Genomic DNA, 56,741 nt, shown 5'->3' with positions numbered 1-56,741 from the left:
CCCAGCCGGGACCGTGCGCGCCGTTGGCGTAGAAGCGGATGAAATCCTGGACGAAAAGCGAGTGCGTCCAGCCGCTGGTGTCAAAGCGCTTGAGCAGCGGGGAACGCTTGTCGGCCAGGTACTCGCGAAACTGCGCCACCCAGCGCTCGCGCTCGGCTTGAGGCAGCGCAAGGATCTCGTGGCGCAGCGCCTCGCGCGCACGGCGCAGCCACTCGTCCAGCCAGCGCGCCTGGCGCCTGGGTGCGTCCACAACCGCTGCCGCGCGTGCGCGCGGCGGTGCGGCTGCAGGCGCGGCCTGGTCGGCCTCGGCCGGCTTCTTGAGCACACCCGGCAGCACGGCGCGCAGGTAACGGGCGGGGCTTTGCACCGGCTCGGCCACGCCGGGCGGCAGTGCGGTACGCCGCTGCAGGCTGTCCAGCCCGGCGGACAGCGCCGTTGGGCCGAACTCCTGCAGCAGCTGCTCGGCGTCCTCCTGCTTGAGGCCGCTGTCCATGGCCCGGCCTATGAGCGGCAGGTCCACCGGCTCCAGATCGCGGGCGCCGGCAGCCTTGCCGCTGGGCACGCGGGCACTGGCCTTGCGCAGCACCGAGAACTGGATCTGCTCGATCGTCTTGTTGTCCGCGCCCTTGTGCTCCACGGGGCCGCGCACCTCGATGTCGGACAGGGCGTTGATTTCCGCTATCGCCGGCGTCAGCACGTCGCGCTTGAAGTACCGGTACTCGGGCGGCTTGCGCGTCGGGTCGTCCTGTTGCCCGGTGAGTACCGGGCGCCACCAGCGCCAGTGCTGGCGCGCGGTGAGGTGGCTGGGGTTGTCGATGTAGCGCACGCAGATCTCGTACAGCGCCATGGCGGCGTGGCTGCGAAGCTGCGTCACCACGTCCAGCGCGATGCGCGCGTAGCGGTCGGGCCCCATGAGCTGCTCGCGGATCTGGGGCGAGTAGGACCACTCGATGGTGATGGCGCCGCTCTTGCGGTTCTTGATGAGCTTGCAGCCGGCCAGCAGCGTGGAGGCCTCCCACACGTCGAACTCGCCGGCCGTTGGGCTTTGCCACTCCACCACCGTGCCCATGAGCTGCTTGAGCGTCTTCTTCAGCAGCTCATAGTTGTTGGAGTCAAAGCGCGAGAGATTGATGATCTCGCTCAGCGGCGCGCTGTAGATGTCCTTGCCGCTCTGGCGCTGCGCCACGTGCAGCAGCACGTTGAAGGAGCGGCGCGCCAGCAGCGTGATCTTGCGGTCGCGCGGCATGAACGCCACGGCGTTGACGTGCTTGCGCACCACGTCGGCCGAGGCCGGCGCGTCTTCGTCATCGTCGTCAAAAAGGACGGGTTGCTGAGCCATGCCGACATGGTAGGCGATCACGTGAGTGAGCCGACCCAGGCGGCTCACATGTGCTGTTCTGCTCCGCCCTGCCGGGCGCTACCAAATTTCCTCACCTGTCCGACCCGCGGTGCGTGGCGCCGACAGGTGCGGCCCGGCGTCCTGGCTCACGCAGCGCTACCAAATTTGCTCACCTGTACCGAGATTCCCGCAGCCAGCACGGGTCGTATGCCTCACGCCAGCACTCCCAAATCTCCTCACATGGCGTTCACTCGCCGGGCAGGTTCCGGGCAACTTGGCGTGGTGGCCACGGGCCTGATCACTACCAAATCTCCTCACACAAGCGACGGGGGAACTGCCTGGCGACACGGCACGGCACTGGCTTGCCGCCGGATGCCATGTTTGGCGGCTTGTTCACGTCTGCCGCACGCGTATGGCCGGGCGACTTGGCCTGCTCACACGGCCAGGCGCACGTTCTTCGCCCGCCACGTGAGTGGATTTGGTAGCGGCAGTGGCGCCAAGGCCTAGCACAGACCATTCACTTATCCGCTCACGTTCGCTACCAAGCACGCTCACCTTTATTACCAAGAGGGCTCACCTTCGCTCCCAAAACAGCTCACCTTCATTCCCAAGAAGACTCACCCATTTGCAGATAAGTCATTGATGCGTAAAGGAAATTCCGTCCATAAAGGTATTAAAGGCTTTGAAGGAATTTGAACCTCTTAAATCCCGAACGGGGTGTTTGATAAGAAAACTCAGGGCTGACGGCCTGCTTGATTCCTGATCCGTCTCGTGAACCGAAGCTACCCAAACGTTTCAGCAAACATGCGCTGACGCAGCCTTCAAACGCTGATTCGCCGTTATGATCCGTGCTCACGAAGGAGGACAGGAATGAACACGAATACGGCGACGCTGGCTCCCCAGACGCTGTCCGATGTGATGGACCAGGCTGACCGCTCCGGCCTGCTCATGAGCCGGGTGCGCAGCGCGATGCTCTCGCCCACCTCGCGCAAGCGCTCGCCCGTCTACAGCAGCGGACAGTTGGGCGCCATTTGCGGGCTGGACCGCAACCAGGTGGCCTACCGGCTGCAAAAGAGCGACTTGCCCGCAGGCCGCATGCTGGGCAACGGGCGGCGCGAATTCTCGCTGTCCGATGTGCAGACCTGGGCCCGCGCCTACCGCGGCGCGGCCATGCGGCCCGCGGGCGCCGAGGCCGTGACCATGGTGCTGGCCAATTTCAAGGGCGGCGTGGGCAAGACGACCACTGCCATGTCCGTGGCCCAAGGCTTGAGCCTGCGTGGGCACCGCGTGCTGGCGGTCGACTGCGACCCCCAGGGCTCGCTCACCACGCTGTTCGGCATCCTGCCGGACACCGAGGTGGAGGACGAACAGACCATCCTGCCCTTGTGCGTGGGTGCGGAGAGCTCGCTGCGCAGCGCCATCCGGCCCAGCTACTGGAGCGGCGTGGACTTGGTGGCGGCCGCGCCGCTGCTGTTCGGTGCCGAGTTCTCGCTGCCTTCGCGCCAGCAGACCGAGGACGATTTCGAGTTCTGGAACGTGCTCAACGTCGGCCTGGACGAGGTGCGCGACGAGTACGACGTCATCGTCATCGACACGCCCCCTTCGCTGTCCTACGTCACCATCAACGCGCTGATGGCGGCCAATGGGCTGCTCATGCCGCTGCCGCCCAACGCGCTGGACTTCGCTTCGGCCTCCCAGTTCTGGCGGCTGTTTTCCGACCTGGCCGGCCAGCTCGTCGAGCAGCGCGGCGTGGGCAAGGAGTTCGACTTCATACGCGTGTTGCTCACGCGCGTGGACAGCAGCGACTCCACCGCCACCGTGGTCCGCGACTGGATTGGTCAGACCTACGAAGGCAAGGTCATGCCGGTGGAAATTCCCAAGACGGCGGCCGCCGCCTCCGCAGCCGCCGAGTTCGGCACCATCTATGACGTGGGCAAATACGATGGCAACGCCCGCACCTACAAGCGCGCCGCCGAGGCCTATGAGAAGGTCACGGAGCTGGTCGAGCAGCTCATACAAGCCACCTGGCGCCGCAAGGCTGCCGCGGCCTGAAGCGCGTTCCGGAGACGACCATGACCAAGAAGATCGCCGAGAAGTCCAAGCTGGTGAACCTGCTGCCGGACCCCGAGCCGCCCGCCGCCCCTGCCGCCCAGCCCCTGGTGGCCGAGGACGCTGCCACGCAGCGCAAGGCCTACACCGGCGTGGGCCAGATGATGGGCGTGCTGGGCCGCTCCAGCCCGCTGGGCAAGGAGCTGGCCGAGGTCAAGGCCCGGCTGCGCGAGTACGAAGGCAGCGTGCCACTGAAGCTGCTGGATGCGCGCACCATCGCGCGCAGCCGCCTGGCCAACCGGCACGAGTCCGAGTTCGAATCCGCCGACTTCGCCAAGCTCAAGGGCGAGATCGAGCACGCCGGCGTCAACGTGCAGCCCGTGAAAGTGCGGCCCATCGAGGATGCGGACACGCGGCGCGACGGCGTGCAGTACGAGCTGGTCTTCGGCCACCGCCGCCATCGCGCCTGCCTGGAGCTGGGTGTGCCGGTGCTGGCCATGATCGAGAGCGTCAGCGACAAGCAGATGTGGCTGACCATGGACCGCGAAAACCGCGAGCGCCGCAACCTTTCTCCATGGGAGCAGGGCCAAAGCATCCAGCGCGCGCTGCAAGCCAACCTCTTCAGCTCCATTCGCCGCCTCGCCGAAGAGTCGGGCATGGACCACAGCAACGCCGCCAAGGCGCTGCGCTTGGCCGAACTGCCTGCGGCCGTGGTGGCGGCGTTCAGCTCGCCGGCCGACATCCAGCTTCATTGGGCGCGTCCCTTGTCCGAGGCGCTTCAAAAGGACCCGGACGGCGTGCTGTCCCGCGCCAAGGCCATCGCGGGGCGGGGTACCGTACCACGGGCGCCCAAGGCGGTTCTCGATGAGCTGCTGGGCATGGCGCAGGTGCGCGGCTTGGCGGACAAGCGCCACTTGAAAAAGGACGGCAAGACCGTCGCCGTGCTCACGCAAAAAGCCGGTGGCGCCTTGGCGGTGGAAATCCGTCAGCCGGTGGACATGGCTGACGTGGAGGCTTTGTTGAAGAAGCTGCTCAAGCTCTGAGCCGGCTGCAGCGGGTCCGGGACGCCCACGGCGCCCGGTGCGTGGGGTACCGTACCACGCACCGGGCGCTTTGCTTTTGGGGGGCACAGGCCGCGCGGTAGGGGGCGTCGGCGGGGTGTGGTCCCGTACCACGGCGGCAAAGGAGCAGCATGCGTATGCCGGTCGGTCTTCCACGCAGGCGGCCGCTGGGAGGGGTGTGGTCTCGTACCACACCCAGTGTCGAACGAGGCCCTGGCTCATTGCATCGCCGAGCCGCCGTTTCGACGGAAGCATTGGCGTACCCCCAACCACTTCCTACCCACCTTCTTCAGAACCCTGGATAACGAGTCCGCCGCGCCCGGACGCTCATGGCACGCGGCTGCAAGCACAGTGCAGACGTCTTGCCGATCCAGCGTTTGGGACGAAGCCGGCACTGGCTATGGCGGCGAACGTATCTCATGCAGGGGTGTGCTTCGGGTTGGGCTCCCGCGCGTTGCCAGTGCCGGCACGAGCGCTGGCCAGTGCACGCCTTTGTTCGGGATGTTCTTGCGCCGGCCGTGTACCGGGGATCGGAGTGCCTGGTTCAGCAGTCGTTTGGATGCGCGTCTTTCCGGAGATAGGCTGCGCGCGCCCTGGGGCGCAGAGGCCTCACCAGTGCGTTATGGCTGTCATGAGGATCTGCCAGCTCCTGTACCGGCCGTGAGCCGCAGGCCGCTGCGCGCTGGATGCAATTTCGCCGGCTGCTCCTGTAGCGGCATGTCGCGGGCCGTGGGCAGTGGGGTGTGGTCTCGTACCACACTGCCGGGGCACCACGGGGCGTGGTCTGGTACCACACTCGGGCGGCGCCCTGCAGGTGCATGAACGGCGGACGACAACCTCCGGGGCTGCCTTTGCGGCGTCAACATATTGACGACTTCCCACATGAGCATCCAGGGCGTTGGAGGCATTGGGGCAAGCGCTCCGTCCACGCAAAAGGGTCGCGCACGCCAGGCCTGGGCTTACCGTCCTGGTCCGGCGTTCTCCGGCCCAAGCTGTCTTCCGCTGCTCCGCTCAGTCAGGCAGGGGCGGGCGCCGGCCGCTTGTCCGTCCCGTCCAGGCCAGGACTGAACGCATTGCCCCGCGGGCAATCCGTAGGGACGGCCGTGCAAACGCCGAAATAATGTCGCCCGCGTGCGGGTGCGTTGCCGCGCCCGTCCCCCTTGACCCAAGAAATAAGGAGCTCCTTTGGCAACCCCTCTGCGCATCATTTCCTCCATGGCCACCAAGCAGCTGCTGGCCGACCTCGTGGCCCAGTACAGCCGCCTCAGCGGCCAAGCCGTGGACATCGAATCCGTCGGCGGCGTGGACGCCGCCAAGCGCGTGCAGGCCGGTGAGGCCTTCGACGTGGTCATCCTTGCGTCCAACGCCATCGACCAGCTCACCCAGGCCGGCAAAGTCGTGGCCGGCAGCCGTACCGATCTCGTGAAATCCGGCGTGGCCGTGGCCGTGCAGGCCGGCGCGCCGCACCCGGACATCAGCTCGGAGGAGGGCGTGCGCCAAGCCGTGCTCTCGGCAGGCAGCCTCAGCTACTCGACCGGCCCAAGCGGCGTGGCGCTCGTCAAGCAGTTCGAGCGCTGGGGCATCGCCGATCAGATCAAGGACCGCATCGTCCAGGCGCCGCCCGGTGTGCCTGTGGGCTCGCTGGTGGCCAAGGGAGAGGTGGAGCTGGGCTTCCAGCAACTCAGCGAGCTCATCCATCTGCAAGGCATAGACGTGGTGGGCCCGCTGCCGCCGGCCGTGCAGGTCACCACCATCTTCTCCGCGGGACTGGCCACGGCTTCGCAGCAGCCTCAGGCCGTACGCGCCTTCCTTGAGTTCCTGGTTTCCGACCAAACGGAAAACGCCAAGCGCGCCAACGGCATGGAACCCGCCTGAGTCCGACGGCCGTGCAAGTCGGCCTGCGGCCGGACAGGGCAGGGCGCAGGCCGTATGGGGCTTGCGCCCGCTTCACAAGCGATGGAGCTGCGCGGAAATACCCCGGGCTCAAGAACGGGCTGCCGCTCAAGCGCCCAAGTTAAACCAGCCCCTTCCACGCGGGCTCTTTCGGTCAGGGCTGCGGTATGCAGCAGGGCGCCATGCGAGAGCTGCTGGAGGCACCCGCCCCGACAAGCTCTGGGCTGCCGGACCTCCGACGACAGGGGCTCACACACAGGAACCAGGCACGCCGCTGCCGTCGTGGCGTGACGAGCTCACAAGGCCCCCGGCAAACCATGACCCGCACTCCCACCAGCGCACGATTAACGTCCCTCACATCCAGCCCGGCCGCTTCATTTAAGCCCTTGTCAGGCTGGCATCTTCTTTCCGGTCATTCGAGCAGCGGCTGATTTGTCGCTGTTTTTTGAAGGTATTGATAATTACAGTTATCAACATCACGAGTTGACAATCAATGCAGCGAAATAGCGATGACATGGCGGCGGGCTGATCAGGGAAAACAGGGAGCGCAACGTCATCCCGCACGGCGGGCCACCACGGCAACGAGGCTGGCTCGGGGCACCGGCAACCTTAGGGCAGCTGCACTGCGGCTTGAAGGAGAAATCGTCTTGGCGGGTATCAACACCCGGCACCGATGCGGCAGCCGAGTACGAAATCCAACTTCTGGGCACAGTGCCGGCTGATGCCGTCGGCAACGGGCTTCGTGCTTCAGCCAGGAGGCGCCGGGCTGCCCGGCGTGTACTTGTCGGCCTGCCGGCTACCCCTGCAGCGCTTCCCGCAGCCCGCTGGCCCGCTTCGTCTTCCTCTCTATGGCCGCTGCCAGCACGCCCGGCTGCGGTGACACCAGGGTGAAGGCCGCGCGCGCGCGCGTGATGCCCGTGTAGGCCAGCTCGCGCGTCAGCACCTGCGCGGACGCCTGGTCCGGCAGCGCCAGCAGGGTGTGCTCGAACTCCGAGCCCTGCGACTTGTGCACCGTCAGCGCGAAAGCGGTCTCCACGTCGGCCAGGCGGCTGGCCAGCACCGAGCGCAACTGCGGCCCCTCCAGGAAGTACAGCCGCAGCGAACCGCCGCCGGCCGGGCGCAGTGCGATGCCGATGTCGCCGTTGAAAACGCCCAGCGCCGCCTGGTTGCGCGTGACCATCACCGGCCGGCCCTCGTACCACTCGCCGGTCTTCTTCAGCAGCCCGGCGCGCACCAGGCCGGCTTCTATCGCCTCGTTGAAGCCCTGCACGCCCCAGTCGCCCTCGCGCACGGCGCACAGCACACGAAAGCGCTCGAATGCCGTCAGCACTTCCACGGCCCAAGCGGCGTGCGCGGCTTCGTCCCCGCCTTCGGGGCGGCGGTGCAGCGCGTGCAGGTAGTGCGCGCTGCAGCCCGGGGCCCCGGGGCGGCCTTCCAGCGCGATGCGCACCACGGCGGCGGGCGAGGCCGCTTCCAGCCACGCCGCCTCGGGGCTGCGCTCGTCGCGCAGCACGCGCTGCGCGCCCGCCACGTTGCCCTCGTTCACGGCCTGGGCCAGCTTGCCTATGGGCCCGCCGAAGCGCCGGCTCTCGCGCAGCATCACCGTCTGCTGCGCCAGCGCAGGGCCGTTCACGTGGCGGAAGGCGCCCGGAATCTCCTCGCCGCAGGTGTCGGCAACGTAGGCGCAGGCGTCTTCGCCGTATTGGCCTTTTTGTGCCTCGCCGCACAGGTCGCCGAGCACCGCGCCGGCCTCCACGGACGCCAACTGGTCCTTGTCCCCCAACAGCACCACGCGGGCGGACTGTGGCAGCGCGTCCAGCAGCGAGGCCATCATCTCCAGGTGGACCATGGAGGCCTCGTCCACGATGAGCACGTCCACGTCCAGCGGGTGCGCGGCGTCGTGCTGGAAGCGGCGCGTGTCGTGCCGCCCGCCCAGGAGGCCGTGCAGCGTGCGCGCCGCGCCCATGCGGGCGGTCAGCGCGGCCAGGTCCAGCCCGTCGCCCAGGCGCTCGGCCAGTGCCTGCAGCGAGCTTTCGATCGACTGTTTCAGCCTCGCCGCTGCCTTGCCGGTGGGCGCGGCCAGCGCGATGCGCAGCCGCTCCGGCGCGGGCGAGGTGGCCAGCAGCAGCGCCAGCAAGCGCGCCACGGTGTAGGTCTTGCCCGTACCCGGACCGCCGGTGATCACCGACAGGCGCCCGCGCAGCGCCACCGCGCAGGCCACCTTCTGCCAGTCCGGTCCCTTGGCCGGCTTCTGGCCTTCAGCCGGGGCAAAGAGCTTCTCCAACCAGGCCTTCACCGCGGCGGTGTCCACTGCTTCGCGCAGCGCGCCGCGCTCGCGCACCTGCGTGGCCACGCGTTGCTCGTAGGCCCAGTAGCGGCGCAGGTACAGCCGCGTGCCGCACAGCACCAGCGGGGCCGTTGAACCCTCGGCGCTGGGCAGGTGGGCGCCGGGCCCGGCCAGGCCGCAGGGAGCAAGCTGCACCAGGGCGCAGCCGCGCAGCGCCGCGAGCCAGTCGTCCAGCGCGGCGGGCAGCCGGGGTTTCAACGCGTCCCAGGCCTGGCGCGGCTCGGCCGTCCAGCCCAGCAGCTCGTGCGGGCGGGCGTGCAGCTCATCGACCAGCAGGCAACTGTGGCCGCGGCTTTCCATGTGGGCCACCAGCGCCGAGCACAGCAGCGCGATGGGCGGGGCGTCCGGCACCAGCGTGGCGGCAAAGCGCGCCATGGCGGCGTCCAGGTGGCGCAGCCAGCCGGACTGCGTCCAGCCCTGCAGCGCCTCCAGCAGCTCGGCCGAGGTGAGGCGGTCCATGGCTTCTATCCAGTCCAGCGTGTCCAGGTCCTTGCGCGCTTTCATGCCCGCGACTCCTCTTCGGCCATCGCCAGCGCCGCATCCAGCCCGTCCAGCAGCGCCAGGTCGGGCTCCACCAGCAGGCAGCCGCGCTGCGGGTGCCCAATGCCGCGCAGGAAGAAGTACACCGCCCCGCCCAAGTGCTCGGCCGGGTCGTAGGCCTCACCCAGCCGCGCGCGCAACTGGCGGTGCAGCGCCAGCAGGTACAGGGCGGCCTGCACGTCGTAGCGGTGCGCGGCCATCGCGCCTTCCATGGCGGCCTGCGTGTAGGCCGCGTCCGTTGGGCCCAGGGCGTTGGACTTGTAGTCCAGCACCCAGTAGCGGCCCTCATGCTCGAACACCAGGTCGGCAAAGCCCATGAGCATGCCGCGCAGGCGGCGCTGCGGCAGGGCAGGGCGCTCGCGCCCCGGCATCAGGTGCCTTGCACACAGGGCATCCACGTCCGCCGCCGACAAGCCTTCGCTGGGCAGCCAGAACTCCATCTCCGGCAGCGTGCCGCGCAGCCCCGACAAGGAAACGCCCAGGCCGGGCAGCTCCACGTCCACGGCCTGCGACAGCCACTGCAGCACCTCGTCGGCGCGGTTGCTCCAGCCCTGGCGTTCGCAGCGGCGGCGCAATTGCGACTGCAGCGCCTCGTTGTCGCGCAGCGCGAAATCCTCGCCGGCCAGCCACTCCAGCTGGTCGTGCAGGAAATTGCCGGCGAAGGAGCCCCGCGGGAAGCGGTGCCAGGCCTGGCCGGCCGCGGGGGGCAGCACCAGCGCAGCGGGCTCGAACTCGTCGCTCTCGCGCGCCGGCGCCTCCTCCAGCCGCTCCAGCGGCGGCGCCGCCAGATGCTTCACGAGTTTGCTGAAGCTTCCAATCGTCCAGTCGCGCTCGAAGCGGGCGGCGTAGTCGGCGCCGGGCTGCAGGGCAGGGGCGTCGTCGCGGGGCAGCAGCAGGGTCACGCCGCAGCTCGGCGGGGCTTCCAGCAATTCAAAGCCACCGCCGTCGCCGCAGGCGGCTCTCAGCTTTTCCAGCAGCGCGCTTTCGCTGATGGCCTCGCCCCCGCTTATGAGCTGCCCAAGCGCGCTCTTGTGCATCACGCAGCTTTTCACCTGCCCCTTCTTGAGGGCCGCCACGCCCACCCACAGCGCGTGGCGGGCGCGGGTGAGCGCGACGTAGAGCAGCCGCAAATCCTCGCGCAGCCGGTCGCGGTCGGCCTGCTCCAGCAGTTCCGTATCCAGGTTGAAGGAGAGCTGCCGCGTGCCGTCCTCGGCTGCCACCTCGATGAAGCTGCGGCCCTTCTTCTCCACGGCGCGGAAGTCGCAGGGGAAGGGCAGGAACACCAGCGGGTACTCCAGGCCCTTGGACTTGTGGATGGTGACGACCTTGACCAGGTCGGCGTCGCTCTCCAGCCGGACGATGCGCTCGTCGCCCTCGGCCGTGTCCTCGTTGTCGATCTGCTCGGTGAACCAGCGCACCAGGGCCTGTTCACCGTCGAGCTGGGCGCTGGCGGCCTGCAGCAGCTCGGCGATGTGCAGCACGTTGGTCAGCCGCCGCTCGCCCTCGGCCTCCGAAAGCCAGCGCGCGGGCAGCGCCAGGCGGTGCAGGGTCTGGCGCAGCATGGTCAGCACGCCCTGGCGCTCCCACACGGCGCGCAGCTCGCGCAGCAGCTCCAGGCGCAGCTCCCAGGCCTCGTCGTCGGCGGCAAGCCGGGCCAGCTCGGCCAGCGGCAGGCCGATGAGCGCGGTGGCCCAGGCCGCGCGCGCCAGCCGCATGTCCAGCGGCGTGGCCACGGCGCGCAGCCAGCGCAGCAGGTCGCGCGCCTCGGCGCCGGCAAACACGGAGTCCTTGTCCGAGAGGTAGACCGAGGCGATGTCGCGCCGGCGCAGCTCGCGCCGCACGCCTTCGGCCTCCAGCCCCGTGCGCACCAGCACGGCGATGTCGGCCGGGCTCAGCCGCGTGAAACCGTCCTGGGGATGCCGGAAACCGGCCTGCGCGTCGTTGAGCAGCGTGGCGATGCGCTCGGCGCAGCGCTCGGCCGCGCGGCGGCGGTGGCTGTCGGCGTTGTCCAGCACCGCGTCCACGCACAGCGACAGCGCCGGCACCTCGCCCGCCGCGCACACGAAACGCTCGGGGCGTCCCTGGGCGTCCACGGCCTGGAAGGGCAGCGGGTCGTCCTGCGCGCTGCGAAAGAGGAAGGCGCCCGCACCCCCGGCCCGCGCCTCGGCCTGTTGGAAGAGCTGATTGACCGCCCGCACCAGCGTCTGCGTGGAGCGGTGGTTGGTGCCCAGCACGTAGTGCCGCCCCGCGGTGGCGCGCCGCGCACCCAGGTAGCTGTGGATGTCGGCGCCGCGGAAGGCATAGATGGACTGCTTGGGGTCGCCGATGAGCAGCAGCGCGCTGTCGCGGCCGCAGTCGGCCGTGCGGTAGAGGCGCTCGAAGATGCGGTATTGCAGCGGCGAGGTGTCCTGGAACTCGTCCACCAGCGCCACCGGGTACTGCTGCAGGATGCGCTGGCGCAGCCGCTCGCCCGCGGCCTCGTCGTGCAGCGCCTTGTCCAGCCGCGTGAGCATGTCGGCAAAGCCGTAGGTGCCGGCCAGCGTCTTGAGCTCGGCCAGGCGCCGCGCGATGCAGCGCGCGGCGTGCTGGCGCAGTTGCGCCTTCACGTCCGGCAGCGCGGCCAGCGCCTCGAAGAGCCGGTCGAGGGCTTCGAAGTGGTCCGGCAGTTCCAGGCCCGGCTTGGAAGCGTCCTCCATGCCGGCGCGCGTGAGGCGGCGCTGCCCGGCCTCGGTCAGGCCGATGTCCACCTTCAGGGGCTCCTGAGCCCAGGCCTCCAACTGGCTGAGCCAGCTCTCTATCGACGCCGGCTTGATCTTGACGCGGTTGAGCATGCAGGCCTTGCGCGCCATTTCGACGGCAAACCATTCGCGCAGCTCACGGATGCGCTCAGGCCAGCCTTGCTTGAGCCGCTGGAGCTGGCGGGCCTGCTCGCCCAACACGCGGGCACAAAGCTCGGCAAGGGTGGGCAGGGTGGTTTCGCCCGCATCCAGGCGCGGGATCAGCGCCGCCACGTCGGACTGCAGCGCCGCCACGTCCGGCCACAGCGCCAGCACGGCGTCCAGCGCGGCGTGGTCCAGGGCGTAGACGTGCTGGCGCCAGTAGTCGCGCACGGCCTCGTCCTGCAGCTTGCGCTCGTCGGCCAGCAGCTCCTCGTCGAAGAGGTTGCGGCTGTCGAAGGCGTGCTCGCGCAGCATGCGCTGGCACCAGGCGTCTATGGTGTGGACGGCCGCGTCGTCCATGGCCTCGGCGGCGCAGGCCAGGCGCCAGGCGGCGCGGGTGCGCTCGGGGCCTTCGGGGTAGGCCCCGAGCAGCTCGTTGAGCAGCGCGTCGCCGTCCTTGGGCTGCAGCTCGCCGCGAAAGCAGCGCGCGGCCTCCAGCAGCCGCGCGCGTATGCGGTCCGACAGCTCGCGCGTGGCCGCGCGCGTGAAGGTCATGACCAGGATTTCCGAGGGCAGCAGCGCCCGGCCGAAAGCGCCGTCCCCGGAGCCGTGGCCCAGCACCAGGCGCAGGTAGAGCGCGGCGATGGTGTAGGTCTTGCCCGTGCCGGCGCTGGCTTCTATGAGGCGGCTGCCCCACAGGGGCAGCCGCAGGGCGTCCAGCAGCTCACTCATCGCCATCTTCCCCGGCGGCGCCGTCGTCATTGCGCAGCACGCTCACGCCGGTGCGGGCCCAGGCGGCCAGCGGGCCGTAGAGCTGCGGGGCAAGGTCGGCGAAGCGGCCGTCCTGCGCCAGCGTTTCGAAGTCGGGGTACAGGCGCGCCAGGCAGGGCTCGTGGCCTTCAGGCGCCACGGGGCTGAAGCCGCCGCCCTCGTACACCTCGGCCGCCTTGTCCGGCTTGTTCTCGGCCACGAAGGCCAGCGCCGTGCGGCAGGCCAGGGGCAGCGGCGCCTGCATGCCCAGCCGCCACAGCGACAGCAGCACGCGCAGGGTCTCGGCGGCCTCGGCCTGCGGCAGCGGCTGCAGCGCCAGCACGGCGTCGCGCGAGACGATGCGCCCAAGCAGCGGCACGCCGCAGGCGCTGGCCACGAGCTGGCGCACCCAGTCGTCCACGAGCTTGTCGGCCCGCGCCGCGCCTTTTTTTTGCAGCACGCTGGGCGACAAGCGCAACTGCAGCGGGCCGCCGCTGCCCGCGCGCAGCTCGGTCAGCCAGTCCTCCAGGCGCACGCCGTCGTGCTCGAAGCTCAGCGCCTCCTTGGGCGCGGCCTGCGCGTGTTCGCGCTGCAGGTGCAGCCACTGCCGGTGCATCCACTGCGCGGGGCGCAGCAGCTCGTCGCGCTGGCGCTCGCCCAGGGCGTTCATGGGCAGGCGGCCGCTGCGCTGGATGCGCTGGGCGCGGCGGGCGATGTCCGCGGCCGTGCAGTGGTGGGCGTCGGCCAGCAGCTCGCTGATGAGCGTCCAGGCCTCCAGGCCGTTGACGCCGAAGGGCTCGTCGTCCTCGCTGGCGGACTCGGCCTCCTTGAAATTCACGTTCAGGCGGCGCAGGAAGTACTCCGACACCGGGTTCTTCACGAAGGCGGCCAGGCGCGAGACGGTGAGCACTGGAGACTCGGCCTCCAGACCCGGCGCCGCGGTCCCCGCTGCCGCCCCTTCCGCCGTCCCTTGTGCCGTTCCCATGGCCGCCCCCGCTGCCGCCTCGCCGGCATGGTGCGCGGCGCGCCACTCGCGCGCCCACGTGCGCAGGCCGTGCGGGCTGGCCTCGAAGTAGCGGCGGCTGAAGGGCTGCAGCGGGTGCTCCACGGTGAGCTGGCGCGCCGTGTGTTCGCCCCAGCCGGCATCCAGGTAGTCGCGCAACTGGGCAATGAGCACCGAGGGCGGCTGCTCGCTGTTGTCGCGCACGCTGCGCCCGCTCCAGCTCACGTAGAGCTTGCGGCGCGCGGACAGCAGCGCCTCCAGCATGAGGTAGCGGTCGTCGTCGCGGCGCGAGCGGTCGCCGGGGCGGCGCTGGCCGGGCAGGGCCATGAGGTCGAAGTCGGCGCGGTGGGTGCGGCGCGGGTAGTCGCCGTCGTTCATGCCCAGCAGGCACACCACCTCGAACGGGATGGCGCGCATGGGCATGAGGGTGCAGAAGGTGACGCCGCCGTCCAGGAAGCGGCGGCGCAGCGTGGGCTCGTCCAGGCCGGTGAGCCAGCCCTCGCGCAGCACTTCCAGCGGCACGGCCTCCTCGAAGCTCGCGGCCTGGCAGGCTTCCAGCCAGCCCTGCAGCGCTTCCTGCGCCAGGCCGAGCTGCCGGCGCTCGGCCTCGTCCGACGGGTCGAAGAACGTGTCGAGCAGCTTCCTCGCGTGCTCGGCCCATTGCAGCGGCGTGGCGTCGGCCGCGGCCAGCTCGTGCCAGCGGTGCAGCTCATCGACCAGCACGGCCAGCGAGCCCGCCACGGCCGCCTCCAGGCCGCCGACCTCGCCGTAGGCCTCGATCTCGTCCCAGGCCGCGCCCTCGCCCGCGGCGTAGCCCAGCAGCATGCGGCGCAGGCCGAACACCCAGGTGTTCTGGCTGCCGCAGGCCTCAAGGCCCAGCGCGGCGCGGTGCCCGGCGTCCAGGCCCCAGCGCACGCCGGCGCCTGTCAACCATTGGCCGATGCGGGGCAGCTCGTCCTCGGTGACGTCGAAGCGGCGGGCCAGGGCGGGCACGTCCAGCAGGTCGCGCACCTCGGTGAGCCGGCAGCGCTGGCGCGGCAGCCTCAGCAGCCACTCCAGGGCCACGAACAGCGGGACGTGGCCGCGCTGCTGCAGGTCGGCGATGCCGTAGGGGATGTGGCGCGCGTCGCCCGCGCCGTACTGGCCGAAGACGGCGCGGATGTTGGGCGCGAAGCGGTCGATGTCCGGGACCATGACCAGGATGTCGCGCGGGCGCAGCGGCCCGCCGCCCGGCGGCTCGGCCAGCAGTTGCAGCAGCGCGTCGTGCAGCACCTCCACCTCGCGCTGCGCGCTGTGGGCGACGTGAAAGACGATGGAGCGGTCACCCTCGGCCACGCCGCGGCGCGGGTGCTCGGCGGTGGGCAGCAAGTCGCGTATGGCGGCCTGCACCTGGGTGAGCAGGGAGCCGGGGGCGCCGTCGCCGGCGTCGAACAGGTCGATGCGCGGCAGGGTGGTTTCGCGGCCCAGCGCGTGGTCGTCGAAGGCGTCGAGCTGGCGGACGAAGTCGCGGCCCTGGCGGCCCCAGGCGGCCAGCAACTGGTGGGAGTGCGCGTGCATCTCCTCCAGCGACACGGCGGCCAGCTCGCGCTCGCCGCGGCATTGGAAGCGCCGGCGCTGCAGCTGCAGCAGCTCGCGCCCGTCGATGATGTCGGCCCAGTGGTACTGGCAGGGGTTCACGACCGCCAGCAGCACCTGCGTGTGGCGCGAGAGCGCGGAGAGGGCTTCGAGCATCTGCATGGGCAGCTGCGACAGGCCGAACACCACCACGCGGCGCGCCACGGGGCTGCGCGGCGCCTGGCCGCTTTGCAGCGCGGCCAGGAAGCGGCGGTGGATGTGCGGGCGCACGGCCAGGCGCTCCTCGTCCGTCAGCTCCTGCAGCAGCTCGCGCCAGAGGGCGCTTTGCCAGCGCTGCTCGTCCGGCACGGCGACGAGCTCGCCGTCGGCGCGCTGGAGCTGGTCGCGCCCGGCGCCCCAGATTTCCAGCCAGTCGGCGCGGTGCACCTGGTACTGGTCGTACAGGTCGGCCAGGCGGCGCGCGAGCTGCAGGCGCCGGCCCACGTCGCCGCCGTCCAGAAAGCGCGCCAGCGGGGCGAACTCGGGGCGTTCGAGCTGGCGCGGCAGCAGCCGCATGAGGCGCCAGGTGAGGGGAATCTCGTCCAGCGGCGACTGCGCCGGCACGCTTTGGCGGCCCAGCACCTGGCGGTAGCTGCGCCAGAGAAAGCGCGCGGGCAGCTCCACCCGCGCCGCGGCGCACACGCCTTGTGCTTGGGCCAGGGCCATCTTCAGCCACTCGGCCACGCCGTTGCTCTGGACGAGAAAGACCTCTGCCTCCAGCGGCGCCAGCGGCTGGCTCTGCAGCCAACTGACCACCGTCTCCTTGAGCATTTCAAGCCGGTTGCCATGGAGCACCATCAAACCCGTGCCGATTTCGGCGCTCATGTGGCCGACCTCCGTAACCCGTTCTTCCACGCGCCGCCGGCCCACTGCCGACGACTGGATATTTTCGCAGGGGGCAACACCGCCGGCCGTGCCCGATGTCTCGTTTTCGCCTCAAGGCCCGCCTGCGCGGCAGGCCCTTGAGGCCCAGGCGCACGAAAGCGCTTGAAAGCGTTCAGCAACGCCCACGGCGGCACGGCCCCCGCGCATTTTCCGGCTGCCGGGATTAGGCAACCTGAAAAATGCCTGAGCTACCGGGTTGGCCGTTTCAAAGGCCCGGCGGCGGCCATTTACGGTTGTGCTGCTTGAATCGAAAGCCGCCAAGACCGATTTGCTGCGGCCTGCCATATTCCGCAAATCCCCAGAATTCGCAGGCCATGGCGGCGCAAGCGTTTGAGCTATCAAAGCAAAAAGCCCCGCACGAGGCGGGGCTGATAACGCGGCCGGTGTGGGACCGCGGGTGATTCAGGATTGAAACCTGGATCAGGCCTTGATGGCCAGATCGTCCAGCGACTTGCCGCTTTCCAGGGCTTCGGTAACCCACTTCGGCTTCAGGCCGCGACCAGTCCAGGTCTTGCCGGAGGCCGGATCCTGATACTTGGGGGCGACGGTGCCGGTTTTGCCACCGGTTTCGCCCTTTTTGCTGCCGCGAGCATTGCTGGTCAGGTCTTCGACGCTCAGGTTGTTCTGAGCCATCAATTCCTTGATGGTGTTGATCGCTTCAGAGCGCGAATTCTCTTGCAGTTGCTTGATCTGACGCTCGAGGTCTTCGCGCTGCTTCAGAAGGTCTTGGATGTTTGCCATACGCTTTGCACCTTAGGTGAATGTCTTGGACATTTCTGATCTGTAGCGACTTGCCTTCACCGTAACTCGACGTACCGAGTACTTACCATGTTGCCGGCGGGTTGCGAAACCTGCCGGGGACTTTGGAGAACTCCTGGAGGCCGGTATGTTCGGTTCGGCATTGCGCGGAACGAATAATGCCACAACTGCGCTAACTACGAAGCCGCTGCATCAAAAAATTTTCAGCGCATCTGCATTGATTGCATTGGTGAGAACCTGCCTTCACTTACAACGATGGGCACATACCCGATTCCTGGACGGTGCCGATCTCCGCAGGACCTGAGTATGAATCCGGGTTCCCGAGTCGGCCTGGGGCGGGTTGGGTGGGTTGCCGCCATGTTTGGAAGGCGAGAAGCCGGCACGCAGTTGCTGCAAGCCGTGCCGGGAAAGCGGGGATTTCCAACTGAATTTCAAGCGTGAGCGCAGGGCATGGCAGCGGTGCCTGATTTCAGTTCCCGGCCCTCTTTGAGGTCCACCGTGAATACGGCCTTGGCTGACCCTGGCGCATTCAGCAAGTACAGGGTTTGCCGCTGTGTGTCACAGGCCCATGAAAAGAATCATGCCGTGACAAAGACACGCTGCGGTCGTATTGCCTGCCCGTCGCCCATGCCGGTCCCATTTCGGAATGCGCCGATTCCACAAGCTGCGTGAGGAAACTTGTCCGGCATCAGCCGTGCTTCCCGCGCATTACCAAGACCGGCCGCATGCCGAGACGCGGGGCGCGCGTGATTTGCCCTGCGCCTTCGCAGTGGATGAATTCGTCGCACAGGCGGCTTAAAGGTCGGACACCATTGAGCCATCATTCTTGATTCAAATACCGCAGCACTTTCTGCCGATTCCGTGCCGGCCTGTTCGACCGTCATCGGCAACAAACTGGCTCCCCGACCCTCCCCTGTTTCTGGAGAGGCACACAGCAGCCTCAGAGGGGACCTGTCCACCGCAAGTCCGGATATTGGAAACAATTTGTAAGCAAAACGATGTTTTTCCGGATTTAAACGCCCGGGAAGAAAACTTTCGCCGAGCCGGTGAGGGTTGCGCCTTTTGTGAAGTTCTTCACGCCAACCTTAAAGCCGGGAGCACTGTGGCGAAATGTTCGTGCCGGAGTTTTGAGCATTCAGCTTGATCCGATCCGTGGCGGCTGCTAGGCGCGGACCCATAAGCGTTTGCAACGCGGGCAGCACAGAACGTCACACATTAACAACGGCTTCAGCTCAGAACGATCGGCTACCTCCCGATACTTGTTGGCAACGCGTGCGGCAAGGGATGCACGGGGGAGGCGAAGCGTCGCGCATCCCAATTCCGGGCAGCTTGCACGCCAGCAGCAAGGACGCGGAGGAAACCCATGCGCCGCATGGATACAAGGGCCTGGACGGCCGGCTTCATGGCCGGCGAAGTTTTCGCCGGCAACTGCCCATACACGCATGGTTCGTTCGAGGCGCTGGATTGGTTCGGCGGCTGGATTGAAGGTGCAACAAATGCACTGGGCCGCGACGAATCTTCGGATGTCCCATCTTCCCTGGGCTCCACGACGGAACGGCAATCCACGGCCTGGCAACTTTTGCGCCATTGAAGCGGGCTCATCAGAGCGACCGGCGATTTTCCTGCAGTCCTGCGCCATATTGCGGTGCAGCATTTTTCCGCGGCTGGCGGCCCGGCCTTCTCCAGGCAAGCACCTCTGCAAGACTTATACAAGCCTTAAATCCGTCCTCCGCGCTTCGAAAAGTTCTGGGTTTTCCCCGGGTGGTCTTCCGGTGCTGACTGTGCGCCGCCAAAGAGCCGGCAAAAAATCCTGAAGCCGGTCCGGCATTCGGGCGCCAACAGGCCTTGACGGTGGGGCAGGCACAATTTCGCAATTCCATATGGGTCGGCTTGTAGCCGCGGTGCGGCACGGTGGTCCGGATCGGTCTTTCAACGTGTCAACCGCGGGATGCCGGCCAGATGCAAGCATTTGCAGCCCAACCTGCCCATATCAGAGGGGAAGGCTTTTTCCGTGGCCTGCGCATCAGCGAATCGTTACGGAAATCACGGCTGCAACCGGTTCGGCAAGCCGGCTACAGGCGGTTCATCGTGTGACTGGCTTCATCACTGTGTAACGGCATACCGGAACTCTTCGGCATAAGCCGGATTTGCGGCCAGGAACTGCGAATGCCGCAGCCTTGAATCACCCCGTTGTCCTGCCACGGGCCGGCTGTTGCCGGCGGCAACAAAATCGCATTTGGTATCAAGGCCCCCGGGGGATGAGTCCCACCCGGGTTTGAGCCTGTCACCTGCATGGCGGGTAATTCTCCGCCTGATGCCTTGCGAGGCTGCCGCACGGGGTCGGTCCACGGTCTCGTCATCTCCAGCTGCAAATAGATGGTGACGAAAGTCCGGCCTCACTCAAATACCCGGCCGTGCGGCCTTCGCCATACCGACAAGGCCACTGCCGCCGATTCGCCGCGCGCCGAGCGGCAAAAAGGGTGTGTCGGGCACGCCGGTGTGCAGGGCTTGATTCCGTCGTCGTGCCTGCTATGCTGTATGTATATACAGTATTCCAGCCGTGCCACTGGTGCGGCCCGCGGTTGGGCGCTTGGTTTTCAAGGCCCGCCGAAAGGATGCAAGCCATGGCTGACCCGGTGCGAAAGATTCCCGAGGGCTACCTGTCCGTGACGCCTTATCTGACGGTCAAGGGCGCGGCGCAGGCCATCGAGTTCTACAAAAAGGCTTTTGGCGCTCAGGAAGTGATGCGGCTGCAGGCGCCTGACGGCTCGGTGATGCATGCGGAGATCCGCGTGGGGCAGGGCGTGCTCATGCTGCATGACGAGGCGCCGCAGTGGCAGGCCTACAGCCCGTCCACGTTGGGCCGCTCGCCTTGCAGCCTGATGTTCTACGTGGAGGACGTGGACGGCGTCGTCCAGCGCGCCGTGGCCGCCGGCGCCACGCTCACCATGGCGGTGGCCGACCAGTTCTACGGCGACCGCTGCGGCGCGCTGAAAGACCCATTCGGCCACAAGTGGCACATCGCCACCCATGTCGAGGACGTGCCGGAAGACGAGATCCGCCGCCGTGCCGCCCGCATGTTCGAAAGCGCCGAGCGGTCCTGATCGGCCGCGCCTGACCTCACCGCTGGATACACATGGGGTGCCGCCTTGGACCATGCGGCGTGCCTCGCCGGTACAAGGTGGCGGCTTTGGGCGGCGCGCCGCCGTTTCACCCCGGGAGCGGTTTGACATGCATCTCCAAGGTTCCTGCCATTGCGGCGCCGTGCGTTTCTCGGTCGAGTCGCACGAGCCCGTACCGTTCATGCGCTGCTATTGCTCCATCTGCCGCAAGACGGCGGGCACGGGCGGCTTTGCCGTCAACCTGGGCGCGGACAAGGCCACGCTGCAGGTGCAGGGGCGCGAGCACCTGAGCGTCTACCGCGCCCGCATGGAGGACGGCAGCCGCAGCAGCGGCGAGCGCCACTTCTGCAAGCACTGCGGCACGGCGCTGTGGCTGTGGGACCCGACCTGGCCGGACTTGGTGCACCCGCACGCCGGGGCCGTGGACACGCCGCTGCCCGTGCCGCCGTCGTCCACGCACATGATGCTGGGCTCCAAGCCGGCCTGGGTGGAGGCCAGCGTGCAGCCGCAGGACGCGCGCTTCGACGAGTACCCCGACGAGTCGCTGGCCGAGTGGCACCAGCGCCACGGGCTGCGGCGCTGAGGCGGGCGCGGCGCCGACAATCGGCGTGCGCCGGCGGCACATCCCGTGCCGCCGGCGCATTCATCCGGGTGCCGCCGCAAGGCATTCCCGCAAGAGGTCATTGATGCAACAACTCAGCCCCGAAGGCCGCCAGGCCCTAGACGACATCGCCCGCCGCCACGGCTTCAGCAGCGAGGCCGTGACGTCCATGCTGTGGTCCGTGGTGCAGGGCAACGGCTCCATGGCGCAGTTCGGCCACCCGGAGTTCGGCGGCGCCGGGCAGTGGATGCGCGGCGGCATGACCATGGTCTCCGACATGTTCAACAACGCGCTCAAGGCGCGGGTGGACGGCCTGTGCAACGAGCTCTCGGCGCTGGTGGCCAATCAACCCGGGCTGGTGCAAAGCGGCAGTTTTCAGACGCAAAGCCAGGGGTCCGGCTACGGCGGGCAGGGCGGGCAGCAGCAGTCGTCGTGGAGCGGCGGGGCGCAGCCGTCGCCCGGCGGCTTTTCCGCGTCCGGCGGCGCCAGCCTGTTCGTCCCGGCGCCGGGCGGCGGCGACTGGTGGGGGCCCAGCCTGCGCTGGCCCGACGCCACGGGCGCCCAAAACGGCGTGCGCTACGCCTACTTTTCGCAGGCGCGGCGGCTGGCCATCGAGGTCAATGGCCGCGTGACCATTTACGACACGCTGGACCACCACATCGGCGGCTTTTCTCAGCAGCAGTCCGGCAGCGGCTCGCTGAGCTTCAACAGCCAGTACGGCCTGGTGGACGTGGTCAGCCTGCCCGTGGTGTCGGTGGACGGGCAGGCGCCGGCCGCACCGGCGCCGGTTCAGGCCGCGCCCGCGGCCTGGGGGGCGCAACCGCCTTCGCCGGCGCCGGTGCAGTCACCGCTACCGTCCAACAGTGCCGCGGGCGGGCTGCCGCAGGGGCTGGACGTGTTCGCCGCCATAGACAAGCTGGCCGAGCTGCACGCCCGCGGCGTGCTCACCGTCGAGGAGTTCTCGGCCAAGAAGGCAGAGCTGCTGAGCCGGCTGTAAGCGGCTGCCCCTGCGGTGGGCCGGGTAGACCGGGTGGGCGCGGCGCAGGGCGCCCTGTGCCTTCCCGGGTGCGGAACGCCTTTTGCCCCGGGTGGTCGGTGCATTACCCGGACATCGAATCCCACGGCGTCATCGGCAACCTGCGCACCACGGCGCTGGTGTGCAGCGATGGCAGCATCGACTTCTTCTGCTTCCCGCGCTTCGACTCGGAAAGCGTCTTCCTCTCGCTGCTGGACCCGCAGCGCGGCGGGCATTTCAGCGTGCGCCCGGCGCACCAGGACATGCGCACGCGGCAGATGTATTTGCCCGATACCAATGTGCTGGTGACGAGATTCATGTCGCCGGCGGGGATGGCGGAGGTGACGGACTACATGCCCGTGTCCGAAACCGGCGCGCCGCGCAGCGCGCTGGTGCGGCGCATCCAGGGCGTGCGCGGGCGGCTGGCGCTGCGGGTGCTGTGCGCGCCCCGCTTCGACTATGCGCGCGCCCTGCTGCCGGCCCGGCTGTCGCAGGACGGTCGCTGCGCCGTCTTCGGCGACCCGGCCGCGCCCGGCCCCTTGCGGCTGCGCGCCACGGTGGAGATGGCCGTGCGCGACGGCGACGTCGATCTGCAGGTGGAGCTGGGCGCGGGCGAGGAGGTCGCCTTCGTCCTGGAGTGCGTGCAGGAGCGGCCCAGCGAAGGCCCGCTCGATGACTTCGTGCAGCGCTCCTTCCAGGACACCATCCGCTTCTGGCGCGGCTGGAGCGAGCGCTCCAGCTACCGCGGGCGCTGGCGCGAGATCGTCCAGCGCTCGGCCCTGGTGCTCAAGCTGCTGTCCTCGGCCGACCACGGCGCCATCATCGGCGCGGCCACGTTCGGTCTGCCCGAGCACGTGGGCGGCGAGCGCAACTGGGACTACCGATACTGCTGGATACGGGATGCCGCCTTCACCGTCTACGCCCTCATGCGGCTGGGCTACACGGGCGAGGCCGAGGCCTTCATCGGCTGGGCCCACGAACGCACCCTGGACCACCATGCCGGCGAGCCGCCGCAAATCCTCTACGCCGTGGACGGGCGCCACGTCGGCCAGGAGGTGGAGCTGTCGCACCTGGCCGGCTACCGCGGCTCGCGTCCGGTGCGCGTGGGCAACGCGGCGGCGGGGCAGCTTCAGCTCGACGTGTTGGGCGAGCTGGTCGATGCGCTGTACATGGCCGACCACCACGGCGTGTCCGCCTCCATCGACGTGTGGCAGGGGCTGTCGCAGCGCATCGACTGGTGGTGCGAGCACTGGGACCAGCCGGAGGAGGGCATCTGGGAAATGCGCGGGCCGCGGCGCGATTTCCTCTCCGGGCGGCTGCTGAGCTGGGTGGCGCTGGACCGCGCGCTGCGCATGGCGCGGCGCTTTGCCCGGCCCACGCCCTGGGCGCGCTGGTACCAGGCGCGCGACGCCATCGCGCTGCAAATCCTCACCGAGTTCTGGAACCCGGAGAAACAGGCCTTCGTCCAGACGCGCGGCGGCGACACGCTGGACGCAGTGGCGCTGCTCATGCCCATGGTCAAGTTCGTCAGCCCAACGGACCCGCGCTGGCTCTCCACGCTGGAGGCCATCAGGCGCGAGCTGAGCATCGACGGGCTGGTGGCGCGCTACTCCACCACCAGCGCCAGCGGCGTGGTCAACATCGACGGGCTGCAGGGCCAGGAGGGCGCCTTCACGCCTTGCTCGTTCTGGCTGGTGGAATGCCTGGCGCGCTGCGGGCGCGTGGACGAGGCGCGGCTGACCTTCGAAAAGATGCTGACCTACGCCAACCACCTGGGCCTGTACGCCGAGGAGCTGGGCCCAAGCGGCGCGCAGCTGGGCAATTTCCCGCAGGCGCTCACGCACCTGGCGCTCATCAGCGCCGCGCACGCGCTCAACCGCGCCCTGGAGGAAGGTCCCTCGACTTGGGCGCGCGAGCAGGGATGACACGCCCGGCGGCGCCGCGCCGTCCGCTTCAGGACTCGGCTGTCTGGCCCTGCGGCTGCACGGCCACGCCCAAGCCGTAGAGCGCCAGCAGGCCGATGACGTGGCCGACGGCCACGCCCGGCTCGCCGGCTTCGATGCGGCCGATGGTCTGCACGTGCACACCCAGCCGCGCCGCGGCGGCGGACTGGCCTTCGCCCGCGGCGGTGCGCGCCGTGCGGGCGGCGGCGCCCAACTCGCGTATGGCCTGCAGGGCCTGCGGGGAGATGTCGGTGGAGGTTCGCTTGCCTTGTGCCATGGGCGGGATTGTCGCCGTGCCGTGGGAGGGCTCCACGCCGGGCGGCCGCAGGGGGACGGGGCTGCGGCTTCAGCGGACGACCGCCAGCTCCATGCGCTCGCTGCCGTTGCGGTAGGTGTAGAGCGTGAGCGCACCGTTCTTGATGTCGCCCCTGGCATCGAAGGCCACCGTGCCCGTGACGCCCTTGTAGGCATTGCCGGCCAGCACGGGCAGGTATTTCGCCGGTTCGGCCGAGCCGGCCTTGGCCATGGCGTCCGCCATGGCGAGGGTGGCGTCGTAGGTGTAGGGCGAATAGATCTGCACCTCGGTGCCGAAGCGCTTCTTGTAGTCGGCCTTGAACTTGTCCAGCGCGGCGCGCTGCGAGGCGTCCACGCCGCCGGCGATGGCGCACACCACCGCGTCGTCGGCCAGCGATCCGGCGGCCAGCTTGGGCAGCTCGGCGGTGCACACGCCGTCGCCGCCCATGAGCTTGGCCTTCACGCCGAGCTGCTTCATCTGGCGCAGCATGGGGCCGGCCACGGCGTCCATGCCGCCGAAGAACACCACGTCCGGCTTGGCCGCCTTCACCGAGGTCAGGATGGCGGTGAAGTCCGTGGCCTTGTCGCTGGTGAACTCGTGCTTGGCGATGTTGGCGCCCGCGGCCTTGGCGGCCTTCTCGAATTCGGCGGCCACGCCCTGGCCGTAGGCCGTGCGGTCGTCGATCACCACCACCTTCTTGGCCTTGAGCTGCTGCACCGCGTAGCGGCCCAGCGTGCCGCCGAGCTGCGCGTCGTTGGCCACCATGCGGAAGGTGGTCTTGAAACCCTGGGCGGTGTACTTGGGGTTGGTCACCGAGGGCGCGATCTGCGGGATGCCGGCGTCGGCGTAGATGCGCGAGGCGGGAATGGCGGTGCCGGAGTTCAGGTGGCCCACCACGCCGTTGACCTTGGCGTCCACGAGCTTTTGGGCGGCGGCGGTGCCTTGCTTGGGATCGGCGGCGTCGTCCTCGGCCAGCAGCTCGAATTTCGCCTTGCGCCCGCCAATGCTCACGCCCTTGGCGTTGAGCTCGTCCAGCGCCATGCGCACGCCGTTCTCGTTGTCCTTGCCCAGGTGGGCGATGGCGCCACTGGTGGCGGCGACGTGGCCGATGCGAACGACCAGGGGCTCCTGGGCATGAGCGCTCGCGTGGGCAAGGGTTAGAGAAGCGGCAAGGGCGGTGGCGGGGATGACGGGGTTCATGCGGGCGGGCGGTGAATCGGTACAGGGTGCGGAAGCCGCAAATGCTGTCATGTATTCAGCACACTGTCGAATGCCGATAAAGTGGGCCGTCATGCCTGGAAGGTATGAAGCTACGGCGTGATGGGACGAAAAAGCGTCGCGACCGTGGCTGCTCACGCCCACAGGGCTTCAAAGCACTGCAATCACTCTTATGTCAATTTTGGTGCGTGCTCAATCGGGCGTTGGCCGCTTGCCGACGGGCCCTGCGTGGCCCGCCGGTCCGCCAAACGCCTTCAGCGCGTGGCGACGTTGAGCAGTTCGACTTCGAAGGTCAGCGTGCTGTTGCCGGGAATGACGCCGGGGATGCCTTGGGCGCCGTAGGCCGTGTTGGCCGGGCACGTGAGCTTGGCCTTGCCGCCCACCTTCATTTGCTGAAGGCCTTCGGTCCAGCACGGGATGACGCGGTTGAGCGGGAACGTGGTGGGCTGGCCGCGCTTGAAGGAGCTATCGAACTCCTTGCCGTCGGCCAGCGTGCCGCGGTAGTGCACCTGCACCACGCTGGAGGCGGTGGGCTGCGCGCCCTGGCCCTGGACGGTGTGCTCCACGATCACGCCGGAAGGCAGCTTCTGCGTTTCAACCGGGGCCTGGGCCTGGGCTTGGGCGCCGGCCAGCGAGAACAGGACGGCAGCGAGGGAAACAATCGACTTCATGTCTGTGGAGCACGGAGAGTTGCGCAAGGCGCGCAGTGTCGCCGCTTTTGGGCCCGTGCCGCCGCGCCCCGCGAGGCCTCCTCAGGCGTGGCCCGGCGCGTAGCTGAAGCCGCCGCCGCGTTCCTGCTCCAGGCGGGTTTCCTCCATGAGGTCTTCCTGCACCGGGTCGGGGGCGCCGCCGCGGCGCAGATGTTCCTCGTACCAGGCCGTGATGAGCGCGCACACGATGGGCTCGGGGCCCTGGACCATCTCCTCGATGTCAAAGCCGCTGGCCTGGCAGATCGCTTCAATGGGATGCGGATCGAAGATCACCGCGCCGTCACGGATGTCCCGCGACAGGCGCAAGTCCTCGAAGTTGATGCCGTCCGGAATGGTTGCCTGTAGTTGAATCAAGCTGCCTCCTCTGGATCCCGTCAAGGGCTGAACCATTGTGACCGACTCCACCGCGGGCTGGGCGGGCTGTACCGGGATGAGACAGTCTGGCCACACTGGCAGGCGGTGTGCCCGCGCCGTCAGCGATCCTTGGTCACGGGCGGGTCACTGGCCGCCCTGGCGCGGGGCCGGGTCGCGGATTTCGCGCACCTCGGCCTCTATCACCTCGCCACCGTGGGGCTCTCCGCGGCCACGCCAAGCCGCCGTGCCGGTGCTGCCGGCAAAACCGGAGCCGCCGCCGGGCATGCGCTCCGGCCAGTTGAAGCGCACACCGGCCTGGCGCAGGCGGCGCCTGGCCACCAGCGCCAGCACCACCACCATGGCAGCGCCCACCAGGGCTGCCACGAGCGTGAAGGCCATCATGAACAGGCCCGCCACGCCCAGGGCCAGGGTGCGCAGCATCGCCGCCGGGGCGGCCAGGGCGCGCGCCCACCAGGGAGCGCGCGTGGAGTAAGGCAGTTGCATCAGGAGATTTCCGTCGTGTGGCTCAAAGGCCCGCCGCCCTCAATCGTCGCTGCCGCTGGTGATGCCCAGCAGGGCCAGCAAGGACTGGAAGACGTTGAACAGGCTCAGGTACACACCCAAGGTGGCGGTGATGTAGTTGGTTTCCAGGCCGTCCCGCACGCGCTTGAGGTCATGCAGGATGAAGGCCGAGAAGATACCAATGGCCATCACGGACAGCGTGATCATCAGCGCGCTGGACTGGATGAAGATGTTGGCGATGCCCGCCACCATCAGCATCACGGCGCCGATGAACAGCCACTTGCCCATGGACGTGAGGTCGCGCTTGATTACCGTGGACAGCGTGGCCATGCCCAGGAAGATCGCGCCCGTGCCGGCAAAGGCCGTCATCACCAGGCCTGCGCCGTTGGCCAGGCCCAGCACCGTGCCCACCAGGCGCGACAGCATCAGGCCCATGAAGAAGGTGAAGGCCAGCAGCACCGGCACGCCGGCGGCCGAGTCCTTGGTCTTCTCGATGGCGAACATGAAGCCGAAGGCGCCCGCCAGGAACACCACCAGCCCCACCATGGGCGACATCGCGCTGGACAAGCCCGTGGCGATGCCCAGCCACGCGCCGGCCACCGTCGGCACCATGGACAGCGCGAGCAACCAGTACGTGTTGCGCAGCACGCGCTGCTGCTGCGCAGCCACGGCCGACGACGAGGCGGCGCGGGCGTTGATGTCGATGTGCTGAAGGTTCATAGAAGCTCCCAAGACTCGCTGGCCGCCCCGCAGCGAGGGCTGCGGACCGTGGCGGCCATACGTAATCTAAGGACGCTCATCCATCGAAACAATCAGAAGGTTGCGATGGATTTGATCGAAAAAACCTGTGTATCACCAAACTGCCTGCCCTGGGTGCACCGGTGGTCCTCCAAACTGCGCACAAAACGGGGCAGCTGACCCGATTGATCAGGTTTTTTCGAGTTTTCGGTATAAAACATTCGAATTTACCTGAAGGCAGCGGCTGCCTACATTGCTTGGGCCGCGGCAACCGTGCCGCGGTCCAAGCGCCTCAAGCGCCTCAAGCAACCATGAAAGGGACAGCACCATGCCGCACGACGACATCAACGCGACCCGCGCTCCCGCGTCCAACAGCCCGCAGGCTGCCGCCCGCCTGGTGGCGCTGGCGCTGATCGCCAACGGCGAGATCAAGCCGCAGGAGTGGAGCGCGCTGCACGAGCTGCACGCCCGCGAGGAGCTGGGCCTGGCCGAACAGGACTGGCACGGGGTGCTGCGCGAGCTCTGCCAGGAGCTGCTGGCCTGCACCAACGAGGCCGGCAACTGCCTGGTGGACGCCCACACGTTGCGGCGCTGGCTCTGCGACATCGACGACCCGGCGTTGCAGCAGCGGGTCATGCGCCTGGCCGCCGCCGTGATTGACGCCGACGGCCACGTCGATGCCGGCGAGTCCTTCGTCCTGCGCGGCATGCTGGCGCAGTGGGAGCTGCCCCAGCAGGCGCAGTCCGACGTGGAGCCCCTGCTCTACGGCCTGGACTTCCAGGTGCTGCCGCGCCGCGCGGCCGCTGCGCCGGCCTGACGGCGCCGGCCTTCCCGCTGCGCTTGCGCCCGCGGCTTGCGGGCGCAAGCGCACTCACCCGCCGGACTTTTTCGCGCCCAACGGCGCCCGGCAGACGAAACTGGCCCGCGGCATGCGGGCCGTCCGGCCTACGCAGCCGTCCATAACCACAAAAACCAGCCATGCATGCCCTGCCCCTGGCCATTGTCCTGCCCCTGCTGCTGGGGCCCTTGTGTGCTTGGGCCGGCCCCACTTCCGCCGCGGGCAAGGGGCGCGCGGCTTGGCTGGCGGCGACGCTCACCGCCGCCGCGCTGGCGCTGCTGCTGTCCCAGGCCGGCGCCGTGTTCGGCGGCGCTGCGCCACGCTGGCAATGGCCCTGGGTGCCGGCGCTGGGCCTGAACCTCAGCCTGCGCCTGGATGGTCTTGCGCTGATGTTCGGCGCGCTCATCACGGGCATGGGGCTGCTGGTCATCCTCTACGCGGCCTACTACCTCTCGGCGCAGGACCCGCCGGGCAAGCTCTACGCGCTGCTCATGCTCTTCATGGCCGCTATGTTGGGTGTGGTGCTGGCGGACAACCTGCTGCTGCTGGTAGTGTTCTGGGAGCTGACCAGCCTGTCGTCCTTCCTGCTGGTGGGCTACTGGCGGCAGCGCGCCGAGGCTCGTGCCGGGGCGCGCATGGCGCTCACCGTCACCGGCGCGGGCGGGCTGGCGCTGCTGGCCGGCGTCGTCCTGCTGGGCCAGATGGCGGGCACGTATGAAATTTCGGAGCTGGCGGCGCGGCGCGACGTGATCGTGGGCGACGCGCGCTACCCGCTGGCGCTGGCGCTCATCCTGCTGGGCTGCTTCACCAAGAGCGCGCAGTGGCCGTTTCACTTCTGGCTCCCCGAGGCCATGGCGGCGCCCACGCCCGTGTCGGCCTATCTGCACTCGGCCACCATGGTCAAGGCCGGCATCTTCCTGCTCATGCGGTTGTACCCGGCGTTGGGCGGCACGCTGCTGTTCGAGGCCACCGTGGCGGCCATTGGGCTGCTGACCATGGTGTTTGCCGCCTACGTCGCCGTGTTCCGGCACGACCTCAAGGGGCTGCTGGCCTACTCCACCATCAGCCACCTGGGGCTGATCACCTTTCTCATCGGCCTGAGCAGCCCGCTCTCCGCCGTGGCGGCCGTGTTCCACGTGCTCAACCACGCCACGTTCAAGGCATCGCTCTTCATGACCGCCGGGATCATCGACCACGAGACCGGCACCCGCGACATGCGCCGCTTGGGCGGCCTGCTGCCGCTGCTGCCCTGGACCGCCACGCTGGCCATGGTCGCTGCCGCCGCCATGGCCGGCGTGCCGCTGGCCAACGGCTTCATTTCCAAGGAGATGTTCTTTGCCGAGGCCGCCGACCTGGCCGCCCTGCCCGGCTGGGGGCTGCTGGTGCCGCTGGCGGCCACTCTGGGCGGTGTCTGCTCGGTGGCCTATTCGCTGCGCTTCGTCCACGACGTGTTCTTCAACGGCCCGCCCAAGGAGCTACCGAATCCGCACCCGCACGAGCCGCCGCTGTTCATGAAGCTGCCCGTGGCGCTGCTGGTGGCGGTGTGCGTGCTGGTGGGCGTGTGGCCGGGACTGCTGGCACCGCTGGTGCAGGTCGCGGCCGCCGCGGTGCTGGGCGCGCCGCCCCCCGAATTCCACCTGGCCCTCTGGCACGGCTTCAATCTGCCGCTGCTCATGAGCGGCATCGCGCTGGCCGGCGGCGTGCTCCTGTATTTCCTGCTGCTGCGCCGGTTCGACCTGCACCTGAACCACCCGCGCGGCTGGACCGGGCGGCTGGTGTTCACGCGCGTGGTGGAGCGGCTTTTCGCCGCCTGCGCCTGGCTGATCGCCCGGCTCGAAAACGGCTCGCTGCAGCGCTACGTGGCCTGGCTGATGGGCTCGGCCATCGTCCTGGCGGCGTTGCCTTTCCTGGCGACTGAAGGCGTCTCAGCCGGCTCGCGCCCTCGCCTGGACGCGCCGCTGCCGGCCCTCGTGGCGTGGCTGCTGCTCATCGCCGCGGGCGCCGCCCTGCTGCGTGGCCACCGCGACCGGCTGCTGGCCGTGGTGCTGGTAGGCGTGATCGGCCTGGTGACGGCGCTGGCCTTTCTCGCCCTGTCGGCGCCGGACCTCGCGCTGACGCAACTCGCCGTGGAGCTCGTTTCCACCGTGCTGCTGCTCATGGGGCTGGCGCTGCTGCCGCGCTGGTCGCCGCGCGAGTCCGGCCGGGCGCGGCAGCTGCGCGATGCCGTGCTGGCCGGCACCGGGGGTTTGGGCGTGGGCTTGCTGGCCTGGCTGATGCTCACGCGCGACCACGCCTCCATCGCCTGGTATTTCCTGGCCCAGGCCGTGCCTGGCGGCGGCGGCACCAATGCGGTGAACGTCATCCTGGTGGACTTCCGCGGCTACGACACCTGGGGTGAGATCACCGTGCTGGCCGTGGCCGCCGTGGGCGTGCTGGCGCTGCTCCAGGGTTTCCATGTTCAACGCCCGCCCAAGGACGCCGCAGGCCGCGCCTGGAGTTTCAGTCACCCCCCGCTGCTGCTGCGCAGCGCCGCGCGGCTGGTGCTGCCGCTGGCCTTGGTGGTGAGCGTGTATCTCTTCTGGCGTGGCCACAACCTGCCCGGCGGCGGCTTTGTTGCGGGACTGGTGACGGCGGTGGCGCTGGTGCTGCAGTACATGGCGCGGGGCCAGACGCGTGCCGAAGCGCTGCTGGACGCCGCGGGCGGTGCGCGCTACGTGCGATGGATCGCCCTGGGCCTGGCCATCGCCGGGCTCACGGGCGCGGGCGCCTTGGTTTTGGGAGCGCCCTTCCTCACCAGCGCCCACGGCCATCCGCACGTGCCGCTGCTGGGCGAGCTGCCCCTGGCCACTGCTTCGCTCTTCGACCTGGGCGTCTACGTCACCGTGGTCGGCGCGACGCTGCTGACCCTGTCCGTGCTGGGTGCGGCCAGCCGGGAGCGCACGCCATGAACGTCTCCATGGAATTCCTGCTGGCCAGCGGCATAGGCTGGATCACCTGCTGCGGCCTGTGGCTGCTGCTGCGCGGGCGCAGTTTCACGGTGGTGCTGGGCCTGACGCTGCTGGGTTACGCGGTGAACCTTTTCATCTTTGCGAGCGGGCGGCTGTGGCGCGACGCGGCGCCCATCCTGCAAGGCGCCGGCTCCGTTGCCGACCCGCTGCCGCAGGCGCTGGTGCTCACGGCCATCGTCATCGGCTTTGCCACCACGGGGTTAGTGATCGAGCTGGCGCTGCGCAGCCGCCACGACAACGGCAGCGACCATGTGGACGGGCGGGAGCCCGGCGTCGGCGCCGAGCGCAAGGAGCGGCCATGAGCTGGACGGCCCACCTGCCCATCCTGCCCGTGCTGCTGCCCGCGGCCACCGCCGTCGCGCTGCTGGCGCTGGGCGATGCGCGACGGCGTGCCTCGCGCTCACTCTCGCTGTCGTCCACCGCGCTTGGGCTGCTGCTGGCACTGGCGCTGCTGCGGCAGGCCGACGGCGGCGCGCTGCTGGTGTACCGCTTGGGCGACTGGCCCGCGCCCTTCGGCATCGCGCTGGTGGCGGACCGGCTCTCGGCGCTGATGGTGCTGCTCACCTCCGCCGTGGCGCTGCCCGTTGTGCTTTACGCCGCCACGGCGGGTGCGCCGGCCTGGGACGCGCGCGGGCGCCACTTCCACGCCCTGTTCCAGTTCCAGCTCATGGGGCTCAACGGCGCCTTCGTCACGGGCGACCTGTTCAACCTCTTCGTGTTCTTCGAGGTGCTGCTCATCGCCAGCTACGTGCTCATGCTGCACGGCCTTGGGCGCGAGCGGCTGCGCGCCGGGCTGCACTACGTGGTGCTCAACCTGGCGGCTTCGGCCTTGTTCCTGCTGGGCTTGGCGCTGGTCTATGCCGCCGCGGGCACGCTCAACCTGGCCGACCTGGCGCTGCGCGCGCCGCAGGTGGCGGGCACCGACGCGCGGCTGCTGCAGGCGGGCGCGCTGCTGCTGCTGGTGGTGTTCGCGTTCAAGGCGGCGCTGGTGCCACTGTCGCTGTGGCTGCCGGCCACCTACTCGGCCGCCGGCGCGCCGGTGGCGGCGCTGTTCGCGCTCATGACCAAGGTGGGCGTGTACGCGATCTGGCGTGTGCACGGCGTGGTCTTCGGCGCCGGTGCGGACGGCGCAAGCGGCGCGAGTGGTGCCCATGCCCTGGCACAGCCGCTGCTGCTGCCCCTGGCGCTGCTGAGCTGCCTGCTGGGCGTGGCGGGCGCGATGGCGGCGCGCACGCTGGCGCGGCTGGTGGCGTGGCTCAACGTGGCGTCGGTGGGGACCGTCCTGGCCGGGCTGGGCCTCTACGGTGCCGCGGCCTGGGGCGCGGCGCTGTTCTACCTGCCGGGCAGCACGCTGGTGGTGGCGCTGCTGTTCCTGCTGGCCGACGTGGTGGGACAGCGCCGCGGCGAGGCGGGCGACGCGCTGGAGCCTGTGCCCGCCGTGCGGCAGCCGGCCTGGCTCGGCGGGCTGTTCCTGTTGGGTGCGGTGTCCATTGCCGGCTTGCCGCCGCTGCCGGGCTTCCTGGGCAAGGTGCTCCTGCTGCAGGCCGCTGCCGGCCACCCGGCCGCCGCGGCGGTGTGGGCCGTGCTGCTGCTCATGGGCTCAGGGGCGCTGATCGCGCTGGCCCGCGCCGGCAGCGTGCTGTTCTGGCAGGCGCAGGAGCCGCCCGCGCCTGCCCGGCCGTCACCGCCGTTCCCGTTGCCGGGCGCGGCGCTGGCGGCCGTGCTGCTGCTGGCCGCGGCGGGCGTGGCCTTGAGCGTGGCGGCGGCACCGGTGCAGCGCTACGCGCGCGCGGCGGCCGAGCAACTGGTGGACGTGGGCGGCTACGCACAGGCCGTGCTGCCGCAAGCCGGCGGCGCGCAGCCGCACAGCACGCGGCCCTACACCGGGCGGGTGGAAGGAGCCCAACCATGAAGCGCTGGCTGCCGCACCCCGTGCTCTCCGCGCTGCTGGCGGCCGTGTGGCTGCTGTTGCAGCAAAGCCTGGCGTTGCCGCAACTGCTCACGGCCGCGGCGCTGGCGCTGCTCGTCCCGCGGCTGCTGCACGGCTTTTTGGGCGAGCCGCTGCGCCTGCGGCGCTGGACCGTGGCGCTGCGCCTGGCCGCAGTGCTGCTGTGGGACATCGTGGTGGCCAACGTGACGGTGGCGCGGCTGGCGCTGTCGCCTCGCGCGCGGCCCAAGCCGGCCTGGGTGCGCGTGCCGCTGCGGCTGCGCCATCCGGGCGGGCTGTCGCTGCTGGCCGGCATGGTGACCATGACGCCGGGCACGGTGTCCTGCGTGGTGGACGAGGCGCGGGGCGAATTGCTGGTGCACGCGCTGGACTGCTTGGATGCGCCGGCGTTGGCTGCCGACATCCAGGCGCGCTACGAGGCGCCGCTGCGGGAGATCTTCGAATGAGTCTGAACGTGCTGGACTGGGCGCTGAACATCGCCCTCGCCGCCGTGGCGCTGGCCATGCTGGCCTGCGGCTGGCGCCTGTTGCGCGGGCCGACGCTGCCGGACCGCATCCTGGCGCTGGACACGCTCACCATCAACGCGGTGGCGCTGGCCGTGCTCTACGGCCTCCAGGCGGGCTCGGCGCTGGCCTTCGAGGCCGCGCTCATCGTGGCGCTGCTGGGCTTCGTTTCGACGGTGGCGCTGGCGCGCTTCGTCACCCGCGGCGACGTGATGGAGTGATGGCGATGGCGACGCTGGATCTGCCCTTGTGGGCTCAATGGCTGGCTGCCGCGCTGCTGGTGCTGGGCGGCGGCTTTACCTTGGTGGGCGCGCTGGGCCTGCTGCGCTTTGGCGACTTCTTCATGCGGCTGCACGCGCCTACCAAGGCCACGACCTTGGGCGTGGGCGGCGTGTTGCTGGCCAGCATGGTGCTCGGTTGGGCGCGGGGGCAGCCGGCGCTGCACGAGCTGCTCATTGCCCTGTTCCTTTTCATCACCGCGCCGGTGTCGGCCCAGCTCATGGCGCTGGCGGCGCTGCACCTGCAAGTGGCGTCAAAGGCCGTTCTGCCGCAGCCGCTGGACAGGGACTGAACGCGCAGCCCCAGAGCGGGCCGGCCGCCTGCCGTTCAAGCCGCCTGGCGCCGGCGCGCCGGCGCCATGGCATCGGCCTGGTCGGCAGCCTGGAAAAACTCGTTGCGCGCGGTCTGGGTGATGGCCACCACGCAGGGATGGGTGATGCGGCGCTCGACGGAGATGGCAAAGAAATCCTCTTCCACGCCTTCGGCCACCCCCACGCGCTGCACGCCGAACTGGGCTTCCACCTCGTCGGCGATCACGCCCGGTGCGGCAAAAAAACCAATGCTGCGGCGGCCGAACTCCTGGATGAGCGCGCTGTCATCGAACTCGCCCACCACGCGCGGGCGCACACCCTGGCTCTGGAACCACGCCCGCAGCCGCTGGCCCACGGCCGAGTCTTCGCCCGGCATGAGCACCGGGGCGCCGTCCAGGCAGCCCGGAAAGTCGCCCGCGTGTTTCAAGCGCAGCGCCGCCGAGGCGAAGAACTGCAGGCCTGAGCTGCCCAAGCGGTGGCTGAAGGCGCGCACGCTCACCGACGAAGGAATGGGGGCGTCGGCGATGACGAGGTCCAGCTTGTGCAGCGCGAGCTCCGCCAGCAACTGCTCCAGCTTCCACTCCCGGCAGACGATGCGCACATCCTCCACCGCGAAGGCCGGCTCCACCAGGTGGTAGGCGATGGCCTTGGGCACGGCGTCGGCCACGCCCACGCGGAATTCCAGCGCCCGCCCGCGCGTGGTGCGCTCGCGCACCGCGGCTTCCAGCTCCGCGCCCATGGCGAAGATGTCCTTGGCGTAGTCCAGCACCATGCGCCCGGTGTCGGTGAGCACGAGCCGGCGCCCGCTGCGCGCGAACAGCGGACTGCCCAAGCGGTCTTCCAGAAGCTGGATCTGGCCGCTGACCGTCTGCGGCGTCAGGTGCAGCAGCTCGCTGGCGCGGGCCACGCTGCCCGCCTCGGCCACCTGCAGGAAGTAGTGGAGGTGCTTGTAGTTCATGAATCCATCATCAGACTTTTCCTACATGCAAGCCCGGTTTAATCGGATTTACGTGAACTTTTCCGCTCTGTAGAGTCTCTCCATCACCATTGACTTCCCTGTTGAGCCTGCTGAATGGAAATCCGAGTGCATGCCGCCTGTGCCCGCGCCGCCGCGCTGGCGGACCACGCCCGCCGTCGCATCCAGTACGTGCTGCGCGCGCGCGAGCACCAAGTGGAGAGCATCGACGTGCGCGTGGGCGACACGCGCAGCCGCCGCGGCCAGCAAGACGGCTACTGCAAGATCCAGCTGAAACTGGCGCATGCCGGCGTCACCACCGTGGTGGACATCGGCAAAGACCTGTACGAAGCCATTGACCGCGCCGTGGACCGAGCTGCCCGCATGGCGATGGAGCGCTTGGCTGGTGCTCGGCCGGCGGCGCTGGCGGCTTGAGCGCTTTGAATTGGACATCAAGTTGGGCGCGCAAGACGCTTGGCCGCTCATCTTGATTTGACGGCGCGGCGCTTGCCAAGCGGCGCCACCGCGGCAGTGACTGTCCAGGCTCAACCGCCGGACTTCTTTCCCCGCTTTTCCTGTGCCAGCCGCTCGCGCAGGCTTTGGGCCGCCGGACGCATGGGCGTGCGGTGCGCCGTCCAGCCGCCTTGCCAACCCGGCACCAGGGCACGCAGCCTCCCACCGGCGCGCACTGCGCTGCCGTAGACGAGCGGGTGCTCGTTGAGCCAGGCCCAGGTTTGCCAGGCGAGCGCTTCCTTCCAGTCCTTGGCGCTGGCCTGGCCGGCCAGCGGCGCGTGGCCGGCGTGCGGCTCGTGCTTGGCGGCGTGGCGCAGTTGCATGAGCAACTCCGGAATCGGGATGCCCACCGGGCACACCTCAGCGCAGGCACCGCACAGGCTGCTGGCGGTGGGCAGGTCCTGCGTCGGCTCCAGGCCCAGCAGATGCGGCGAGATGATGGAGCCGATGGGGCCCGGATAGGTGGTGCCGTAGGCCAGGCCGCCGATGCGCGCATAGACCGGGCAGTGGTTCATGCAGGCGCCGCAGCGGATGCATTGCAGCGTCGGGCGGAAGTCGGCATCGCGGTAGGCCTGGCTGCGGCCGTTGTCCAGCAGGATCAGGTGCTGCTCGCGCGGGCCGTCCAGCTCTCCCTCGCGGCGCGGGCCGCTGATGGCATTGAAGTAGGTCGTCACCGCCTGCCCCGTGGCCGAGCGCGTGAGCAGGCTGAAGAGGGGCAGCACGTGCTCCCAGCGCTCCACCACCTTCTCTATGCCGGTGATGGCGATGTGCACGTCCGGCACCGTGGTGCACATGCGGCCGTTGCCCTCGTTTTCCACCAGCACCAGCGTGCCGGTGTCGGCTACCATGAAGTTCACGCCGGAAACACCGATCTTCGCGTCGCGAAATTCGTTGCGCAGCACACAGCGGCCAATGGCGATGAGCTCGTCCACGTCCTCGGTGTAAGGCGTCTCGGGGATGCGCTCGTTGAACAGCGCGGCGATCTGCTCCTTGGTCTTGTGAATGGCTGGCATGATGATGTGGCTGGGCCGCTCGCCGGCGAGCTGGACGATGTACTCGCCCATGTCCGACTCCAGGCAGCTCACGCCCTGCTCGGCCATGCGGTGGTTCAGCTCGATCTCCTCGCTGACCATGGACTTGCCCTTGATCATCCGGTCCGCGCCATGTGCGCGCGCCAGCGCCAGGAAGATGGCGTTGGCCTCGTCCGGCGTGGACGCCCAATGCACCTTCACGCCGCGCTCGGTCAGGCGCTGCTCCAGCCGCTCCAGCAGGTCCGGCAACTTCGACAGGCTGTAGCGGCGAATGGCTTCGCCGACGTGGCGCAGCGCGTCGAAGCTTGCGTGGTCACCGAAATGGGACGCGCGCTTGGCCTGCAGGAAGTCCATCGCGCTTCTGAAACTGCGGCGCAAGTGGGCGTCGTCCACGGCCTCGCGCGTGCGGGTTTTGAATGCACGCGGGTCCACGAAGTGCATGGGGGCTTCGGCAGCAGCGGTGGGCGCGTCGGCGGGCATGCGGCTGGCGCTCATTGCGGCTCCTTGGCGACGTGCAAATCGTTGACGAGGACAATGACCAACTCCTTGGGCCCGTGGGCGCCAAAGGCCAGCACCTGCTGTATGTCGGCCGTCTTGGATGGGCCGGTGACCAGCAGCAAGTTGGTGGGCATGTCGCTTTGCTGCGACGTGACGGCCGCCATGGCCGCCGGCAAGCCCGGGTAGAGGCGGCTGGCGTGCAGCACCGCCACGTGCAGCGGCGGCACCAGCGACAGCGTGCGCGGCTCGGCCGAGTTGGGCCGCAGGATGAGCGTGCCCGTGTCGGCAATGCCGGCTTCAGCGGCGGTGATGCCGGCGTCCACGGCATCGAACAGCTCGGCCTTCCACTGCTGCAGAGGGGCGTCGAAGCGGCGCACGTGCAGCCCGTCCAACGCGGTGTCCAGCCCCGGCTGCAGCGGGCTGGCCGCACCCACGGCCACGCGCGTGCAGCCGCGCTGCGCCAGTGCCTGGCGCACGACGCGCGGCCAGCCGGTTTCATTGGCATGCAGCACTTCGGCACGCCAGCTCTTGGCGGCGGCTTCAAAAGGTGCGATGAGCGTGGCCGGGTCCACGCGAGGGCCGCGACTGCCGCGCCCGTAGGGGCCATCCAGGTAAGGCGACAAATCCGGCGCCGGCTGCGCCGTGGCCGGCGCCGATGCGCGCAACGCGCCCAGGATCGCGGCACGTGCGCCGCGGGTATCAGGAAAATTCATTGCCAGCTGCTCCGCCGCGTCAATCCGTGACTTGTTGGGCCGCATCGGCGGCCCCCAGGCGTTCGCGTACGAAGCTGGCCAGGTGCACGCAGCGCGGCAGTCGCTCGCCCGTGGCGCGGCGTTTTTCGGCGGCGTGGTGCAGGTTGAGCAGGCAACCGCAATCGGCGCTCACCAGCACGTAGGCGCCGCAGTCGCGGATGCTGTTGAGCTTGTCGTGGACCATGGCGCCGGAGATGGCGGGATGGCGCGCCGAGAAGGTGCCGCCAAAGCCGCAGCACTCGGCCACGCGCGCCTGCTCGACGATTTCCACGCCCGGCAGCGCGCACAGCAGTGCCTGGCTGGGCTCATGCGTGCCCATCTCGCGTCGAGCCGAGCAGGAGGTGTGCAGCGCCACTTTCAAGCTCAAAGGCGCGGCGGTGGCGGCAACATCAGCGGGTGCCACCTCGGCCAGGCCCAGCACGTCGCGCGCAAAGGCGCTGAACTCCACCACCCGCTGCGCGACGGCTTGGGCGCGCGCGGCCAGGGCCGCATCGTCGGCAAACAGGCGCGGCCAGTGGTGGACCATCATTCCCGCGCACGAGCCGGACGGGACGACGATGGGCCAGGGCTCGGGGAACAACTCCAACTGCGCCAGCGCCACGCGGCGGGCCTCGTCGGTGTAGCCGCTGGTGTAGGCCGGCTGCCCGCAGCAGCTCTGGGCCTGGGGGAAATCCACTTCCACGCCGGCGCCGCGCAGCAGAGCGATGGCATCCATCCCGGCCTGTGGCGCCATCACATCGATCAAGCAAGTGGAAAAGAAGTAGACCCGCTGCGGTCGGGATTGCCCTGGCGGCATGCTGCTGTACATCGAAACCCCTCTTCATTGCCGTAACGGCCTGTTTCTCGGCGCGCTTGCGGCTTACAACCCATGGCCGCTGCCCAAAGACCGCGACCTGGCGCACTGCACCCCCCGGAATGCGGTAGCCGGCGCCAGTGTAGAAGCGGCGAGCTGCCATACCGCCAATGGCCCACCGTCTCGCTGCCCCAAGGGTTTGGACAAAATTTCGGCGGTAGATACAAGTCGCAACATTATTCGCTGCGTATCTATTTTGAAACGATGGCGCTAGCTTGTTGCAGGAACCCCTGTTTGCGGGTTCGCACAGCATGTGATTTCGGGACAAAAATTCACACACACAGAGGTTGTCAGTTCAAAACCTCGGGGGAGAAAAACAGAGCGTCCTGAGCTATTGCACATCCCGTGCAGGCTCCATAGAGGGATCCAGCAATACCGGATTTGAGGGGCACACCTGCCGTAACCAAACGATACTTAAGTTTCGGCTTGTGTGATTATTCGTTGGCATTTTCATTCAACAGCCCGCCTTTTGCAGTGCGGCTGCTGCTTGCACGTGCCCAAACAAAAGGCAAACGTCCATGCCCATCAGCGAAAACGTCAAGCTTGGCCAAAAGGTGAAAATATTCCAGCCAACGCTGGTAAATCTATACGGCTGTAGCATTGGCGACGAAACAAAAATAGGCGCCTTCGTCGAAATACAAAAGAATGTCACTGTGGGCGCACGCTGCAAAATTTCCTCCCACACCTTTGTTTGCGAAGGCGTGGATATCGAGGAAGAAGTGTTCATAGGCCACGGGGTCATGTTTACCAATGACATATATCCCCGCGCCACCAATCCTGACGGCGGTTTGCAGACCGAAGCCGACTGGAAAGTCGAGCCCACCTATATCAAGCGCGGTGCCTCCATAGGCAGCAATGCCACCATTGTCGCGGGCATCACCATTGGAGAAGGGGCCTTGGTGGGGGCCGGAGCCGTGGTGACCAAGGACGTACGCCCCTATGCCATCGTGGCGGGCGTTCCGGCCCGCGTCGTCGGCGACACGCGCGAAGTCAAGAAAAAATAAATACGGCGAAACTAAGTATTTCGTTGTCGACCGCTTCAACTGCAAACCCTTGGGCAAACTGAATGGCGTTCTCATGCATGCGCTGTCCAATCTGGGGTCATCGTTCACACTGACGGGGAAATCAACATGATCAATATTGGTGTCATTGGGTATGGGTATTGGGGGCCCAACCTGGTCCGCAATTTTGCGGAAACGCCAGGGCTCAATGTCGCATCGGTGTCCGACCTGGACCCAGCCAAGCTGGAAATTGTTCGCAAGCGCCACGCCTGCAATACGACAACCAATTTCAGAGACCTGTTGGACGATACGTCCATTGATGCCATCGCCATCGCCACGCCGGTCAATACGCATTACGACCTCGCCATGGCGGCACTCAAGGCCGGCAAGCACGTTTGGCTGGAAAAGCCGATGACGGAGACTTCCGAACAGGCGCGCCGCCTGGTGGAGGAAGCGGACAAGCGAAATCTCACGCTGATCGTCGACCACACGTTCATCTACACCGGTGCGGTGCGCAAGATGGGCGAAATCATTCGCGCTGGCGAACTGGGCAAGATTTATTACTACGACTCGGTGCGCGTGAATCTGGGACTTTTCCAGCGCGACGTGAGCGTGATTTCCGATCTCGCCGTGCACGACTTTTCCATCTTGGACTATCTGCTTGGCGAGCATCCCGTGGCCGTGACGGCCAGCGGCATGAACCACTTCCCCGGCACGCCGGAAAACCTGGCCTACGTCACGCTGTTCTACGACTCCGGAACCATTGCCCACGCCAACGTGAGCTGGCTGGCGCCAGTGAAGGTCAGGCAAATCCTGATCGGCGGCAGCAACAAGATGATCACCTACGACGATCTGGAGCCCAGCGAAAAGATCAAGGTCTACGACAAGGGCGTGAGCTTCACAGATGACCCCCACCAGATCCGCGAAATGCGCATCGGCTACCGCACCGGTGACATGTGGGCGCCCAAGCTCGCGGTGTCCGAGGCTCTGCGGGTCGAGAGCGAGCATTTCGTTGACTGCATCAACAACAAGCGCGCGCCCATGACGGATGGACGCTTGGGCGTGCGCGTCGTTGAACTGATCGAGGCCGCCAACCGCTCCATGCGTTGCCGCGGCGACACCGTCACCATCCCGAAGCGAGGCTGAACACCATGGTTCCTTTTGTCGATCTCAAGGCGCAATACCGTTCCATCAAGGACGAAGTCAACGCAGCCATCCTGGGCGTCATCGAGCGCTGCGAATTCACGCTGGGCAGCGAGGTCGCCGCCTTCGAAAAGGAATTCGCGGCCTATTGCCAGGTCGAACATGGCATAGGCGTGAACACGGGCACGAGTGCGCTGCACCTGGCCTTGCTCGCCGCCGGCGTGGGCCCGGGCGATGAAGTCATCACCGTGCCCTTCACCTTCGTGGCCACGGTCTCAGCCATCGACTACACGGGCGCCAAGCCGGTGTTCGTGGACATCGATCCCAAGACCTTCACGATGGACGTCAACGCCATCGAGGCGGCCATCACCGACAAGACCAAGGCCATCATCCCGGTGCACCTGTACGGCCAGACGGCCGACATGGACCCCATCCTGGAAATCGCCCGCAAGCGCGGCCTGGTCGTGATCGAGGACGCCTGCCAAGCCCATGGCGCCGAGTACAAGGGACGCCGCGCCGGCAGCATGGGCCACATGGGCTGCTTCAGCTTCTATCCCGGCAAGAACCTGGGTGCCTACGGCGAAGGCGGCATGGTGGTGACCAACAGCCCCGACTTCACCCGCACCATCCGCATGCTGCGCGACTGGGGCGCCGAGAAGAAGTACCAGCATGTGCTCAAGGGCTACAACTTCCGCCTCGAAGGCATACAGGGTGCGGTGCTGCGCGTGAAGCTCAAATATCTGGAGGCCTGGACGGAAGCCCGTCGCGCCGCGGCCGCCCGCTACGACCAGTGGTTTGCCGACAGCAACGTGCCCACGCCTTACGTGCGCCCGGATGCGCGCCACGTCTACCACCTCTATGCCATCCGCACGCAGCACCGCCAGGCCTGGCAGGACACGCTGCTGGCCCAGGGCATTCAAACGGGCATCCACTACCCCACGCCGGTGCACCTGCTGCCTGCCTTCGCGGATCTGGGCTACGAAGCCGGGCAGTTCCCGCATGCGGAAGCCGCCGCGCGCGAGGTGCTGTCGCTGCCCATGTTCCCCGAGCTGACGGCAGCCCAAGGCGAGCAGGTGGCGCAGGCGGTGCTGGCCCTGGCCTCGTCGGCGGACGCGCCGGCCGATGCGCCCGCAGCCACCGTGGCCTGAAAAGGAGTGATCACGATGGCCACCGAGTCCACCGCGGAGCCCTCGGCGCAGCCGCTGCTGATCTTCCCGTACAACGGCAATGGTCTCGAAGCGCTGGATTGCCTGGGCGATGCCTGGCGGCTCGTGGCCTTCGTGGACGACACGCCTGAGAAGCAGGGGCATGACCGCCACGGCTGTCTGGTCACGGGGCGCGACGCCTTGCAGCGTTTCCCCGACGCCCGCGTGCTGGCGGTGCCCGGCGGCCCGGCCTCCTATCGGGCCCGCCGCCAGGTGGTGCAGGCGCTGGACGTGCCGCCGCAGCGGCTGGCCACCGTCATACACCCCAGCGCGCGCGTCTCGCCGCTGGCCACGATTGGGCGCAACGTGCTCATCATGGCCGGCGTCGTGATCACCAGCAACGCCGTCATCGGCGACCACGTGGTGGTGCTGCCCAACACCGTCATCCACCACGACGCGCGCATCGGTGACTGGTGCCTCATAGGCTCCAACGTCACCATCGCCGGCAGCGTCACCTTGGGCGAGAACTGCTACGTCGGCAGCGGCACCAGCATCATGAACGGCCTGGACGTCGGCGCGGGCAGCCTGCTGGGGCTGGGCAGCAACGTCATACGCAGCGTCGCCGCCGGCACCTGCGTGGCCGGTAACCCGGCCAGGAGCCTGCACGCCTGAACGCTTGAGCTTTCCACCCACGGGGAACCCGGCATCGACAGTCGCCGGCGCGCGCTGCAGCGCAAAGTTCCTCTCTTGAGCCCGCCGGCGCCGTCTGCCCGGCGGGCCTTTTTTTGTCCTGCACCGCCGGGTCGGACGGCTTGGCGGCCCCGGCGGTGTGCCCCGCGGCCGCACTCTGCTGTCAGGGCAGCGTGATGGTCACGTGCGCCGACTGCGGCGCGAGCTGCACGACGTCGGCGTAGCGCGCCAGGTCCTGCTCCGTGGCGTAGTCCAGGTGCAGCCGCAACCCGGCAAAGGCCCCCAGCGCCAGCACGGCGAACACCACCCCCATGGCCCACAGCGGCAGCTCGCTGCGCAGCTTGTGCACCACATGGTCCGGCGCGGCCCAATGCGGCGCGAACGGCGTGCGCCGCCCCTGCAGGTGCACGATCTCGTCGCCTAAGCGCGCCGTCAGGTAGTCCAGCTTCTCCGCACCCTCCAGCACGTAGCGCCCCTTGAAGCCCAGCAGCAGGCACATGTGGAAGGCTTCCAGCACTTCCAGCCGTGCTGCTCCCTCGCGGCGTAGGCTCTCCAGCCGTTCGAAGAAGCGTTCGCCGGCCATGTGCTCGCCGAACAGCTCCAACTGCAGCGGGCGGCATTCCCATTCGCCGCGCAATGGCAGCGCGGACTCCAGCACCACCTCGTCCAGCAGCGCGCAAAAGGCAAAGCGCGCCTGCGCCACGTCGGCCGCCGTGATGGACAGCCGCTGCGCCCCGCGCTCCACGCCCGCCAGGAACTGCCGTACCTGCTCGCGAAAGGCCGCGCCGTCGGCCGGTTCATGCCCGTTGCGCAGCAAAAACACCATGTAGAAGCCCGGGTGCAGCAAGTGCGCCAGGCTGCGCGCCTCCTCGGCGGGCGCACTGGCCGCGGGCGGGCGCCGTCTCGGGGTCACGAGCGAAGGGGCGTGCGCATCGTTCATGTCCAGTCTCCAGTCACGGTAAATGCCGGGAACGCCGCCATGCCGGCTCACTGTCCGTCGTTGAGCGCGAACAGCTCCAATTCCAGTTGTGCCAGCCCGGCCGGCGCGTACAGCATCAGCGTGCGTGACTGCAGCATGCGTTCGTACAGCGGCCCGCGCGGCTCCAGCGCGAAGTACAGCGCTCCAGGCCGCACCGGAATGGCCGGCGGCACTTGCGGCGCGTGCTCCAGTCGCACGCCCTGCAGGGCCGACAGGACGAGCTTCTCCACGTCGTCCGCCGCCCCCAGTTTCATCAGCTGCGGGACGAGCTGCACCAGCTCCGTGGCCGGCAGCGCCGCGCGCACGCCCAGGAACAGCCGAGTGTTGGCGTCTATTTTTTGCGACTCCAGCCGCGCCTGGTGGTAGGAGCTGCGCAGCTCCTGCAGCGCGATGGCGAAGCAGCGCGTGGAGATCACCGTCTCCAGCAGCTTGGACACGATGCCGTCCAGCATCTCGAACGGCTGCTGCGGCGCCTCGTGCCGGTAGGCCGGCAGCTCGCCCAAGTGGTGCGTGCGCGAGAAGGTCATGAGCGCGCCGGCAAGCTCCAGCAGCCGCTCGAACAGCCGCTCCGGATGCAGCAGCGGATGCTGGTGCAGGTGCGACAGCGCCGCGAACGCCGCGTTGCAGGTGTGCAGCAGCCAGAACGAGGCGATGTCGCCGGAGCGGAATTCGATGACGTGGCGCGAGGGCTCCCGGTGCAGCCCGTACAGCGCCTGCACCTTGGCCTGCAGGACCTCCAGCAGCCGCCTGAGCAGAGCCTGCAGCGCCGGTGCAGCCTGCAGCGACAGGCTGGGCGGCACGAAGCCCTCGTCCAGCTCGAAGCCGCCCGTGCCCTGGCGACGCAGCCGCAGCAGCGGCAGGCTGGCCAGGTGGTGGCGCGGCTCGCCTTCCAGCACCACGCGAGCCCGGCGGCGCAGCGTGGCCAGCGGCACCTCCACGGCCTCGGTGAACCAGTCGGCCGCCGGCGCCTCGTGCTGCACGAAGCGCGCACCGCCGTCCTCGCCCAACGCGTCGCGGCTGAAATTGCCGCTGGCCGCACGCATGGGCGCCAGCGTGAGGTGGACCTCGGCCTGTGACACCCCGGGCGGCAAGCCGGCCAGCGACAGCGGCGCGGGCAGCTCGTCGTCGCGCGGCGCCGAATACAGGTCGCCGTCGGGAAAGATGGCCTGCAGCGCCGTGATGCGCAGCATCCCGGCCGACAGCGCCTGCGTGTCCACCTGGAGCTGGCGCAGCCCCCAGCTGTACGGATGCAGCGCCCGCGCCACTTCCGCCAGCCTGCCCTCGTGGTAAGCGTCCTGGCGTTGGAAATGCTGGGGCCGCAGGAATAAACCTTCACCCCACAGAATCTTGGCCGATGAAATCATGGCGGTCTGGAAATTGAAGTGGTGAAAAGAAAAGATGCGGTCGCGGTTCACGCCACGGTAGAGGAAACCGGGAAATTAATGATGCTGAACCATCAGCCGTTATTTATTCCGGACCTCCGTCGCAGCGCACACCGGCCACGCGCGTGAGTTCCGGGGGCATGCCTAAAGCTTGGCCCGTGGCCACGCTGATGGCACATCCGTGCAAACCCAGGGTAATGGAAGGAATAGGGGAAACGGCCGTGGCAGGTGGAACATCAAAAATTGCACGCCAGCGCTGCGGCGACGGTGACCGAAACAGAGCCACTACCGCAATAAACCGGACATTGGGCTCCAGGGTCTCCACCACCTCATAACGCTGGCCCGGTAGAAAAACCATCTCCCGGGTTTCGGCGATATCGGCAGCAAAGCTTCCAAAATCGGCAACCTGGGTCCTGGAAAATGCCGTGTAGGGCATTTGCTCAAATATCGAGCGGTCCTTGAGCTTGTAGAGCCTGAGCACCACCGGCAGCGAGGCACCCGCAGCACTGAGGTTGAGCACCTGCGCTGCATGCACACGCAGCGTTACACGGTTGGTAGCTTTTTGAGGCGGTGTGGGCTGCGCACGAGACGCGTCATCCGTTGTTGCCGCCATTGACGTCCGCTGTAGGCCCACCATGCCCAAAGCCTGGTCCAGCAGCCCGTTTCCTTGGTGCGTGCTCGTGGCACAGCCTTGCAGTGCCGCACTGCCCAATGCCAACAGCAGGCTCCACAGGTCTTGACGCAGTCGCCCCGGCTTGGGCTTGGCACTGCCCGCCTGGGCCAACCGGTCAGCCCCGACGTCCGCAAACGAGTGCTTGGTACGGCGCTTCAACGTAAGCATAGGTTCCGTCCGTTCTTCTCTTCCTGGCCGCGCCGATCGTGCATGAGCACACGCAGCAGGCCAACCGAACACCCCCCGGACACCCCTTTTGTAAGCGGATGGAACTTTCCCCATGTACATGCAACCGATTTTTGGTCTGCAATGCGACTCACCCACCGCAATATGGCGCGGTGGCGTGCAGTGGCGGCGATTCATGGGCCGCTTTTTCGAAAGCCGTCGAAGTTTCACAACCATTACCGCGGAGGAAAACTCGGCATGGAACTCTTTTGTCTGCTTCGCTCGCCCCAGGGAAACAATTCGAGCCGCATCCATGCATTGCCGGCTTCCAAATATTGGCGTGCCCTGGCCGGTGCCGGATTGGCCTTGATGCTCACGGCGTGCGCCTCCAACCAGAATGTCGCGAGCAAGCCGCCCGAGCCCGCGCCTCAAATGGTGTCCATGGAGGAATGGATGGCCCGCGCCCGGCTGGCCGCCACGGAGGGAAATCCCGAGAAAGGCCGAGCCGCCTACCGTGCCGCCGCACAAGACTATCCCGGCGAAAAACTGCCCTGGCTGAAATTGGCCGAGGATTATTTCAATGCACAGGATTACGGCAATGCCGTCATTGCCGCGCAGGAGGTGCTGCAGCGCGACATGCAGGACCATTTCGCCCACAGCGTGCTGGTCGTGAGCGGATTGCGGCTGACGGCCGGCTCATTGGTGGCCCTGCGCCAGGACGGCAACCTGCCCGTGGGCTCGCGCGATGAGGCCATCTCTGTGGCCCGCGCCCTGCGCGACACCTTGGGAGCCGCCTCGCTGCTGCCGCCCGCCCCGCCCGCCAACGCCCCGCGTCCGCGCAAGCCCACGGCTGCGCCCGGCGCGGCCACCACCACAGCCGTCACGCCCGCATCGGTGGCTGCCACGGCCATCCCTGCCACGTCGGCCGCGCGCGGCGCCCAACGCAGCTCCGCCCAAGCCACCGGCACGGTCGCGGTGCCCGGCGTCGTACCCACCGTGTCCACGCCTGCCGCCCCTCAAGCGCCCGCCAAGGCTCCCGCCGCAACCCCCTTCGACAAGCTGAAGTAAGCGGCGCCACGCACCTCAACCATCGCCAGGGAGGAACCCCATGTCCAGAAAAGACAGCGTGCAAAAACGGCTGCTGAGCACCCGGCCGCCGCGCGTGCAACTCACTTACGACGTACAGGTGGGCGACGCCACCGAGCAAAAGGAATTGCCCTTCGTCGTTGGCGTGCTGGGAGATTTCGCGGGCACGCCGGACCCGCAGGCGCCGCCCTCGCGGCTGAAGGACAGGAAATTCGTCAACGTCGATCTGGATACGCTGGACGACGTCATGGCCGGCATGAATCCACAGGCCTCCTTCCGCGTTCAAAACCGGCTTTCACCGGAGGGCGGTGAATTTGCGGTCAATTTGCAGTTTCGCGCCATGGAGGATTTCAGACCGGAATCCGTGGTCCAGCAGGTGGAGCCGCTGCGCCGCCTGCTGGAAGCGCGCACCCGTCTTTCGGACCTGCGCAATAAATTGGCAGGCAACCACAAATTGGACGATATTTTATCCGACGTGCTCTCCAATACCGAAAAGCTCCTGCGCTTGGGCGCGGAAACTTCTTCCAACCAGGAGTGAACCCCATGGCCGAGCTTGCAACAGCCCCCACACTCGCCGCGCTGGCGGTGCCGGTCGAGGACGCCGGTTTACTCCACCAGATCATCGAGCAAAGCAGCATGGCCCGCTCTGAAATGGAGCGTCACCGCGCCTGCGACTTGATTGCCGAATTGGTCCGCGAAGTCATGCAGGGCACGGTGGTCATGTCCGAAAACCTCGGCGCCACGCTGGACGCACGCATTGCAGAATTGGATACGCTGATTTCCGAGCAGCTCAGCGAGGTGATGCATCACCCCGAATTTCAAAAGTTCGAATCCAGTTGGAGCGGCCTGAGCTACCTTTGCCGCCAGACTTGTACCGGCAAGGGCATGAAAATCCAGATGCTGCACGCGACCAAGAAGGAATTGATCAAGGATTTCAAATCCGCCATAGATTTTGACCAGAGCACGCTGTTCAAGAAGGTGTATGAGGAGGAATTCGGTACCTTTGGCGGCGCACCCTATGGCGCTCTCATTGGCGACTTCGAATGCACGCGCCAGGCCGAGGATATGTATTTCGTCGAGCAAATGTCCCACGTGGCCGCGGCGGCGCATGCGCCCTTCATTTGCGCCGCCTCGCCGGAGCTGCTGGGCCTGGACTCGTTCACCGATCTGGGCAAGCCCAGGGATTTATCCAAGATATTCGACACGGTGGATTACGCGCGTTGGCGCTCGTTCCGGGAATCCGAGGACGCGCGCTACGTGGGCCTGGCACTGCCGCGTTTTCTGGGACGGCTGCCGTTCGATCCCCGCGACGGCAGCACGGTCGAAGGTTTTAATTTTGTCGAGGACGTGGACGGCAGCGACCACGGCAAGTACCTGTGGATCAACGCCGCCTACGCCCTGGGCGCGCGCCTGACCGCCGCCTTCGAGAAGCACGGCTGGTGCGCCGCCATACGCGGCGTGGAAGGCGGCGGGCTGGTCGAGGACTTGCCCGCCCATACCTTCAAGACCGACGACGGCGAAGTCGCCCTCAAATGCCCCACCGAAGTCGCCGTCACCGACCGGCGCGAAAAGGAATTGAGCGACTTGGGTTTCATGCCCTTGGTCCACTGCAAGAATACCGATTACGCCGCCTTTTTCGGTACCCAGTCCGCACAAAAGCCAAGAAAATACGGCAGCGATGCCGCCAATGCCAACGCGATATTGTCGGCGCAATTGCAATATATTTTCAGCATCTGCCGAATTGCACATTATTTAAAGGCCATGATGCGCGACAAGATCGGCAGTTTTGCATCGGCGCGCAACGTGGAGGAATTTCTCAACCGCTGGCTGCGGCAATATGTGGTGGAAGACGACAACGCCACCCAGGAAACCAAGGCCACCTATCCGCTGCGCGAGGCCAGCGTCCAGGTTTCTGAAATTCCAGGACGGCCCGGCGTGTACAGGGCCGTCTCGTTCATACGTTCCCATTTTCAGCTCGATGAACTGTCGGTGTCGTTGCGGCTGGTCGCCGAGCTGCCTCCGTCCCAAAAGGGATAACCTAGCCAGGGAGAGTATGCTGCCATGAAAGACATTTACTTGAAATTCGTCGGTGCCTCCGAACTGCAGGGCGACAGTACCGACACGGCCCACCCCCATGAAATAGAAATTACCTCCTTCCACCAGCTCATCACACAGCCCAAATCCTCCACCGCCTCCACGGCGGGTGCGCATACCTCGGAGCGCACGGAAATCGGCGAGCTGATTTTTACCAAGGACATTGACCGCTCAACCGCCAAGCTCAACCGCGCCTGCGCCGCTGGCACGGTGTATCCCAAGGTATTTATCACCTTTTATCGTGCCTATGGCGGCAAGAATGCCACCGCCACCTCGCAAACCCGGGTGGACTATTACAAAATCGTGTTGGACGACGTGGTGGTGTCGTCGGTGGGAACCGAGATTGCCAATGGTGAGCTGCCCATGCAGCGCTTCGGATTGAAGTGCAGCAAGATCACCTGGGAATACAAGCAGCACAAAATGGACGGCTCTTCCGCCTCCACCGGCATCGCCGGCTGGGATTTGGCTAGAAATATCGCCGTCTGACATTTGAGCTGCGGTGGGCCGGCATATGCCGAAATATCTCGGTATATGCCGGCAGGGCAGGCTTGCCTTGCGTTTTCACCACGCCCACCGCGTTTATTGCGCTTGTTGCGCCCACCTCGCGCCCCATGCCATGAACCGATTCGTTCCCTCGTTGCTGGACAAGCTGTTGGGCAGCGCCGGCGCTCCGGCCGGCAGCGGCACGGCGCCGGGCCTGAGCCTTGCGCAGGTCAAGGCGGCAGTCGCGCGTGACATCGAGACGCTGCTCAATGCCCGCCCTGGCCCTCTGTGCGCGGCACTGGCCGCACACCCGCGCGCCGCGCGCTCGCTGCTGGGTTTTGGGCTGGCCGACATCAGCGCCGCCAGTTTGGCCAGCGACCGGGACCGCGCCCGCATCGTGGATGCCATCGCCCAAGCGCTGCGCAACCACGAACCGCGCCTGACTGAGGTGCAGGTCAGCGTGCGCGACGCCACCCTGCCCGGCAGCGGCCTGTGCTTCTCCATACACGCCCAACTGCGGCTGTCGCCCTGCGTCGAGCCCGTGGCCTTCGACGCCGTGCTGCACCCGGGCTCGCAGCGCTGCGCCGTGTCCAGCAGCGCACGCGGCGCTGCCGCCTGAACCAGCTGCCCCATGCGCAGCCTGCTGCCCTACTACGAACGCGAGCTGGCGCTGCTGCAGGAGCACGCCGGTGCCTTGGCCCGCCGCTATCCCCGCATCGCCGCCCGCCTCCTGCCCCCCGGGGACGCGCCGCAGGACCCGCATGCGCAGCGCCTGGTGCAGGCCTTTGCACTGCTGACCGCGCGCAGTCACAAGCGGCTGGACGACGACCTCCCCCTCTTTGTCGAAGCGCTGCTGGAGCTGCTGCATCCGCAGCTGCTGCGCCCCTTCCCGGCCTGCTCCATCGCCCAATTCGAATTGGGCGCCGCCGTGGACCGCCTGGAGCGCCCTCAAGGTGTGCCCCGCGGCACGCTGCTGGACGCGCGGCCTACCCGCGGCGTGGCCTGCCGCTTCGCCACCACGGCGCCGCTGCAACTGCTGCCGCTGCGCGTGGCCGGCGTCGACTTCAACGCAGGCTCGGCACTGCCCGCCGCCTGGCCACTGCCGGCCGGGGCCAGTGCGCTGCTGAGCCTGCGCCTGGACTTGGGTGCGGCCGTGCCGCATTGGGCCGCGCTCACCGGCGCACCGCTGCGCCTGTTCCTGGACGGCGAGCCTTCCCTGGTGACGCTGCTGCGCGAGACGCTCAGCGCCCGCGTGGTCGCCACCCTGGTGCGCGGCGGCGCGCAGGCGCCGTGGACGGCCGACGTCCAGGCGCGCCCGCGCCTGCCGGGGCTGGAGGAGGACGAGGCGCTCATCCCCGCCGACCCCCGCTGCCCGCCGGAATCGCGCCTGCTCACCGAGTACTTCGCCTTCCCCGAGAAATTCAACATCCTGGAAGTTCCCTGGCCCGCGGCGGTGCGGCACTGCGGCGGCCGCACGCTGGAGCTGGGTTGGGCGCTGGCCGGCGTGGGCGCCGACGGCGACGCGGCGGGGCTGCTGGCTTTGGCCAGTGCGGCCAACTTCCTCACGGGCTGCGTGCCCGTCATCAACCTCTTTCCCCGCCAGGCCGAGCCCATACGGCTCACCCACACCCGCAGCACCTACACCGTGCTGGCCGACGCCCGCGCCGCCGCGCAGCACGAGGTCTATGCCGTGGACCGCGTCTGCCGCGTGCGTCGCACGGCGCAGGGCCAGACTGTTGAAGCCATCACGCCGCTGTACGGCCTGCCCGCCCAAGCGCTGCTGCACGGCGGGGCGGGCCCCCGCCCGCACTGGTGGACACAGCGCAGCGCCGCCATGGCCGAGCTCTGCCCCGGTCACGAGACGTCCATAGGCCTGGCCGATCCGCTGCGCGACGCGGCGGCCGAACAGGCCGAGACGCTGTCCATCGCACTGCGCGCCACCCACCGCGAGCTGCCCTGCCGGCTCAGCATCGGCAATCCCGGCGGCGACCTGTGGCTGGCCGCGGGCGGGGCGCAGGCGCGGCACGGCGAGGCGGGCCCTGGTGGCGAAAGCGGCGAAGGTGGGGATGGCGATGAAGGTGGCGCAGGTGGCGCGCCCGCGTGGCAACACGTCCGGCTGCTGCGCAAGCCCACGCCGCCGCGCCGAGTGGCGCTGCGGCGCGAGGGTCCCTGGCGGCTCATCACGCTGCTGAGCCTGCAGCGCCAGGGCCTGGCCGTGGGCGGGCTGCAGACGCTGCGCGCCCTGCTGCGCCTGCACGACCTGCCGCGCGGCGCCGCGGCGCGCCAGATGCTGGACGGCCTGCTGGGCCTGGAGCTGCGCGACGCCCATGCCGCCATGCCCGGCATGCCCTTTTCCGGGACGGTGCGTGGCGTGGACCTTGACCTGCGTGTGGACGAGGCCTGTTTCACCGGCAGCGGCCTGCACCTGTTTGCGCAAGTGCTGGCCCGCACGCTGGGCCAGCAGGCCCAGCTCAACAGTTTCACCCGGCTGCGCCTGCTGTCGGCGCGCACCGGCGCGGTGCTGGTGGAGTGCGCGCCGCGCAGCGGCGACGAGGCGCTGCAATGACGCCCGCACCGGCCGCCGCGGCCCTGCTCTCCAACCCGCCCGTGCCCCGCGCGGTGCTGTCCGCGGCGCTGGCGCGGCTGCTGCGCCAGCCGCAAGCCTTCGAGTTCCACCAGGCGGTGCGGCTGGCCACGCACTGGTTGGACGGTCAGGGCGCGGCGCAGCGCCCGGCGCTGCGGTTTCGCAACGGCAACTCGATGGCGTTCCCGGCCAGCGAGCTGCAGGCGCTGGAGCTGGAGCTTGGGCCGGACGGCGCCGATGGCGCGCCGGCTGCGTTGCGGCGGCTGAGCTTCACGCCGGCCTTCATGGGGCTGTTGGGCACGGCCGGGGCACTGCCGTCGGCCTACAGCGAACAGCTCGCCGCGCACGAGGCGCAGCACCGTGATCCGGCTGCGCGCGGCTTCCTGGACGTCTTCCAGCACCGCGCCGTGTCGCTCTTCCATGGCAGTTGGCGCAAGCACCGCCTGCCCCTGCAAGTTGAAACCCCCGGTGGCGGTGACCGCACGCTGTCCCTGGTGCTCGGCTTGGGCGGTCTGGCGTCGGCACGCCCGCACCCGGGCGCCCACGGCGCCGTCCCGTCCTCCGTGCTGGCCCACTACGCCGGGCTGCTGCAGCGTCCGGCTGCCGGCGCGGCGCAACTGCAGCGCGTGCTGGCCGATTGCTTGGGCGTGCCGGTGCGTATCCGGCAGTTCGCGGGCCGCTGGTGCGTGCTGCCGGCCGACAGCCGCTGCCGCTTGGGCGACCCCCAGGCGGTGCTGGCCGGTGGCGCCGTGTTGGGTGAGCGCACCTGGCAGCGCGAGCTGCGGCTGCGCCTGGTGCTGGGCCCGCTGGAGGCGGCGCAGCACAGCGGCTTTCTGCCCAACGGTGCGGGGGCGCTGGCGCTGCGCGAGCTGCTGGCGCTCTCCGCCGGCACCAGCCTGGAATGGGAAGTGCGCCTGCGGCTGCACCCACCAGCCGTGGCCCGCGCCCGCTTGGGCGGTGCGGGCGGTGACGGCGCCACGCGGCTGGGCTTCAACGGCTTCCTGCTCTCGCAGCCCAGCACGGCGCAGCGCGAGGAAACGGTTTACGAGCTGCACACCTGCGCCGCCTGAGCCGGCGCCCCATCCCACGGCAGAGGAGGAGAACCCATGAGCCATTCCATCGCCACGCTGGTCGGCAAGCTCAACGACACCTGCCGCGACGCCGCCACGCGTGCCGCATCGCTCACGCTGTCGCGCGGCCACGCCGCGGTGGACGTCGAGCACCTGCTGCTGGCGCTGCTGGACGTCCCGGCTACGGACTTGGGCACGCTGTGCTGTCGCTTCGACGTGGACGCCGCCGCGCTGCAGGCCGACCTGGAGCACGCGCTCGGCCATCTCCTGCGCGGCCCGGCATGCACCCCCGTGTTCGGCGACAGCCTGCTCAAGCTGCTGGAGCAGGCGGGGCTCATCGCCTCGCTGGACGCCCGCGATGCCCGCGTGCGCAGCGCCCACCTGTTGCTGGCCTTGCTCACCCAGCCCGCGCTGGCGCAGATCGCCCACCGTGCCAGCCGCTGCTTCGCACGCTTCCCCGTGGAGCTGCTCAGGCACCAGCTGGACGAGCTCACGCAGGGCTCGCGCGAGCGGCCGCCCGCCATCGGCGCGGCCCCGGCGGTTGTTGCGGCCTCGACGGCCTCGGCGGCCCAGGCGGCCGCCGTGCCGGCTCCCGCCGCCTCGCCCACCCCGGCACTGGACCAGTTCACGCTCAACCTCACGCAGCGCGCGCGTGACGGCGCGCTGGACCCCGTCATAGGCCGCGACGCCGAGATCCGCCAGGCCATGGACATCCTCATGCGCCGCCGCCAGAACAACCCGCTGCTCACCGGCGAGGCCGGCGTGGGAAAGACGGCCGTGGTGGAGGGGCTGGCGCTGCGCATTGCCGCGGGCGACGTGCCTGAGCCGCTGCGCGGCGTGGCGCTGCACACGCTGGACCTTGGGCTGCTGCAGGCCGGCGCCGGGGTCAAGGGCGAGTTCGAAAGCCGGCTCAAGAACGTCATTGCCGAGGTCAGGCGCAGCCCGCATCCCATCGTGCTCTTCATCGACGAGGCCCACGCCCTCATTGGCGCCGGCGGCGCGGCCGGGCAGTTGGACGCGGCCAACCTGCTCAAGCCCGCCCTGGCCCGCGGCGAGCTGCGTACCATCGCCGCCACCACCTGGAGCGAATACCGCAAGTACTTCGAAAAGGACGCCGCGCTGGCCCGCCGCTTCGAGCTGGTCAAGGTGGAGGAGCCCACACCCGCGCTGGCCGCGGCCATGCTGCGCGGCATGGCGCCGCTCATGGAGCGGCATTTCCGCGTGCGCATACGCGACGAGGCCATCACCGAGGCGGTACGGCTGTCCTCGCGCTACCTGCCGCAGCGGCAATTGCCCGACAAGGCCGTGAGCGTGCTGGACACCGCCTGCGCGCGCGTGGCGCTGGCCCATGGCGCGCAGCCGGCCGCCGTGGAGGAGTTGCGCCGCCAGATCGAGCGGCTGGATGCCGAGGCCGCCTCGCTGCACCGCGACCCCGGCGCGGCCGGCCTGCACGGCGCACGGCTGCAGGCGCTGCAGGCCGAGCGCCGCGAGGCCGCCGGGCGGCTCGATGCGCTGTGCACCCGCCACGCGGCCGAGCTGCAGCTCGTCAAGGAGCTGCAGGCCCTGGAGGACGGGCGCGAGGGCGATCCGGCTTCGCCCACCGTGGCCGGCCGCCTGGCCGCGGGCCGTACGACGCTGGCCTCGCTGCAGGCGCAGCAGCCGCTGGTGCCGCTGGAGGTGGATGCGGCCGTGGTGGCCGACGTCGTCTCGGCCTGGAGCGGCGTGCCCCTGGGGCGACTGCTGCACGGCGAGCTCGACACCGTGCTTGGGCTGCAGGCGCTGCTGGCGCGGCACGTCATCGGCCAAGACCACGCGTTGGCCGCCATCGCGCAGCGCGTACGCACCGGCCGCGCGCAACTGCAGGACCCGGACAAGCCCCGCGCCGTCTTGCTCTTCGTCGGCCCAAGCGGCGTGGGCAAGACCGAGACGGCGCTGGCGCTGGCCGAGTTGCTCTATGGCGGCCGGCGCAATCTCATCACCCTCAACCTGAGCGAATACCAGGAGGCCCACGCCGTAAGCGGCCTCAAGGGCTCACCGCCGGGCTACGTGGGCTACGGCGAGGGTGGCGTGCTCACCGAGGCCGTGCGGCGCAATCCCTACAGCGTACTGCTGCTGGACGAGGCCGAAAAAGCCCACCCCGACGTGCTGGAGCTGTTCTTCCAGGTGTTCGACAAGGGCGAGATGGACGACGCCGAGGGCCGCGCGGTGGACTTCCGCCACTGCGTGATCATCCTGGCCAGCAACGCCGGCGCCGGGCTGATACGCCAAGCCTGCCTGGGTGGCGACGGCCATGCCTGGCCGGATGCCAACAGCCTGGCCGAGGCGCTGCATCCGCACCTGGCGCGCGTGTTCAAGCCCGCGCTGCTGGCCCGCATGGCGGTGGTGCCCTACTACCCGCTGTCGGACGCGTCGCTGCGCCACATCGTTGGCCTGAAGCTCGACCGCATCGCCGCGCGCGTGGCCCGCAACCACCAGGCCAGCCTGGAATGGGGCGAGGGCTTGATCGCCGCCATCCAGGCCCGCTGCACCGAAGGGGATGGCGGCGCGCGCAACGTGGACCATCTCCTCGATGCCACGCTGCTGCCCACGCTGGCCGAGCAGGTGCTGCAGCACATGGCCGGTGGCCAGCCCCTGCGGCGTCTGCACGTGGGCACCGACGAGGCCACGGGCGGTTTCACCTGCACCGCGCAGTAGCCGGCCCGCCGCGTCCCGTCGAGGTGATGATTTCAAAGGTGCCTCCCCGGTGCAGTCGGCCCCACTTGCGCGCGAGCTTGATGGCGCCCTCGTTGGCTTCGGCGCCGGAGCTGGCGAAGAACACACGGTCAAAGCCGCTGAGAATGTCGGCCGGCAAGATTGGGCCGTTTCCACAGCCGGGTTCCTACGACACGGACGTGCACGATTTCACGCGGCCATGATTCTGAAATCCTGGTGCGAGCGGCGCAGGCCGGTATGTCGCCACCTGCAGGGCCGCATGCCGAGAGCTCGCACAGGGGGAATACAGGGAATACAGCGCCTTGAGGCCGATGATGGCCTGCGCCCAAGTGACAAGGCCCACGCAGACTGCTGCCTGCGCGGGCGCCGGCAGCCGGTCACATGCTTGTGAGCGGCCATGGGAATATG

46 protein-coding genes and 1 pseudogene (1 of these 47 cut by a window edge) are annotated in these 56,741 nt (G+C 68.5%); 28 read left to right on the top strand and 19 right to left on the bottom strand.

Annotated elements, in window-relative coordinates; translation table 11 throughout:
- Positions 1–1,339: the 5' portion of a replication initiation protein gene (locus tag SM757_RS05610; RefSeq protein WP_322464710.1), read on the bottom strand. 62 nt of this gene lie to the left of the window's left edge; only the first 1,339 of its 1,401 coding nucleotides appear in the window; its start codon is at positions 1,337–1,339; its stop codon lies off the left edge, out of view.
- Between the two features lie 870 nt (positions 1,340–2,209).
- On the opposite strand from SM757_RS05610, the gene SM757_RS05605 reads away from it, so the two are divergent.
- From SM757_RS05605 to SM757_RS05595, 3 genes are all read left to right on the top strand, one after another.
- Positions 2,210–3,391, top strand: coding sequence for a ParA family protein (locus SM757_RS05605; RefSeq protein WP_322464709.1), 1,182 nt, complete (start codon positions 2,210–2,212; stop codon positions 3,389–3,391).
- A gap of 20 nt (positions 3,392–3,411) precedes the next feature.
- Positions 3,412–4,431, top strand: a complete 1,020-nt coding sequence (locus SM757_RS05600; protein ID WP_322464708.1) for a ParB/RepB/Spo0J family partition protein — start codon at positions 3,412–3,414, stop codon at positions 4,429–4,431.
- A gap of 1,203 nt (positions 4,432–5,634) precedes the next feature.
- On the top strand, positions 5,635–6,324 hold the full coding sequence (locus SM757_RS05595; protein ID WP_322464707.1) for a substrate-binding domain-containing protein: 690 nt from the start codon (positions 5,635–5,637) through the stop codon (positions 6,322–6,324).
- An 814-nt stretch (positions 6,325–7,138) separates the two neighbouring features.
- Here SM757_RS05595 and recD read toward each other — a convergent pair.
- From recD to SM757_RS05575, 4 genes are all read right to left on the bottom strand, one after another.
- Positions 7,139–9,193, bottom strand: a complete 2,055-nt coding sequence (gene recD, locus SM757_RS05590) for an exodeoxyribonuclease V subunit alpha (protein ID WP_322464706.1) — start codon at positions 9,191–9,193, stop codon at positions 7,139–7,141.
- Positions 9,190–12,840 (bottom strand): exodeoxyribonuclease V subunit beta, encoded by a 3,651-nt coding sequence (gene recB / locus SM757_RS05585; RefSeq protein WP_322464705.1) that lies wholly within the window; start codon positions 12,838–12,840, stop codon positions 9,190–9,192. The genes recD and recB overlap by 4 nt, the downstream gene beginning before the upstream one ends.
- Positions 12,833–16,300, bottom strand: a complete 3,468-nt coding sequence (gene recC / locus SM757_RS05580) for an exodeoxyribonuclease V subunit gamma (RefSeq protein ID WP_322464704.1) — start codon at positions 16,298–16,300, stop codon at positions 12,833–12,835. The genes recB and recC overlap by 8 nt, the downstream gene beginning before the upstream one ends.
- Positions 16,301–16,780: 480 nt before the next feature.
- On the bottom strand, positions 16,781–17,101 hold the full coding sequence (locus tag SM757_RS05575) for an H-NS histone family protein (RefSeq protein ID WP_066339298.1): 321 nt from the start codon (positions 17,099–17,101) through the stop codon (positions 16,781–16,783).
- Positions 17,102–18,482: 1,381 nt separating this feature from the next.
- Here SM757_RS05575 and SM757_RS05570 point away from each other — a divergent pair.
- The 5 genes from SM757_RS05570 to SM757_RS05550 all read left to right on the top strand — a co-directional run bounded on the left by SM757_RS05570 (position 18,483) and on the right by SM757_RS05550 (position 23,782).
- The gene (locus SM757_RS05570) at positions 18,483–18,710 is read left to right on the top strand and encodes a hypothetical protein (RefSeq protein WP_157119111.1); all 228 of its coding nucleotides are present in this window, start codon (positions 18,483–18,485) and stop codon (positions 18,708–18,710) included.
- Positions 18,711–19,743: 1,033 nt separating this feature from the next.
- Positions 19,744–20,223, top strand: a complete 480-nt coding sequence (locus tag SM757_RS05565; protein ID WP_322464703.1) for a VOC family protein — start codon at positions 19,744–19,746, stop codon at positions 20,221–20,223.
- A 127-nt stretch (positions 20,224–20,350) separates the two neighbouring features.
- Entirely contained in the window at positions 20,351–20,824 is a 474-nt protein-coding gene (locus tag SM757_RS05560; RefSeq protein ID WP_322464702.1) for a GFA family protein, read from the top strand.
- 103 nt (positions 20,825–20,927) lie between these two features.
- Positions 20,928–21,839 carry an SHOCT domain-containing protein gene (locus SM757_RS05555; RefSeq protein ID WP_322464701.1) on the top strand — a complete coding sequence of 304 codons (912 nt, stop codon included), beginning with the start codon at positions 20,928–20,930 and terminating at the stop codon, positions 21,837–21,839.
- Between the two features lie 98 nt (positions 21,840–21,937).
- Positions 21,938–23,782: a glycoside hydrolase family 15 protein gene (locus SM757_RS05550; protein ID WP_066339313.1), complete on the top strand. Its 1,845-nt coding sequence runs from the start codon at positions 21,938–21,940 to the stop codon at positions 23,780–23,782.
- Positions 23,783–23,810: 28 nt separating this feature from the next.
- Here the strand turns inward: SM757_RS05550 and SM757_RS05545 are convergent, their stop codons facing one another.
- The 6 genes from SM757_RS05545 to SM757_RS05520 form a co-directional block, all read right to left on the bottom strand.
- Entirely contained in the window at positions 23,811–24,077 is a 267-nt protein-coding gene (locus tag SM757_RS05545; RefSeq protein WP_066339316.1) for a helix-turn-helix domain-containing protein, read from the bottom strand.
- A gap of 69 nt (positions 24,078–24,146) precedes the next feature.
- Positions 24,147–25,295 (bottom strand): branched-chain amino acid ABC transporter substrate-binding protein, encoded by a 1,149-nt coding sequence (locus SM757_RS05540; protein WP_322464700.1) that lies wholly within the window; start codon positions 25,293–25,295, stop codon positions 24,147–24,149.
- Positions 25,296–25,567: 272 nt separating this feature from the next.
- On the bottom strand, positions 25,568–25,984 hold the full coding sequence (locus SM757_RS05535) for an FKBP-type peptidyl-prolyl cis-trans isomerase (protein WP_322464699.1): 417 nt from the start codon (positions 25,982–25,984) through the stop codon (positions 25,568–25,570).
- 81 nt (positions 25,985–26,065) lie between these two features.
- On the bottom strand, positions 26,066–26,377 hold the full coding sequence (locus SM757_RS05530; RefSeq protein WP_066343549.1) for a hypothetical protein: 312 nt from the start codon (positions 26,375–26,377) through the stop codon (positions 26,066–26,068).
- Between the two features lie 144 nt (positions 26,378–26,521).
- A complete protein-coding gene (locus SM757_RS05525) occupies positions 26,522–26,881 on the bottom strand; it encodes a hypothetical protein (protein ID WP_322464698.1) in 360 nt (119 codons plus the stop codon).
- 39 nt (positions 26,882–26,920) lie between these two features.
- The gene (locus tag SM757_RS05520) at positions 26,921–27,619 is read right to left on the bottom strand and encodes a Bax inhibitor-1 family protein (protein WP_322464697.1); all 699 of its coding nucleotides are present in this window, start codon (positions 27,617–27,619) and stop codon (positions 26,921–26,923) included.
- 346 nt (positions 27,620–27,965) lie between these two features.
- Here SM757_RS05520 and SM757_RS05515 point away from each other — a divergent pair, with 346 nt between their 5' ends.
- From SM757_RS05515 to SM757_RS05485, 7 genes are all read left to right on the top strand, one after another.
- Positions 27,966–28,454 carry a tellurite resistance TerB family protein gene (locus SM757_RS05515; RefSeq protein WP_066337473.1) on the top strand — a complete coding sequence of 163 codons (489 nt, stop codon included), beginning with the start codon at positions 27,966–27,968 and terminating at the stop codon, positions 28,452–28,454.
- Positions 28,455–28,615: 161 nt separating this feature from the next.
- Positions 28,616–31,423, top strand: coding sequence for a monovalent cation/H+ antiporter subunit A (locus tag SM757_RS05510; protein WP_322464696.1), 2,808 nt, complete (start codon positions 28,616–28,618; stop codon positions 31,421–31,423).
- A gap of 8 nt (positions 31,424–31,431) precedes the next feature.
- Positions 31,432–31,785: a Na+/H+ antiporter subunit C gene (locus SM757_RS05505; protein ID WP_322464738.1), complete on the top strand. Its 354-nt coding sequence runs from the start codon at positions 31,432–31,434 to the stop codon at positions 31,783–31,785.
- Positions 31,782–33,395 (top strand): monovalent cation/H+ antiporter subunit D, encoded by a 1,614-nt coding sequence (locus SM757_RS05500; protein WP_322464695.1) that lies wholly within the window; start codon positions 31,782–31,784, stop codon positions 33,393–33,395. The genes SM757_RS05505 and SM757_RS05500 overlap by 4 nt, the downstream gene beginning before the upstream one ends.
- Complete coding sequence (locus SM757_RS05495; RefSeq protein WP_066337480.1) at positions 33,392–33,877, top strand: Na+/H+ antiporter subunit E; 486 nt, start codon at positions 33,392–33,394, stop codon at positions 33,875–33,877. The genes SM757_RS05500 and SM757_RS05495 overlap by 4 nt, the downstream gene beginning before the upstream one ends.
- Positions 33,874–34,155: a K+/H+ antiporter subunit F gene (locus SM757_RS05490; protein WP_169805922.1), complete on the top strand. Its 282-nt coding sequence runs from the start codon at positions 33,874–33,876 to the stop codon at positions 34,153–34,155. Before SM757_RS05495 ends, SM757_RS05490 begins: the two co-directional genes overlap by 4 nt.
- A 5-nt stretch (positions 34,156–34,160) precedes the next feature.
- Positions 34,161–34,505: a Na+/H+ antiporter subunit G gene (locus tag SM757_RS05485; protein ID WP_066337481.1), complete on the top strand. Its 345-nt coding sequence runs from the start codon at positions 34,161–34,163 to the stop codon at positions 34,503–34,505.
- A gap of 35 nt (positions 34,506–34,540) precedes the next feature.
- Here SM757_RS05485 and nhaR read toward each other — a convergent pair whose 3' ends face one another.
- Positions 34,541–35,482, bottom strand: a complete 942-nt coding sequence (nhaR, locus tag SM757_RS05480; RefSeq protein WP_066337482.1) for a transcriptional activator NhaR — start codon at positions 35,480–35,482, stop codon at positions 34,541–34,543.
- A 114-nt stretch (positions 35,483–35,596) separates the two neighbouring features.
- Here nhaR and SM757_RS05475 point away from each other — a divergent pair, with 114 nt between their 5' ends.
- A complete protein-coding gene (locus SM757_RS05475) occupies positions 35,597–35,914 on the top strand; it encodes an HPF/RaiA family ribosome-associated protein (protein WP_157119002.1) in 318 nt (105 codons plus the stop codon).
- A 110-nt stretch (positions 35,915–36,024) separates the two neighbouring features.
- On the opposite strand, the gene SM757_RS05470 is transcribed toward SM757_RS05475, so the two are convergent.
- From SM757_RS05470 to SM757_RS05460, 3 genes are read right to left on the bottom strand one after another with little or no spacing between them, the layout of a single operon-like run.
- A complete protein-coding gene (locus tag SM757_RS05470) occupies positions 36,025–37,518 on the bottom strand; it encodes a LutB/LldF family L-lactate oxidation iron-sulfur protein (protein WP_322464694.1) in 1,494 nt (497 codons plus the stop codon).
- Complete coding sequence (locus SM757_RS05465) at positions 37,515–38,234, bottom strand: LutC/YkgG family protein (protein ID WP_322464693.1); 720 nt, start codon at positions 38,232–38,234, stop codon at positions 37,515–37,517. The genes SM757_RS05470 and SM757_RS05465 overlap by 4 nt, the downstream gene beginning before the upstream one ends.
- Positions 38,235–38,253: 19 nt before the next feature.
- Positions 38,254–39,069, bottom strand: a complete 816-nt coding sequence (locus SM757_RS05460) for a (Fe-S)-binding protein (protein ID WP_322464737.1) — start codon at positions 39,067–39,069, stop codon at positions 38,254–38,256.
- A 575-nt stretch (positions 39,070–39,644) separates the two neighbouring features.
- Between SM757_RS05460 and SM757_RS05455 the strand changes: the two genes are divergently transcribed.
- The 4 genes from SM757_RS05455 to SM757_RS05440 all read left to right on the top strand — a co-directional run bounded on the left by SM757_RS05455 (position 39,645) and on the right by SM757_RS05440 (position 43,087).
- Complete coding sequence (locus SM757_RS05455; RefSeq protein ID WP_322464692.1) at positions 39,645–40,130, top strand: acyltransferase; 486 nt, start codon at positions 39,645–39,647, stop codon at positions 40,128–40,130.
- Between the two features lie 126 nt (positions 40,131–40,256).
- Positions 40,257–41,273 (top strand): Gfo/Idh/MocA family protein, encoded by a 1,017-nt coding sequence (locus SM757_RS05450; protein WP_322464691.1) that lies wholly within the window; start codon positions 40,257–40,259, stop codon positions 41,271–41,273.
- A 5-nt stretch (positions 41,274–41,278) separates the two neighbouring features.
- A complete protein-coding gene (locus SM757_RS05445; protein ID WP_066337490.1) occupies positions 41,279–42,418 on the top strand; it encodes a DegT/DnrJ/EryC1/StrS family aminotransferase in 1,140 nt (379 codons plus the stop codon).
- Between the two features lie 15 nt (positions 42,419–42,433).
- Positions 42,434–43,087, top strand: coding sequence for a NeuD/PglB/VioB family sugar acetyltransferase (locus tag SM757_RS05440; RefSeq protein WP_066337529.1), 654 nt, complete (start codon positions 42,434–42,436; stop codon positions 43,085–43,087).
- A gap of 181 nt (positions 43,088–43,268) precedes the next feature.
- On the opposite strand, the gene icmH is transcribed toward SM757_RS05440, so the two are convergent.
- The 3 genes from icmH to tssJ all read right to left on the bottom strand — a co-directional run bounded on the left by icmH (position 43,269) and on the right by tssJ (position 46,298).
- Complete coding sequence (gene icmH, locus SM757_RS05435) at positions 43,269–44,045, bottom strand: type IVB secretion system protein IcmH/DotU (protein WP_066337494.1); 777 nt, start codon at positions 44,043–44,045, stop codon at positions 43,269–43,271.
- Positions 44,046–44,092: 47 nt separating this feature from the next.
- The gene (tssK, locus tag SM757_RS05430; RefSeq protein WP_322464690.1) at positions 44,093–45,448 is read right to left on the bottom strand and encodes a type VI secretion system baseplate subunit TssK; all 1,356 of its coding nucleotides are present in this window, start codon (positions 45,446–45,448) and stop codon (positions 44,093–44,095) included.
- A 103-nt stretch (positions 45,449–45,551) separates the two neighbouring features.
- A complete protein-coding gene (gene tssJ, locus SM757_RS05425; protein WP_322464689.1) occupies positions 45,552–46,298 on the bottom strand; it encodes a type VI secretion system lipoprotein TssJ in 747 nt (248 codons plus the stop codon).
- A gap of 150 nt (positions 46,299–46,448) precedes the next feature.
- Here tssJ and SM757_RS05420 point away from each other — a divergent pair, with 150 nt between their 5' ends.
- The 8 genes from SM757_RS05420 (at position 46,449) to tssH (ending at position 56,315) form a co-directional block, all read left to right on the top strand.
- The gene (locus tag SM757_RS05420) at positions 46,449–47,372 is read left to right on the top strand and encodes a tetratricopeptide repeat protein (RefSeq protein ID WP_322464688.1); all 924 of its coding nucleotides are present in this window, start codon (positions 46,449–46,451) and stop codon (positions 47,370–47,372) included.
- Positions 47,373–47,412: 40 nt separating this feature from the next.
- The gene (gene tssB / locus SM757_RS05415) at positions 47,413–47,928 is read left to right on the top strand and encodes a type VI secretion system contractile sheath small subunit (protein WP_322464687.1); all 516 of its coding nucleotides are present in this window, start codon (positions 47,413–47,415) and stop codon (positions 47,926–47,928) included.
- A gap of 5 nt (positions 47,929–47,933) precedes the next feature.
- A complete protein-coding gene (gene tssC / locus SM757_RS05410) occupies positions 47,934–49,427 on the top strand; it encodes a type VI secretion system contractile sheath large subunit (RefSeq protein ID WP_322464686.1) in 1,494 nt (497 codons plus the stop codon).
- A 24-nt stretch (positions 49,428–49,451) separates the two neighbouring features.
- Positions 49,452–49,970, top strand: coding sequence for an Hcp family type VI secretion system effector (locus SM757_RS05405; protein WP_066337501.1), 519 nt, complete (start codon positions 49,452–49,454; stop codon positions 49,968–49,970).
- Positions 49,971–50,100: 130 nt separating this feature from the next.
- On the top strand, positions 50,101–50,586 hold the full coding sequence (gene tssE, locus SM757_RS05400; RefSeq protein WP_322464685.1) for a type VI secretion system baseplate subunit TssE: 486 nt from the start codon (positions 50,101–50,103) through the stop codon (positions 50,584–50,586).
- A 12-nt stretch (positions 50,587–50,598) separates the two neighbouring features.
- Positions 50,599–52,533, top strand: coding sequence for a type VI secretion system baseplate subunit TssF (gene tssF, locus SM757_RS05395; protein ID WP_322464684.1), 1,935 nt, complete (start codon positions 50,599–50,601; stop codon positions 52,531–52,533).
- Positions 52,530–53,621, top strand: a complete 1,092-nt coding sequence (gene tssG / locus SM757_RS05390; protein WP_322464683.1) for a type VI secretion system baseplate subunit TssG — start codon at positions 52,530–52,532, stop codon at positions 53,619–53,621. Before tssF ends, tssG begins: the two co-directional genes overlap by 4 nt.
- Positions 53,622–53,657: 36 nt before the next feature.
- Positions 53,658–56,315 carry a type VI secretion system ATPase TssH gene (tssH, locus tag SM757_RS05385; protein WP_322464682.1) on the top strand — a complete coding sequence of 886 codons (2,658 nt, stop codon included), beginning with the start codon at positions 53,658–53,660 and terminating at the stop codon, positions 56,313–56,315.
- A 22-nt stretch (positions 56,316–56,337) separates the two neighbouring features.
- Here tssH and argD read toward each other — a convergent pair.
- A pseudogene (gene argD / locus SM757_RS05380) lies at positions 56,338–56,454 on the bottom strand (acetylornithine transaminase); the annotation flags it as partial.
- Positions 56,455–56,741 lie beyond the last annotated feature (287 nt).

Source organism: Azohydromonas lata (assembly GCF_034427735.1).
Lineage (GTDB): Bacteria > Pseudomonadota > Gammaproteobacteria > Burkholderiales > Burkholderiaceae_C > Azohydromonas > Azohydromonas lata.
Note: the sequence above shows the minus strand (reverse complement) of the source record. Positions and strands in the feature narration are given on the sequence as shown.

Excerpts from the sequence above, each read along its gene's own strand:
- SM757_RS05565 (WP_322464703.1), top strand. The coding sequence starts at position 19,744 with ATGGCTGACCCGGTGCGAAAGATTCCCGAGGGCTACCTGTCCGTGACG.
- tssB (WP_322464687.1), top strand. The coding sequence starts at position 47,413 with ATGTCCAGAAAAGACAGCGTGCAAAAACGGCTGCTGAGCACCCGGCCG.
- SM757_RS05445 (WP_066337490.1), top strand. The coding sequence starts at position 41,279 with ATGGTTCCTTTTGTCGATCTCAAGGCGCAATACCGTTCCATCAAGGAC.
- SM757_RS05485 (WP_066337481.1), top strand. The coding sequence starts at position 34,161 with ATGGCGACGCTGGATCTGCCCTTGTGGGCTCAATGGCTGGCTGCCGCG.
- recD (WP_322464706.1), bottom strand. The coding sequence starts at position 9,193 with ATGAAAGCGCGCAAGGACCTGGACACGCTGGACTGGATAGAAGCCATG.
- SM757_RS05470 (WP_322464694.1), bottom strand. The coding sequence starts at position 37,518 with ATGAGCGCCAGCCGCATGCCCGCCGACGCGCCCACCGCTGCTGCCGAA.
- tssF (WP_322464684.1), top strand. The coding sequence starts at position 50,599 with ATGCGCAGCCTGCTGCCCTACTACGAACGCGAGCTGGCGCTGCTGCAG.
- recC (WP_322464704.1), bottom strand. The coding sequence starts at position 16,300 with ATGAGCGCCGAAATCGGCACGGGTTTGATGGTGCTCCATGGCAACCGG.
- recB (WP_322464705.1), bottom strand. The coding sequence starts at position 12,840 with ATGAGTGAGCTGCTGGACGCCCTGCGGCTGCCCCTGTGGGGCAGCCGC.
- SM757_RS05520 (WP_322464697.1), bottom strand. The coding sequence starts at position 27,619 with ATGAACCTTCAGCACATCGACATCAACGCCCGCGCCGCCTCGTCGTCG.
- SM757_RS05510 (WP_322464696.1), top strand. The coding sequence starts at position 28,616 with ATGCATGCCCTGCCCCTGGCCATTGTCCTGCCCCTGCTGCTGGGGCCC.
- SM757_RS05455 (WP_322464692.1), top strand. The coding sequence starts at position 39,645 with ATGCCCATCAGCGAAAACGTCAAGCTTGGCCAAAAGGTGAAAATATTC.
- SM757_RS05490 (WP_169805922.1), top strand. The coding sequence starts at position 33,874 with ATGAGTCTGAACGTGCTGGACTGGGCGCTGAACATCGCCCTCGCCGCC.
- SM757_RS05545 (WP_066339316.1), bottom strand. The coding sequence starts at position 24,077 with ATGGCACAAGGCAAGCGAACCTCCACCGACATCTCCCCGCAGGCCCTG.
- SM757_RS05560 (WP_322464702.1), top strand. The coding sequence starts at position 20,351 with ATGCATCTCCAAGGTTCCTGCCATTGCGGCGCCGTGCGTTTCTCGGTC.
- SM757_RS05465 (WP_322464693.1), bottom strand. The coding sequence starts at position 38,234 with ATGAATTTTCCTGATACCCGCGGCGCACGTGCCGCGATCCTGGGCGCG.
- SM757_RS05500 (WP_322464695.1), top strand. The coding sequence starts at position 31,782 with ATGAGCTGGACGGCCCACCTGCCCATCCTGCCCGTGCTGCTGCCCGCG.
- tssC (WP_322464686.1), top strand. The coding sequence starts at position 47,934 with ATGGCCGAGCTTGCAACAGCCCCCACACTCGCCGCGCTGGCGGTGCCG.
- tssH (WP_322464682.1), top strand. The coding sequence starts at position 53,658 with ATGAGCCATTCCATCGCCACGCTGGTCGGCAAGCTCAACGACACCTGC.
- SM757_RS05505 (WP_322464738.1), top strand. The coding sequence starts at position 31,432 with ATGGAATTCCTGCTGGCCAGCGGCATAGGCTGGATCACCTGCTGCGGC.
- nhaR (WP_066337482.1), bottom strand. The coding sequence starts at position 35,482 with ATGAACTACAAGCACCTCCACTACTTCCTGCAGGTGGCCGAGGCGGGC.
- tssG (WP_322464683.1), top strand. The coding sequence starts at position 52,530 with ATGACGCCCGCACCGGCCGCCGCGGCCCTGCTCTCCAACCCGCCCGTG.
- SM757_RS05575 (WP_066339298.1), bottom strand. The coding sequence starts at position 17,101 with ATGGCAAACATCCAAGACCTTCTGAAGCAGCGCGAAGACCTCGAGCGT.
- SM757_RS05450 (WP_322464691.1), top strand. The coding sequence starts at position 40,257 with ATGATCAATATTGGTGTCATTGGGTATGGGTATTGGGGGCCCAACCTG.
- tssE (WP_322464685.1), top strand. The coding sequence starts at position 50,101 with ATGAACCGATTCGTTCCCTCGTTGCTGGACAAGCTGTTGGGCAGCGCC.
- SM757_RS05495 (WP_066337480.1), top strand. The coding sequence starts at position 33,392 with ATGAAGCGCTGGCTGCCGCACCCCGTGCTCTCCGCGCTGCTGGCGGCC.
- SM757_RS05405 (WP_066337501.1), top strand. The coding sequence starts at position 49,452 with ATGAAAGACATTTACTTGAAATTCGTCGGTGCCTCCGAACTGCAGGGC.
- SM757_RS05570 (WP_157119111.1), top strand. The coding sequence starts at position 18,483 with ATGCGCCGCATGGATACAAGGGCCTGGACGGCCGGCTTCATGGCCGGC.
- SM757_RS05525 (WP_322464698.1), bottom strand. The coding sequence starts at position 26,881 with ATGCAACTGCCTTACTCCACGCGCGCTCCCTGGTGGGCGCGCGCCCTG.
- icmH (WP_066337494.1), bottom strand. The coding sequence starts at position 44,045 with ATGAACGATGCGCACGCCCCTTCGCTCGTGACCCCGAGACGGCGCCCG.
- SM757_RS05460 (WP_322464737.1), bottom strand. The coding sequence starts at position 39,069 with ATGCCGCCAGGGCAATCCCGACCGCAGCGGGTCTACTTCTTTTCCACT.
- tssK (WP_322464690.1), bottom strand. The coding sequence starts at position 45,448 with ATGATTTCATCGGCCAAGATTCTGTGGGGTGAAGGTTTATTCCTGCGG.
- SM757_RS05535 (WP_322464699.1), bottom strand. The coding sequence starts at position 25,984 with ATGAAGTCGATTGTTTCCCTCGCTGCCGTCCTGTTCTCGCTGGCCGGC.
- SM757_RS05440 (WP_066337529.1), top strand. The coding sequence starts at position 42,434 with ATGGCCACCGAGTCCACCGCGGAGCCCTCGGCGCAGCCGCTGCTGATC.
- SM757_RS05515 (WP_066337473.1), top strand. The coding sequence starts at position 27,966 with ATGCCGCACGACGACATCAACGCGACCCGCGCTCCCGCGTCCAACAGC.
- SM757_RS05600 (WP_322464708.1), top strand. The coding sequence starts at position 3,412 with ATGACCAAGAAGATCGCCGAGAAGTCCAAGCTGGTGAACCTGCTGCCG.
- SM757_RS05605 (WP_322464709.1), top strand. The coding sequence starts at position 2,210 with ATGAACACGAATACGGCGACGCTGGCTCCCCAGACGCTGTCCGATGTG.
- SM757_RS05540 (WP_322464700.1), bottom strand. The coding sequence starts at position 25,295 with ATGAACCCCGTCATCCCCGCCACCGCCCTTGCCGCTTCTCTAACCCTT.
- SM757_RS05555 (WP_322464701.1), top strand. The coding sequence starts at position 20,928 with ATGCAACAACTCAGCCCCGAAGGCCGCCAGGCCCTAGACGACATCGCC.
- SM757_RS05475 (WP_157119002.1), top strand. The coding sequence starts at position 35,597 with ATGGAAATCCGAGTGCATGCCGCCTGTGCCCGCGCCGCCGCGCTGGCG.
- SM757_RS05420 (WP_322464688.1), top strand. The coding sequence starts at position 46,449 with ATGCGACTCACCCACCGCAATATGGCGCGGTGGCGTGCAGTGGCGGCG.